Raw genomic sequence first — 57,193 nt, 5'->3', positions numbered from 1 at the left:
GCAGTTTTCCGACATATCCAGTTGCCGAAGATGAAAAGCGTGCTGCTGATCGCGGTAATGCTGCGTTTCATGGACAGCTTCATGATCTATACCGAGCCCTTCGTCCTCACGGGCGGTGGACCGGGTAACGCCACCACCTTCCTGAGTCAGACACTGACCCAGATGGCCGTAGGCCAATTCGACCTGGGCCCCGCGGCGGCATTCTCGCTGGTGTATTTTCTGATCATTCTGTTGGTGTCCTGGCTGTTCTACACCGCCATGACCCACTCCGACGCCAATCGCTGAGGCCGCCAACATGAGCAAGCGCAAGCTTATACCGCTGCTGATCTACATCCTGTTCCTGCTGGTGCCGATCTATTGGCTACTGAACATGTCCTTCAAGAGCAACACCGAAATCCTCGGCGGGCTGACGCTGTTTCCGCAGGATTTCACCCTGGCCAACTACAAGGTGATCTTCACCGATCCAAGCTGGTACACCGGCTACCTCAACTCGCTGTACTACGTGAGCCTGAACACGGTGATCTCCTTGAGCGTGGCGCTGCCGGCGGCCTATGCGTTTTCGCGCTACCGTTTCCTCGGCGACAAGCATCTGTTTTTCTGGCTGCTGACCAACCGTATGGCGCCGCCGGCGGTGTTTTTGCTGCCGTTCTTCCAGCTGTATTCGTCGATCGGTCTGTTTGACACGCACATCGCCGTCGCCCTGGCGCACTGCCTGTTCAACGTGCCGTTGGCGGTGTGGATCCTCGAAGGCTTCATGTCCGGCGTACCTAAGGAAATCGACGAAACCGCCTACATCGATGGCTACTCGTTTCCTAAGTTTTTCGTGAAGATTTTTATCCCGTTGATTGGCTCCGGTATCGGTGTGACCGCGTTTTTCTGCTTCATGTTTTCCTGGGTCGAACTGCTGCTGGCGCGCACCCTGACCTCGGTCAACGCCAAGCCTATTGCGGCGGTGATGACGCGCACGGTCTCGGCGTCGGGTATCGATTGGGGCGTACTGGCGGCGGCGGGGGTGTTGACTATCCTTCCCGGCATGCTGGTGATCTGGTTTGTTCGCAACCACGTGGCCAAGGGCTTTGCCCTGGGCCGGGTCTGAGGAGTCGATGATGGAATGGATGGCCTGGACCACCCCCACGGCGCTGTTCTTTGGCGGCATAGCCCTGATCCTGGCGGGCATGACCACTTGGGAACTGCGCTCGCCGAGTATCCCCCGGCGGGGTTTTCTGCCGATCAGCACCACCCGTGGTGATCGTTTGTTTATCGGTCTTCTCGGTAGCGCTTACCTGCATTTGCTGGTCATCGGCGTTACCGACTGGAGCATCTGGGTGGCGTCCGCGCTCTCCCTGGTATGGCTGTTGAGTGTGATGCGTTGGGGCTGAAGCCCTTGTGAATAAACCACCTGGAGGTCTCTATGTTGAATAAAAACAATAAGCTGCGACATAGCATTTCATTGGCCGCCGTACTGGCCCTCAGCGGTTTGAGCGCCTCGGCCTGGGCCGATGCGTATGAAGATGCCGCAAAAAAATGGATCGGCAGCGAGTTCAAGCCGTCGACGCTCACCGAAGCCCAACAGCTCGAAGAGTTGAAGTGGTTCATCAAAGCCGCCGAACCCTTCCGTGGGATGAAGATCAACGTGGTGTCGGAAACCCTCACCACCCACGAGTACGAGTCCAAGGTGCTGGCCAAGGCCTTCACTGAAATCACCGGGATCAATCTGACCCACGACCTGCTGCAGGAAGGCGACGTGGTGGAGAAGCTGCAAACCCAGATGCAGTCCGACAAGAACATCTATGACGGCTGGGTCAATGACTCGGACCTGATCGGTACGCACTTTCGCTACGGTAAGACCGAATCCATCACCGACCTGATGGCCAATGAAGGCAAGAACTTCACCTCACCGACCCTTGACCTCAAGGACTTCATCGGCATCTCATTCACCACTGCGCCGGACGGCAAGATCTACCAATTGCCCGACCAACAGTTCGCCAACCTCTACTGGTTCCGCGCCGACTGGTTCGAGCGCCCCGAGCTGAAAGCCAAGTTCAAGGAAAAATACGGCTACGACCTCGGTGTGCCGGTGAACTGGTCGGCCTATGAAGACATCGCCAAGTTCTTCAGCGAAGACGTCAAGGAAATCGACGGCAAGCGCATTTATGGGCACATGGACTACGGCAAGAAGGACCCGTCCCTGGGCTGGCGCTTCACCGATGCCTGGTTCTCCATGGCCGGTGGCGGCGACAAGGGTCTGCCCAACGGCTTGCCGGTGGACGAGTGGGGCATTCGCGTGGAGGACTGCCACCCGGTGGGCTCCAGCGTCACCCGTGGCGGCGACACCAACGGCCCGGCCGCGGTATTTGCCACACAGAAATACGTGGACTGGATGAAAGCCTACGCGCCACCGGAAGCGGCGGGCATGACCTTCTCCGAATCCGGCCCGGTGCCGTCCCAAGGCAACATCGCCCAGCAGATCTTTTGGTACACCGCGTTTACCGCCGATATGGTCAAACCGGGCCTGCCGGTGGTGAATGCCGACGGCACGCCGAAATGGCGCATGGCGCCGTCACCTGTCGGACCGTATTGGGAAAAGGGCATGAAGAAGGGCTATCAGGACGTCGGTTCCTGGACCTTCCTCAAGTCGACGCCGGAGAAACAGAAACTCGCGGCCTGGCTTTACGCGCAGTTCGTGACCTCGAAGACCGTGTCACTGAAGAAAACCATCGTTGGCCTGACGCCGATTCGTGAGTCCGACATCAACTCCCAGGCCATGACCGACATGGCGCCGAAACTGGGGGGGTTGGTGGAGTTCTACCGCAGCCCGGCCCGTACCGAATGGTCGCCAACCGGCACCAACGTGCCGGACTACCCACGCCTTGCGCAACTGTGGTGGAGCAACATTGCCGCTGCTGCCAGCGGCGAGAAAACCCCGCAGCAAGCGCTGGACAACCTGGCCAAGGAGCAAGACGCGATCATGGCGCGCCTGGAACGCTCCAAGGTGCAGCCGGTGTGCGGTCCGAAAATGAACCCCGAGCGTGACGCGCAATACTGGTTCGACCAGCCGGGCGCGCCAAAACCGAAACTGGCGAATGAGAAACCCAAAGGCGAGACCGTGAGCTACAGCGACCTGCTCAAGTCGTGGGAGGCGGCGCGTAAGTAAGCGCTTTGAGTGGAGCAAAACGGCACTCAGGTGCCGTTTTGTTTTTCCGACACTCACAGCATGCAAATTTCAGAACGATATAAATCAAAGGTGGGGCTGGCTTGCCAGCTCCCACCTGTTGTCCTGCGGTGACTTGACGATCACGCCGCCTGTGGCTGAACCAGCAACTCCCCCTCGACATCCTTGACCAACTCACTGGCCAAAAACAGCGGTGCCAGGCGTTTATGCAGTTGTGGCTCGACAAACTCCTTCACCGTCTCCAGCGCCAGTACGCCGCTCAACGGCAACTCGGCCTTGGTGTACGACAACCAGGCTTTCTTCAGTGCCTGCAACACATCACTGCCGGCGGTGGTGGCGAAGCGGCGGTGGGTAGGTTTACCGTCAAAAGTGAAGGTGTGCTGGAACGCGTAGCCGGTTTCATCACCCTGGCTGGCGGTGCAGCGGATGCAGGTGCACGGGCCTTCGCCGAAAGCGCTGCGCAGGTAGGCGTTGAAGTCCACCACGGGTTTGAGTGACAGGCGCTTATCCACCTCGAACAGGTCCCCGGTCATTTTTTCGTCAGTGTTCAACGTCCATTTCCTCGCAGATTCGGCGGTTTTTCAAAGCGCGGCACAATAGCAGCCGAGCGCCTGTTTGTGGGTGATTTGCATAACAATAGACCTCGATATGCTTTTCTCGTCTTAAAAATCGTGGCTACCCTCGTTCACCTTCTCAAAAGTGCGGCAGAACCCCATCACCCTCAAGCGCTTCTCTTGGACCCTTCTGGTTGCCTCGCTGGCGTGCTGAAAAACAAGGCCGACAGCTGGAAGGACTACTTCTTTGAAGAAGCCCACAGTGGTAACGGTAGCTGACCCCCCCAAAAGTGAATTTGCAGTGTTTGAGGGGTCAGCGGAAAAACTCTCCGGGCGTCGCATCAAACTGCTGCCTGAACGCATTGATAAACGCCGACGTCGACTCATACCCACACCCCAACGCGACATCTGTTACCCGCTCGCCTTGCTCCAGGGCGGGCAGGGCGGTGAGCAACCGCAAGCGCTGGCGCCATGCGCGAAACGTCAGCCCGGTATCCCTCAAAAACAACCGGCTCAACGTCTTCTCACTCACGTCCAGCTTTTGGCTCCACTGGCCCAACGTTGTCTGCTGCTCCGGGTGCAGGTTTAAACTGCGGTAGATCTGGCGCAAGCGCGGGTCCAGTGGCAGCGGCAGCATCAAATCAACCTGCGGCGCCGCCGCCAGTTGGTCCAGTACCACCTGCGCCAAACGCCCATCCGGCCCATCCTCGGCATATTCCACCGGCAGTTCGCTGAAGCTGCGGATCAACTCGCGCAGCAAACTGCTCACTTCCAACACATGACAGCGCTCAGCCGCCCAGGCCGTGACGCTGCAATCGAGGTACAGGCTGCGCATTTCCGTGTGGGGCGAGCTGAACACGCGGTGTGGCATTCCTGCCGGTATCCACACCGCGCGCTGTGGCGGCGCTACGAAACGGCCGACGCTGGTCTGGATCTCCAGCACCCCGGAAATCGCGTAGGACAATTGCACCCAAGGGTGGCTGTGCCGACGGGTCAGCGCACGGTTGGGCAGCGATTCAGTGCGCCCATACACCGGCCGTGGCAGGCTGGAGAGCCCGGGCACACTGCGGCGGACGGTCTTGTCATGTCCTTTAGGCGGCATTTACTGGCTCATTGGCGTTAGTCGGTAATAAACCGTTACGTTAGAGTCGCGGTGACGCTCTTGGCAACCCCTGGAAGATCCTGCTTATGACCCGCCCGCGTTTCCTGCCCGACAACTTCACCCTGACGCTGATCGCCACGGTGATCCTCGCCTCCCTGTTGCCCGCCAGCGGCCAGACCGCCGTGGCCTTCGGCTGGGTCACCAACCTGGCTATTGCGCTGCTGTTTTTCCTGCACGGCGCCAAGCTGTCGCGCCAGGCCATTGTTGCTGGCGCCGGTCACTGGCGCCTGCACCTGCTGGTGTTCAGCCTGACCTTCGTGCTGTTCCCGCTGTTGGGCCTGGCGCTCAAGCCGCTGCTGTCACCGTTGATCGGCAACGACCTGTACATGGGCATGCTCTACCTCTGCGCTTTACCGGCTACCGTGCAGTCGGCGATTGCCTTCACGTCCCTGGCACGCGGCAATATCCCGGCGGCGATTTGCAGTGCGGCGGCCTCCAGCCTGTTTGGCATCTTCCTCACGCCGCTGTTGGTGACGTTGCTGCTCGACGTGCACGGTGACGGCGGCTCGACCGTCGACGCAATCCTGAAAATCAGCGTGCAATTGCTGCTGCCGTTCATCGCCGGGCAGATCGCGCGTCGCTGGATGGGTGAGTGGGTGGGGCGCAATAAATCCTGGCTGAAATTCGTCGACCAAGGCTCGATCCTGCTGGTGGTGTACGGCGCGTTCAGCGAAGCGGTCAATGAAGGCATCTGGCACCAGATCCCTCTGTGGGAACTGGGCGGCCTGGTGGTGGCCTGCTGCGTGTTGCTGGCCTTGGTGTTGGTGGCGTCGGCGGTGCTGGGCAAGGCCTTCGGCTTTAACCAGGAAGACCGCATCACCATTCTGTTCTGCGGCTCGAAGAAGAGCCTCGCGACCGGCGTGCCGATGGCTCAGGTGCTGTTTGCCGGCGCGACCATGGGCGTACTGATCCTGCCGTTGATGCTGTTTCACCAGATCCAGCTGATGGTGTGCGCGGCACTGGCCCAGCGTTACGCCAATCGGCCAGAATCGATTCAGGCGCTGACGGCGCAAGTCGATCCTTGAGGCGTCGTGTTACTATTTTTCCGCGCTGCTCAAGGGCCGGCACTGGGCCGGCTTGATCAACGCGGAAACTGAGTAGACCGACCCGTCAATGAGCATTTCAGCCGCAACCCCCCAAACCAATTGGCAACCGGTCATCGCCCTCGCGTTGGCCGCCTTTGTGTTCAATACCACCGAATTCGTGCCCGTTGGGCTGCTCAGTGCCATCGGCGCCAGCTTCGACATGCCGGTGTCCAGCGTCGGCCTGATGCTCACGATCTACGCCTGGATCGTGTCCCTGACCTCCCTGCCGGTGATGCTGCTCACCCGCAACATCGAACGGCGCAAGCTGCTGATCGTGCTGTTTTGCATGTTTATCGTCAGCCACATTCTCTCCAGTGTCGCCAACAGTTTCGGCCTTCTGATGCTCAGCCGCATCGGCATTGCCTTGTCCCATGCGCTGTTCTGGTCGATCACCGCGTCGCTGGCGGTACGTCTGGCGCCGGAAGGCAAGCAGGTGCAAGCCCTCGGCCTTCTGGCCACCGGTACTTCCCTGGCGATGGTCCTGGGCATTCCGCTGGGTCGCCTGCTCGGCGAAGCCATGGGCTGGCGCACCACGTTCCTGGTGATCGGCGCCTTCGCTGCCGCGCTGGTGTTCTGGCTGGCGCGCACCTTGCCGCTATTGCCGAGCCAGAACTCCGGCTCCCTGCGCAGCCTGCCGCTGCTGTTCAAGCGCCCGGCGCTGGTAGCGCTTTATGTGCTTACCGCGATGACCGTCACCGCGCAATTCACCGCCTACAGCTACATCGAACCCTTCGTCGAAGGCGTGGCCGGTATGAGCGGCAGCGCGGTGACCCTGATCCTGCTGGTATTCGGCGGCGCGGGCATCATCGGCTCGCTGCTGTTCAGCCTGGTGCACCGCTTCAACCCGCATGTATTCGTCGTCAGCGCGGTATTTATCCTGGCCGCGTGCCTGGCGCTGTTGCTGCCGTTGAGCGGTGCGCAATCCTACCTGGTGGTGCTGAGTATTTTCTGGGGCATGGCGATCATGGGCTTTGGCCTTGCCATGCAGTCCAAAGTGCTGGTGCTGGCACCGGATGCCACCGACGTGGCCATGGCGATGTTCTCCGGCATCTACAACATCGGCATCGGCGGCGGCGCCCTGATGGGCAGCTGGGTCGGCAGCCAGTTCGGCTTCGCCTGGGTCGGCGCGGCGGGCGGGTTGCTGGCGGCGGTGGCGTTGATTGGTTACTGCTTGGCGATCAGGCAGTTTGGGCCGGGTGTGCCCAGGTAGGAGCAAACAAGCTCGCTCCTACGACCAGACAAGTCTTACACAGTATTTGATACCCATTGCTACCGTCGCCCAGGACCGCCCACCGCCTGTGGTGACGGCACTTGAACAGCAATGGAGTTGATTGTGCATAAGCGTTTGACCGCAGAGTTCATGGGTACTTTCTGGCTGACATTCGGCGGCTGTGGCAGCGCCATTCTGGCGGCGGCATTCCCGGACTTGGGCATTGGTTTTGTGGGTGTTTCGCTGGCGTTTGGTCTCACGGTATTGACCATGGCCTACGCGGTAGGGGGAATATCCGGCGGGCATTTCAACCCTGCAGTGACCATTGGCCTATGGGCGGGGCGCCGCATTCCTGCGGGGGATGTGCTGCCGTACATCGCGGCGCAGGTCAGCGCAGCGATTGTCGCTGCTGCGGCGTTGTACCTGATTGCCAGCGGGCAGCCGGATTTCGCTGTGGGTGGTTTTGCCGCCAACGGTTACGGCCCATTGAGCCCAGGCCTCTTCGACATGAAGGCGGCGTTGCTGGCCGAACTGATTGCCACGTTTTTCTTCGTATTCATCATCATGCGCGTGACAGCACCTGGTGCTGTGCCTGGCTTTGCGCCGATTGCCATCGGCCTGGCGCTGACCTTGATTCACTTGGTTCTGATCCCGGTGACCAATACGTCGGTGAACCCCGCCCGCAGCACCGGGCCGGCGTTGTTTGCCGGGGGCGAGTATAGGGCGCAGCTGTGGTTGTTCTGGGTGTCGCCGGTTGTTGGCGGGGTGTTGGGAGCGTTGGCAGCTCGCACTTTGGGCGAGCAAAAGCCGGCTTGAAACCTTATACATTTGAGAAAATCGGTACAGCCTTAACGCTCGACAGTGTTGGCTCCGGCTCTTTTCCAAAGTGCCCCGCGGTAAGGGCGGAAGCCCTATCAGCCGTTACTCAAATAACGGATATGTACCCCACCAAGAATTGCCCCCCACCCAATCCAAAATGAAGCTTTCATGACAAAAGTTCGGTAGCTCCCAGCCCCCCCTGTCTCTCCTATGTAACGCGCTGGAGGCCGCCACAAGCTGCCTCCCCAGCCGTCAGCAAGACGCCAGGAGTGGGGCAAGTGGGAACTATGGAACGTTACTCGAAAGTAGGCATGCAGGAGCTCGACCAGCGCCTGTCGAAGATCGTTGAAGCCGCGCGCAAGAAGCCGGTTTCGGTTTACCGCTACGGTGCGCCGTGGGTGTGGATTGTCTCTCAGGACGACTGGCAGGGCGCGTTGAAGGAAGTGTCCAGCTACATCCCGGCGGGCCATTCCCTGGTGTTGCTGCGCCCGCAGATCGACGAAGTGCTCGACCAGCACCGTGAGTGGCTGGTGGCCGAATCCGCGATGTCGATCGCCCCGCACACCGTGCTGCAAGTCCTCTTGCTGCAACTGCTGTATTCGGTACCCAGCGAGCAGCAACTGCATGAACAGCTGAACTACAACCTGCTGTTTCGCTGGTTCGTCGGCCTGGACCTGAACCAAAAGGTCTGGAGCATTCATGTGCTCACCCGCGACATCGCCACGCTGCTGAATAACCCGCGTGCGGTGCAACTCATCCAGAAAATCATCGGTGACGTGTTTTGTGGCGCCTTGCTGCACATGCCGGAGTTCTCGCTGAACTTCGCGCTGTTGCACACCTGGCTGGCACGCCACGGTAACACCTCGATCACCAGCAATTGAGCAGGCCGCATGCCGGGCAATCGGTGGCGGCGCAAAAAATCATAATGTCAGGGGGCGGTGTGGAACATCTGTTCAAATTAACGCTGGCGCTGTGTTGCGTGACGCTGGGGAGCGTGACGCAAATCGCGTTGGCCGAGGAAGAGCAAGCGGCGCGCAAGGTCGACGTCAACGAGTACTTCGTGCGCGGCAACACGGTGCTCGATGCGGCGACGATCGAGGAGGCGGTGTACCCGTTCCTCGGTCCGCAAAAAACCTTGGGCGATATCGAAGGCGCCCGCGATGCGCTGCAGAAGATCTACCAGTCACGCGGCTATCAGTCGGTGTTTGTCGAGCTGCCGGAGCAGAAGGTCGATGACGGCATCGTTTACCTGCAAGTCAGCGAAACCAAGGTGGGACGCGTGCGTGTGGTCGGCGCCAAGCACTATTCGCCGGTGGAAATCCGCGAGCAGGTGCCAGCGCTGGAAGAGGGCGCGGTGCCAGACTTTGCCACGGTGCAAACCCAGTTGGCCGGCCTCAACCGCAGTGCCGGGCGCCAGGTCACGCCGCTGGTGCGCGAAGGCCAGCGCCCCGGCACCATGGATGTGGATTTACAGGTGGAAGACCAGAACCCTTGGCACGCCAGCATTGGCCTTAACAACGACTACAGCGCCGACACCGAAAAGCTGCGCTCGGTGGCGACCCTCGGCTACGACAATCTGTGGCAACTGGGCCACAGCATCTCGCTGACCTATTTCACCGCGCCCCAGGACAGCGCCAATGCCAAGGTCTGGTCGGGCGCCTACAGCGCGCCGCTGGATGAGCGCTGGACCTTGCAGTTCTCGGGTTACCAGTCAGACAGCAACATCGCCACCCTCGGCGGTAGCAACGTATTGGGCAAGGGCCACTCCTACGGCGTGTCGGCCATTTACAACCTGCCGGCGGCGGGAAACTGGGCCAACTCGTTTTCGTTCGGCGTGGACTTCAAGGACTTCGACGAACAGCTGAAATTCGGCGCCAGCAGCGACCAGGTGCCGCTCAAATACGCACCACTCACCTTTGGCTACAACGGCTTTCGCTACACCGAGCAATCACAGTTGGGCTTGGGCCTGAACCTGGTGGTGGGCACCCGCGCGTTCTTCGGCTACGGCAGCGACGCCGAAGAATTCGAGTACAAGCGCTACAAGGCCAGCGCCAGTTTTGCCGTGCTCAAGGGTGATCTGAATTACACCTACACCTTCGCCAACGATTGGCAGTCAGCTACCAAAAGTGGCTTCCAACTCGCCTCGGGGCCGCTGGTCTCCAACGAGCAGTATTCCGCCGGCGGCGCCACCTCGGTGCGCGGCTACCTGGCGGCCGAACGTACCGGGGACGAGGGTTACTTGCTCTCCCAGGAACTGCGCACGCCGTCCCTGGCCAAGTTTCTCGGCAGTTATGTGCAGGAGTGGCGCTTTTACGCGTTCGCCGAAGGCGCGCGCATGCGCCTGCACGACCCGCTGCCTGAGCAAGAAGACGAATACAGCCTGGCCAGTGTCGGCCTGGGCACCCGCGCCAGTTTGAGCAAATGGTTGTCCGGCAGCCTGGATTGGGGCTACCCGCTGCTCGATGGACCGAACACCCAGAAACAGGACTCGCGACTGCACTTCAGTGTGCAGGCGACTTTCTGACTTTTTCTTCCGGAGATTTCACCCATGCAACGCCTATTCCTGAGCCTGTTGATCTGCCTGGGCTTCGCGCTCCCGGCCACCGCCCATGCCTGGTGGCAGGACGATTGGCACTACCGCAAACAGATCTCGGTAGACACCACCGCCCAAGGCGCCGCGATCAACCAGGCCCTGGGCCGAACCGCGCTGCTGGTGCGCCTGCACACGGGCAATTTCACCTTTGACGGGGTCAAGGAAGACGGTGCGGACCTGCGCTTTGTGAGTGCCGATGACAAGACCGTGTTCAACCACCAGATCGAAAGCTTCGACCCGTTGATGGGCATGGCGCTGATCTGGGTCGATGTGCCCAAGGTCGAAGGCGGCCAGCGCCAGGACCTGTGGATGTACTACGGCAATCAGAAAGCCGCGGCCTCCGCCAACGGCCAACTGACGTTTGACCCGAACTACACTGCGCTCTACCACTTTGATGGGGCCACAGCCACACCGCCCCGGGACACCACGGCCTACGCCAACACCGCACTGAACGCCACGGGCGTGAGCATCGACGGCGTGATCGGCCGCGCCTTACAGTTCGGCGGCCAGCCCTTGATGTTGCCGGCCAGCCCATCCTTGCAACATGCAGCCGGTGGCGCATTCACCTTCAGTGCCTGGCTGCGCCTGGACCAGGCGAGCGGTGAGCAAGTGGTGCTGGCCCGGCGCGACGGCTCCCACAACCTGCTGCTGGGCGTGAATCAAGGCATGCCGTTTGTGGAAATCGACGGCCAGCGCGCCGTGTCGACCCAACCGCTGAACCCTGGCCAATGGCAGCACTTGGCGTTCACCGCCGAAGGTGAAAAGGTCTCGCTGTATGTGAATGGCCGCGAAACCGCGACCCTCGCTGTCGCCTTGCCAGCGTTCAATTCCCAATTGGCCATCGGTGCCGACCTGCCGGAAGCGGGCAGCACGCACCAGCCCTTCGCCGGCGCCATCGATGAGCTGCGCCTGTCCAAAGTGGCGCGCCCGGCCGCGCTGTTGCTGGCCGACGCCAGCGCCCAGGGCGCCGAGTCGAAGCTGGTGGCCTATGGCGTGGATGAAGAACAGTCCGGCTTTGGTTTCGGCAGCCTGGGCTTCCTGCTCAACGCGGTTCCCGTCGACGCCTGGGTAATCATCCTGGTGCTGGTGGGGATGATGTTCCAGTCGTGGGTCATCATGCTGCGCAAGAACCGTCAGGTCAGCCGCCTCAGCAGTGCCAACGAGGTCTTCCGCGAGCATTTCGCGCAGATCGGCACCCGCCTGGAGATGTATGCCGACGACGCGCAATTGGCTGAGCGCCTGACCCATTCTTCGCTGTGGCGTCTGTACCTGGTGGCGGTCAAGGAAATCCGCACCCGCCGCGCCCAGGGTGCTGACACTTCTTCGGTCTCGGCCGCGACTATTGAAGCGATCCGCTGCTCCATGGACGGCGTGCGCACCCGCGAAAACCAGGCCCTCAGTTCCAAGCTCTCGACCCTGTCCAACGCCATCGCCGGCGGCCCGTACATCGGCCTGCTCGGGACGGTGCTGGGGATCATGGTGGTGTTCCTCGGCACCGCCATGGCCGGTGACGTGAACATCAATGCCATCGCGCCGGGTATGGCGGCGGCCTTGCTGGCCACGGCCATGGGCCTGTTTGTCGCGATCCCGGCGCTGTTTGGCTACAACCGCCTGATCACGCGTAACAAGGAAGTGAGTGCGGATATGCGCGTGTTTGTCGACGAGTTCATCACCCGCCTGGCGGAGATGCACGGCGAGAGCCAGCACAGTGAAGCCGCGCACCGCGCACCGCATCACGCACCGGTTCCGGCCTGAGGAGAGTTGCCATGGCTTCTGTAAATGCCTCCCACGACGATGACGATGATGCCGCCGTCGACAGCATCAATATCACGCCCCTGGTGGACGTGCTGATGGTGGTGCTGGTGATGTTTATCCTCACCGCCACCGCCCAGGTCTCGGGTATCCAGATTCACCTGCCCAAGGCCAGCGCCTCGGTGTCGTTGTCGGAGGCCAAGACCAAGGCGATCTCCGTGAACGACGGCGGCCAGGTGTTCCTTGACGCTTACCCGGTAACCCTCGGCGAGCTCGAAGAACGCCTGCGTATCGAGAAAGCGCTGAACCCCGATTTCCCAGTGATCGTGCGCGGCGATGCGATGGTGCAGTACCAGAAGGTGATCGAAGTGCTCGACTTGCTGCGCCGGCTGGAGCTGTCCCAGGTCGGGCTGGTCACCGGCAAACCGAGCCAGGGCTGAGCCATGACCGCACAGATCCCAATCGCGCCACTGCCCGTGAAAAAGAAGCCGCCATTGCACCCATGGAAGTGGGGCGCGGGCCTGTTGCTGGGCGCCGTGGCGGCCTGGTTTTTGTGGCAGTGGGCCAATGACATGAGTGGCGTGCGCCGCGAAGCGCCCAAGGTGCCGACGATTATCCCGTTGCCGCCGCAACCGCCACCGCCTCCAGAGAAACCCAAGGAGCCCGAGCCCCAGGTCGAAGAAAAAGTCCCGGAGCCGGTGCCAAGCCCCGAACCCGAAGACGTCAAGCCGGCAGAGGAAGCGCCGCCTTCGCCCAACGAAGACCTGGCCAACCCGATGCAGATCGATGGCGATGCACAGTCCGGCAATGACGGTTTCAACATTGGCGCCGGCAAAGGCGGCGGCATGGCCGGCAGCGGTGGTGGGTTGGGTACCGGCACGTACAAGCAGTACCTGGCCGGCACCTATCAACGGCTGATGCGCGATGACCCGGAATTACGCAAGAAGGCTTTCTCGATACAGATAGACCTGTGGTTGGGCACCGATGGCCAGGTCACTAAAGCACTGGTGGCCAAGTCCAGCGGGGACGCCGAGACCGATGCCCAGATGCTTGCGCTGATACGTGCACCGCGTGCCACGCAGAAGCCGCCGGCGTCGCTGACGCTGCCCATGCGCCTGTCCCTCAAAGGCCGGCGCCCGGATTAATTGAATGCTTTTTTCAACGGTTTTTTACAGGAGTTGCGTACACATGATTTCCCCCGTGAATCGACTGACCCTGGCGGTCGGCATGGTCATCGCGACCCTGGTCGGCCAGGCGACTGCCGCCCCGGTCGCGCCCTCGGAAAACGTCACGATCAACCTGATCCGCCTGTTGGTGCAGCAAGGCGTGCTCAAGCAGGAAACCGCCAACGGCCTGATCGCCCAGGCGGAAAAAGAAGCCCAGCAGGCACGACAGGCCAATGCCGCGCCGGTGGTTGCCGCAGGCCCGGCCGCAGCGCCCGGCGATGTGCGTGTGCAATATGTGCCGCAGGCGGTCAAGGATCAGATTCGTGACCAGGTCAAGGCCGAGGTCATGGCCACCGCCAAGCAGGAAAACTGGGCCCAGCCCAATACCTTCCCGGACTGGATCTCGCGTATCACCTTTGACGGCGATATCCGCCTGCGGGATGAGTCGCGCTACTTCTCAGGCAACAACAGCAACGAAATCGTCGACTACGCCAAGCTCAATGACAGCGGCCCGTACGACACCAACAAAGACACCAACACCAAGCTGCCACCCCTGCTCAACACCACCAAGGACCGCGAAAACCTTTTCCGCCTGCGCGCGCGCCTGGGCATGAAAGCGGTGCTGTCGCCGGAATGGACCGCCGGCATCCGCATTGGCACCGGCTCCGACAACAACCCGGTGTCCACCACCCAGACCTTGGGCGGCGGCTTTGGCAAGAAGGACATCTGGCTCGACCAGGGCTATCTCAGCTGGAAAGCCACCCAGGACGTGACCCTCACCGCAGGCCGGTTCGCCAACCCGTTCTATTCCACCGACATGATGTATTCGGGTGACCTGAACTTCGACGGTATTGCCGCCAATTTCAACCATGCCCTGAACAACGGGTGGGGCCTGTTCGGCACCCTTGGCGCGTTTCCGGTGGAGTACACCTCCGACTCGGCCAGCAGCAACGGCTTCGACAAAGAAGACAGCGAGACCAAGTGGCTGTTTGGCGGACAGATCGGCGCCAACTGGAAGATCAACCGCGAAAACAGCATCAAAGGCGCGATGGCGTACTACCACTTTGACGATATCGAAGGCCAACGCTCCGGCGCGTGTGAGCCGTGGGCCGGGCAGCCCGCCTGCGACAGCGACGGCTCGCGCCTGGCCTTTATGCAAAAGGGCAACAGCGTGTTCCTGCTGCGTGATATCACCCCGAACCCGGCCACGCCTGGCTTGACCCCGCAACCGCAGTTTGTCGGCCTGGCGTCCAAGTTCGACGTGCTTGACCTGAACCTGGCGTGGGATGCCGAACTGCCGAGCGACTTCAAACTGCGTACCCAGGGCAACTTCATCCACAACCTGGCCTACGACAAGGGCGAGATGCTCAAGCGCAGCGAAGGCGAGATCGTCAACAACATCAACAGCAAGGGCCAGTTCGAGAGTGGCGGCAACGCCTTGATGGTGCAGATGACCCTCGGCAGCGCGCTGGAGATGCGCAAACGCGGCGACTGGAACGTGCTGGCTGGCTACAAATACATCCAGCCCGACGCCTTGCCCGACGGCTTCAACGATTCCTCGTTCCACCTGGGCGGGACCAACGCCAAGGGGTACTTCATCGGCGCCAACTACGGCATCGAAAAGAACCTCTACGCCAGTGCGCGTTGGTTGAGCGCATCAGAAGTGTATGGCGCGCCGTTTGAAGTCGATGTGATGCAACTGGAACTCAACACGCGCTTTTGATGCGCAGGGAGATGCCACATGAACACGCGAATCTGCGGGCTGCTCTTGGTGTTCGTTGCCACGGCGGCCTCGGCTGAAGGCATGGAGGAGCGCTTGCGTACGCAATTGCGCAGCACCACCCAGCAATTGCAGGCGCTGCAAAGCGAACAGGCCCAGGCCAGTGCGGCGCGCATCGCCGCTGAAACCCAGGCCAAGCAGGCCCAGGCGCAAATCAAACAACTGACCGCTGAGCTGGAGAAGACCCGTGGCGTGGCCGAGCAAATGGCCGGCCAGCAACAGAGCCTGCACAGTCAGGCGCAAGCCCAGGTCGCGGCGAGCAATGAGCAGATCGGCAAGTTCAAGAAGGCTTATGACGAACTGCTGGTGCTCGCCAAGGGTAAAGAAGCCGAGCGCGCTCGCTTGCAGGCACAGCTGAGCGAACGTGACACACAAGTGCAGCAATGTTCAGTCAAGAATCAACAGATGTACGGCGTGGCCCAGCAACTGCTCGCGGCCTACGAAAAAATCGACGTGGCCGAGGTGATGAGTATTCGCCAGCCGTTCGCCAGCAGTGCGCGGGTCAAGTTCGAGGAACTGGCCCAGGGCTTTGGCGACGATTTGTACAAGAGCCGTTTCGACGCGCCCCAGGCAACTGCCAATCATTGATAGACAGATCAGAGATCACCATGAGCGAATTGATCACCAGCGTCACCACCCAGAGCCTCACCGAGCTGCTGCAGGAAGCGGGCTACCGGGTCAATCAGACCGAACAGAACGGTATCGTGCAATTGCTCAGCGCCAGCCAGGGCATCGGTTTTGCCGTGCGCTTTGGCAACCCGGCGGCAGAGCAGGGCAACTATGTGGATTTCACCTACAGCTGCGCGCTGCGTATCCAGGGCGAGTTGCCTGAAGGCCTGGCCCAGGTATGGAACGCATCGCGGCGCTTTGCGCGGTTGTCGGTGCAGGGCGAATTCCTGCTGATGGAAATGGACGTGGTGGTGGCCGGCGTGGGCGCCACGCACCTGCGCAGCCAGCTGGAACTGTGGGATCGCCTGTTGCAGGAGTTTATCGTCTACCTGCGTGAATACAGCCAGCAGGCGGCGCAGTTGCAGGCCCAGGCCGACGTCGAGGCGCCCGTATTGTGAAAAAGCCAACCTTGATGGTCGGCGCGGGTGCGCTGGCCTTGCTGGTGGTGGCGGTGGGTTTGAGCGTGCGACCGGGCAGCGACCCGGTGGCGGCTCAGCAACCGGCACCGGTGCTCAACCTTGCGCCGAGTGGGCCAGCGGTGGCACGCCTGGGTAATCAGCAGATCGACCTCACGGAACTGAAAAGCGTGCTTGCCAGCCTGCCGGCCGAGTCACGCGAGCAATTGCGCGGTAACCGAGGTGCATTGGAGACCTGGATCCGTTCACGTCTGGCACAAAAGGCGGTGCTCGAACAGGCCGACGCGCAAGGCTGGCGCCAGCGCCCGGAAGTGGAACAGCAAACGCGAGCCGCCACTGAGCAAATCGTGTTTCGCGACTACATGCTCTCGGTCAGCCAGGTGCCGGCCGACTACCCCAGCGCGGCTGAATTGCAACAGGCCTACGACAGCGGCAAGTCGCAATGGATGTCGCCGCCGTTGTATGGGGTGAGCCAGATTTTCCTCGCGGCGAATGACCCGCAAACCCTCGACACAGTACGCCGCCAGGCCCAGGAACTGAGCCGCCGCGTCCAGGCGTCACCGGGTGATTTTGCCGCCCTGGCCACGCAGTTTTCCCAGGACACCGACTCCGCCACGCGAGGTGGAGACTCGGGGATGCAGCCTTTGCAGCAACTGGTGCCCGAAGTGCGCAGTGCGGTGTCGCGCCTCAAGGTCGGCGCCGTGTCGGATGTGGTGCAGAGTGCGGCAGGGTTTCATGTGCTCAAGCTCACCGGCCAGCAACCGGCGCGCACGGCGACCCTGGACGAACTGCGCGAACGCCTGACCCAGGCCTTGCGCGCCCAGCGTCAGGAGCAGATCGCCAAGGCTTACCTCGAGGGCATGCTCAACACCGCCACCCTGAGTATCGACGGTGCAGAGCTGAACAAGGTGTTGGAGTAACGCGTTTCAACCCGCATTGGATGCACAGACAGACAAGACAGGGAGTCTCCCATGGCATTTCTAGAACCGTCTGGCCTTCAGGGGCCGTCCGCTTATCGCGCACCGGGCGAGGGGCGCAGCACCTGGCTGGCCCTGGCCGGAGAGATTGACCCGGAGGTGGCGCGCTACTTTCTGGTGAGTGCGCGCTGCGGCTGTTTCATGCAGGCGGCGCGCAGTTTGAATATCAAGGCGACGCTGTTGCGCAAGCGCTTGGCGCAGTTGGAAGAACATCTGCGCCATTCGCTGTTCACCTATCAGGGCAATGGCTTGGTACTTAGCCGCGATGGTCAGCAGTTGCAGGCTCAGTTAATCGCCCTGGCCCATGAGCGGCGTCTGCCGGTCACGGAGCAACCGCTGATTCGGCTGGCGGTGGCTGAGCCGATCCTGCACGACATCCTTGGGCGCGACCTGATTGCCTTGCTGCGACGCAATGCCAGCGTGCGCCTGGAGATCATCTCCATCGACAGCCAGTTGTCCCTGCAAGCGGTGGAGGTGGACGTGGTGCTGTGGTTGTCGGACGCCGATGCCCCGGTGCCCGGCCCGAGCTTTGTCACCGAGCCGCCGCGAGCCCTGGCGCGGCTGCAATATTTGCCGCATATCGCCAAGCGTTATTCACGGCTCACGACACGGCCGGACAGCGTGGAAGACCTGGATGACTACATGCTGGTGCAGTGGCAGCCTGATACGCAAGTTGGCGCGTTGCAGCCGTGGAACCGTGTGGTGGAGCAGCGTTTGGCGGCGGTGGTGCAAGTGCATGCTTATTCGCTGATGCTGGAGATGATTCGTTGTGGCGCCTGTATTGGGTTGCTGCCGCACTACATGAGCAGTGTTGACCGTGGGCTTGTGGCGTTGCCGGGCTTGTTGGCCGAGAGCATGCAGCGCCACGTGTGGCTGGCGGTGAATGCGCAGGTGGGGGATGCGCAGGCGGTGCGGATGATTGTGGAGTTGATCGTCAGCACCTTCGAAGGCCGCCGTGAGTGGTTTGATTGACTGCACGTGTTCAATCAGATGCCCTACGCAGATGACTGGCGGCGGCTGGTTTCAACGTTGCAGCACACCTCGAAAGGTCGCGCTCAGGGCGCGCAACGTTTCCCTGGAGCGCGCGTCACTGATCCGGCTATAAAGCACCACTTCACTCACGGGCAACGCCGGCAACCCATATTGCTCGCTCACCTCCACCGCGCCAGCGGGTGCCACGCGGTGGGCGAGGGCGGCTACGCCGAGGCCGGCGCTGACTGCCGCCCCCACGGCCATCACACCGCCGCCGACGAATACTTCGGTCCAGTCGATGCGCGCCGCGTCCAGTGCGCGTGTGGCCAAGTGGCGAACGCCGCAGGGCGCGGCCATGGTCGCCATGCGCAGAGGCTTGCCGGGGCTATGTTGCCAGGTGGGCGCAGCGAACCAGCCAAAGCGTTCCACCACCAACACTTCGCCGTCCTGGCGGTCGCCCTCGTTGCGTACGATCACCGCGTCCAGTTCGTTGCGATCGAAGGCGGCGACCAGGTCGCGGGAGGAGGCGATGCGGACTTCGAGGATCACCAAAGGGTCATAGGCGGCCAGGCGGCTGAGCCAGGTCGGCAAGTCCGGGCCGGCGACGTGGTCGCTGATGCCGATCACCAAGCGACGCGGTGCGTGGGAGCCCATGTCGCCCAGCGCGCGTTCATGGGCATTGAGCAGCGCACGCGCGGCCACGATGAACTGCTCGCCCTGGGGCGACAGCCGCACGTGCCGTGGCGTGCGCTCAAGCAGGCGATAGCCGAGGCGCTCTTCAAGGCGCTTGAGCTTAAGGCTGATCGCGGCCTGGGAGGTGTCGAGGGCCTCGGCGGCACGGGTGAAACTGGCGAAATCCGCCACCAGTACGAAGGCGTGCACAGTGTCGATATCCAGAGGTTTGAGCACGTCAGTCATATCGGATCCTTATTGCACCTATATCGGCTCATATCTTGTTGAAATCATCACGGGTGCGCAAGCTGGAACCTCATCTTGCCAGGGAGCTTTTTTATGTTCGCCAAACAATATTCACACCGCTTGCCCGCCGACTATGACATGAACGTGATTCGCCGACGCGCCGCGCAGTTGGGGCCGTTGTGGGATCACGCTGAAGGGTTGCTGTTCAAGGCGTTTATCGCCCAGGAGACTGGCGGCAATGTGTATTCCTCGGTGTACCTGTGGGCCGACCCGTTGCAGGCCGCTGACTTCTTGCTGGGGGAGCGTTTCCAGAAAGTGCTCGACAGCTTCGGTCGTCCGCATATCGAGAGTTGGCTGCCGCTGGATGTACAACGCGGTCCGGCGCGGAACGCGCTGAGTTTGTATCGGGAGGAATGGCCGCTGGCGCCTGGCGCGGACCGCGCGGGCATATTGGCCGATGAGAAACGACGGAATCAGCAATTGGCTGAGAGCAACGACACGTTCGCGGTGCTCCTCGCGCTGGACGTGCAAGCGTGGCGGTGGGTACGGTTTACGCTGTCGGCCAAGACGCTGGATGCCGAGCATCCAGGCACGGGCTATCAGGTGCTCTATCTGGCACAAGGCGTTGCGCCCTAGCGATAACTGCGCCAGTCTTGGTGGCCTTATCCTTGTCGTTGAAACAATCTGTGATCCAGGCCACCCGTTTGACACTCATCTGCCATGCCGCCACGCCTCTGCAAAAGTGCGGGCGTTTTCCGGACGACGAGGCGGTGGCGATGGATTGGCAGGGGGCGGCACTTTCCCTCGCCGGGCGTTATAAGGAACCCCGGCGTTTGTTGTGCGGGCCGGAAATACGCGCACGGCAGACAGCCGGCTTGTTCGGCGGTGACGCAGGAGTCGAAGACGCCCTGCGTGACGCTGATTTCGGCCAGTGGAAAGGCCAGGCCATCAGCCAACTGAATGGCGATCAGTTAAACACCTGGCTCACTGACAGCGCGTGCGCACCCCATGGCGGCGAGTCAGTGGAGGACGTTTGCACGCGTGTCGCGCAGTGGATGCAGTCTCTTGAAACCCAACCCGGCCATATCGTCGCCATCACCCACCCCTTCGTGATCCGCGCCGCAATGCTGTACGTCATGCAGTTTCGGCTCTCGATGTTCTACCGTATCGACGTCGAGCCGCTGTCCACCACGGAGCTGCGCTTCAATACGGTCTGGCGCCTGCGCCTGGAAACTCACGCCTAGACGCCTGAACATGGCAAAATCCACGCCCCGCACTGAGAGCTACCCATGAAACGCATCCTGATCATCGGCATTGGCGCCGGCAACCCTGACTACATCACGATGCAGGCCGTGAAGGCGCTCAACCGCACCGACGTGTTTTTCCTGATGGACAAGGGCCAGAGCAAAGACAAGTTGATCGACCTGCGTCGCGAGATCTGCGAGACCTACATCACCGAGCCTGGCTACCGCTTCGTCGAGGCCGATTGCCCCGAGCGTGTGCGCGGCGATATCGACTACACCACCGCCGTGCAGGACCTCAACCGCGACAAGCAGCAGACTTTCGAGCGCATGATCAATGAGGAAATGGCCGACGGTGAAGTGGGCGCTTTCCTGGCGTGGGGCGATCCTGCGCTGTACGACAGCACCATCCGCATTCTGCAGGCGATTTTGGCCAGTGGTCGCTGCACCTTCGCGTTCGAAGTCATCCCCGGTATCACCAGCGTGCAGGCCCTGGCCGCCCAGCACAAGGTGCCGTTGAACCGCATCGGCAAGTCCGTTGAGATCACCACCGGGCGCCGTCTGGCGGCGGGGCAGGCGAGTGATGCCGACACCCTGGTGGTCATGCTTGACGCCGAAGATTCCTACCGTAGCGTTGCCGATCAGGATCTGGACATCTATTGGGGCGCCTACCTCGGCACGCCGGACGAGATCCTGATCAGCGGCAAGGTGAGTGAGGTGGCCGAAGAAATCCAACGGGTGCGCAAGGCCGCGCGCCTTGAAAATGGCTGGATCATGGACACTTATTTGCTACGCAAACCCTGAGGTAACGTCCCATGCTTAAACTGTTTGCCCTGGCGCTGACCCTGCTAGCCGGTGCCGCTCATGCCGACGATACGCTGCACACCGACTTGCCGTTGTCGTACCTGGAACAGACCCAGGGTGATGCGCGCAACCAGCCGCTGGTGATTTTCCTGCACGGCTTTGGCAGTAACGAGGAAGACCTGTTTGGCATCAAGGACGCGCTGCCATCCACGTGGACTTACTTGTCGGTTCGGGCGCCCATGCCGGTCGGTCCGAATGGATTCCGCTGGTTTACCAAGACGCCCGGTGACGGCGATTACGATGGTGTAACGGCCGATCTTCAGCGCAGTGCGGGGCTGATCAAGGACTTCGTCGGCAAAGCCACTGCCAAGTACCACACCCAGAGTGATCGCGTGTTCCTGATTGGTTTCAGCCAGGGCGCGATCATGTCGTATGAGGTGGCGTTGCGTGACCCGCAGCTGGTGCGAGGGATTGCGGCGTTGAGTGGCAGTGTGTTGCCGGTGCTCAAAGCTGAGCTGAAACCGGATGAGTCATTGGGCAAGCTGGCGATCTTTATTGGCCACGGCACCTTGGACCAGGCGCTGCCGTATGCCTCGGCGACCCGGGCGAATGAGGTGTTGACGGGGCTCGGGTTGAAGCCGGAGTTTCATGGGTATCCGGGGATGAACCACACTGTCAGTGAGTCGGAAGTGCAGGACTTGAAGGTTTGGCTGGAAAAAAGCCTGAGGTAAACGCGGTTAAAAAATGTGGGAGGCTTGCCTGCTCCCACATTGGTTTTGTGTTGATTGGGCAATCGGGTTACTTACCGCCTGTAATCTGCTTCACCAGCGCCGCATGCCCCTTGGCATCATCCGCCCGCGAAATCGCCTGGATCACCAGCAAATGATTTCCCGAGCCACCGAGGAATGTGGATTGCAGCGTCTTGCCACCACCCTGGGTCGCGGTGCTGTCCACTTGGCGCAGGCCCAGGCCCTTGACGTTCAGCTTCTTCTCGCTCTGCTTCTTGAAGTCAGGCAGTGCTGCGCTCTGGTCCTTGACGAATCCGGCCACGGCGCCATCGAGGAACTGCGCGTCGTTATCCCCAATGGTTACCCCGTCTGCACGCACCGTTTCGGCGACGATCACCACACTTTTCGTGGTCTGGTTGGCGTACATCGTGCCTTGGGTGTCGGCGGTTCCATCATCCGCCTTGCCAGCCGGCAAGGTGTCGGCGGTATAGGCCCTGGGCAGCTTGAAGGTGAACTTCCCGCCCAGTGTGGAGATGGTCTGTGTGGTCGGCTTGGCGGCGGCGAAGACACTGCCTGCAGAAAGCGCGAGGACCAGCAGGGCGACGGTCTTGGTGAAAGTGGCCATGAAGCGCTCCAGGGATGAACGAAATTGCGGCATATTCTGTCAGAATTTTCGCAAGATCGTTCACCGATAGCCTCACGCCTTGTCGGACTCTTCCTCAAGTCGATCCATCTCAAACAGGCGCGCCAATTCCGCCCGCGCTTCCTGGGCCGTTTGCATCACCTTGGCAGCGTCGTCGTACACCGCGTGTTGCGCGGCCAGCACTTGCAGGTCGTGGTTCTTGAAGCGTGTGATGCGCGCATCGGCCTGAGCCTGGCTCAAGCCCAGGCCGACCAGGGTGCGACGGCTCATTTCCAGGCTGGAGTAGAACGTCTCACGAATCGGTGAGGCGTCCAGGTCCACCAGGCGGTGTACGTGCTGGCGGTTACGCGCACGGGCGATGATCTTCATGTGCGGGTAGAGGTTGCGCACCTGTTCGGCAGTCTTGATGTTTATCTCCGGGTCATCCATGGCGATCACAAAGAATTCCGCCTGGTCGACCTTGGCCGCATGCAGGATCTCCGGGCGTTGCGGGTCACCGTAGAACACTGGCATGCCACCGAAGCTGCGGGTCAGTTCGATGGTCTCTACCGAGGTGTCCAGGGCGATAAACGAGATATTCTGCGCGCGCAGGATCCGCGCGACGATCTGGCCCATGCGGCCCATGCCGGCAATGACCACGCGCGGTGCGTCGCTTTCAATGGCGCTGTATTCCTCGGGCACTTCCACCGGCTTGACCTTGGGCTTGAACAGCTTCGGGCACACCAGCAACAGCAGCGGCGTTACGGCCATGGAGAGGGTGATGGTCAGCACCAGCACATCATAGAGATGAGGTTCGAATAGGCCTTGGTCGCGACCGATCTTGAACACGACAAAAGCAAATTCACCCCCGGCCGCCAGCACCACGCCCAGGCGCAGGGCGCTTTCGCGGTTGAGGTCGCCCACCAGCCGGCCGACGGCGTACAGCAGCGGCAGTTTCAAGCCGATCAGCAGCAACGTCAGCCCGATCACCACCCATGGCGAGCTCAGTAGCAGACTGAGGTTTGCGCCCATGCCCACGCTGATGAAGAACAGGCCCAGCAGCAGGCCCTTGAACGGTTCGATCTGGGATTCCAGTTCGTGGCGGTACTCCGAATCCGCCAGCAGCAAACCAGCGAGAAAGGCGCCCAGGGCCATGGACACGCCCACCAGTTCCATCAACCAGGCTGTACCGATCACCACCAGCAACGCCGTCGCGGTGGACACTTCGCGCAGGCCGGTCTTGGCGACGATGCGAAACACTGGCCGCAGCAGGTAGCGACCGCCGATGATTACCACGGCGATGCTGCCGAGGATCTGTAATACATGCTGCAGGCCCTGGGCTTCCGTGGTGGGGTGATCGCTGCCGGCCAACAGCGGCACCATGGCGATCAGCGGGATCGCAGCGATGTCCTGGAACAACAGAATGGCAAACGCCAGGCGACCGTGTGGTTGGTTCAGCTCCTTGCGCTCGGCAAGGCTTTGCAGGCCGAACGCGGTGGACGAGAGCGCCAGGCCCAGGCCGAGCACGATGGCGCTGTTCCACGACTGGCCAAACAGCCACAAGGCCACCACGCCCATCACCAGACCGGTGAACATCACCTGGGCCAGGCCAACGCCAAACACCGCCTTGCGCATCACCCATAAACGCTTGGGTGACAGTTCCAGCCCGATAATGAACAGCAGCAACACCACGCCCAGTTCAGAGAATTGTGCGACGCTTTGCGGGTTGCCGATCAGGCCGAGCACCGACGGGCCAATGATCACGCCGGCAAACAGATAGCCCAGCACCGCGCCCAGTTGCAGGCGTTTGGCCAGGGGCACGGTCAGCACGGCGGCGAGCAGGAACACCACGGCTGCTTGTAACAGGTTGCCTTCATGGGGCATTGCGAACTCCAGGATCTTTAAAGCCAATCAATAGACGGTTATTAGAGCGCTTTTTACATGTCGAAAATTGTGTTTTTGCAGCGCGTGCAACGGCATTGAGCCTCACCCTTTGTTACTATCGCCATCCCTTTTCACTAGGAGTCACCGCCCCATGCAGCACCAGTGGGATGAAATGCACCGCACCCGCAAACCCACGTTCGTACTGTGTGGCGAGCCTCAGGGCGATGTGCTCAATCTCTACGTTCACGGTTATTCGGCGTTCTTCAATCGGCAACAATTGGGCAGCTTCCAGGCGCAGTTGGCGGGTATCGAAGGCTCGACCAACCTGATGCTGTTCTGGCCGGCAGGGCATTTCCTGGAAAACCTGTTTGCTCCCTTCAAGGATGTACTGGGCGCGATGCTCAGTGGCGTCAACCTGGGCGCGGCGACTGTGGGGGTGGGCAAGGCGATTGCTTATTTCCTCGATCACTACAAAAGCGTCGAGGCCCGGGTGGACGAAGTCGCCAGGAGCCTGTTGCCGGAACTCGCCAGCTACTTGCACGGTGAATCCCTTGAAATACGGCGTATAAACCTGATCGGCCATTCCCTGGGCGCGCGCATTCTGGTCAAGAGCCTGTTAGCCAGCCCTGAAACTGCCCGCGAACTGCCATTGGACAACCTGTTGTTGATGGGCGGCGCGATCTGCACATCGAGCCCGTGGGATGAAGTCTCGGCACCCCTCAAGGGGCGCGTAATCAACTGCCACTCCAGCAAAGACTGGGCCCTGGCGATGAAACCGGATACCGAACGTTGCATCGGCCGCCATGCGATCCCGGTGACGCCAGCGCTCAAGGCCAAGGTTACCAATGTGCACCTGGCAACTTTCGACCACGCCGCCTATTGGCCGCAGTTGCGGACGGTAGTGCAGTACACCGACCTGTTGCACGAGCGACGCGGCATGATCCGTTCCGATCAACGCAGCACTGAGGTACGTTTTGCCGAAGAGGACGCAGAACTGTTCCCGGCGTTGGTGCAGGCACGGCCGGAAGAATTGAAGTTCCTTGCTGAATTGATGGCGCAAAAGCGCAGCGCTTCAATCGACGCCACCGTGCGCGAGCCACTCAAATTGGCCATCGAGTTGCAACGCATGGGCGGCGATACCTTTATGAACCTGGCCCGCGGCCATGGCGTGAGTTACCGCCAGGTCGCCGAAGATGTGGTGCAGCGGTTGGGGATCAAGTTTGACGGACCTCTCGATACCGTCGAATTGGCAGACCTGGAAGCCCAGGTTGCGGAAAAACTCATCGAACAATATAAAGACAAACTCAGTAACGCTGACCGGCAGGTGTTCGACGCGGAGCTCAAGGCGGCCGCGCAAAAGGAGCAGGGGCTGTTCAGCCGTTTCGATGTTGGCCGATCAGCCACCACGGCGTTGAGTGGTACGGCGTTGGCCGGGCTGACCGGGTTTATCCTGCGCCGTGGTGCAGCCACGGCGATTCCGGTGGTGGGCCAGGCTGTGGCAGCGGCGATGCTGCTGGTGAGCGGTGTCCGCGCGTTTTCCGGCCCTGCGTATTCGATCACCACCCTGGCGGTGCTGGTGATTGGTTTGATCCGCCAGCGCATGGAGCGTGAAGCAATGAGCCAGGAGATGGACCTGGTGGTGCACGTTGTCGAAGCGTTCGATCTGCCGCGGGAGACGGTGATGCGCACGGTTGCGTCTGACTGATAAGCTGCGCCTATATCGAGTATGTTTGCCTGGGATACCGCGTGAAATTCAGCCTGCCAAAAATCGCTACCGCCCCGTTTTGCCCGCCGGAAGTGGCCGGCTCCGTCGCCGTTGATCCCAAGGCTTCGTTCTTCAAGCGCGTGCTGATGTTCGCCGGCCCAGGCCTGCTGATCTCTATCGGCTACATGGACCCAGGCAACTGGGCCACGGCCATCGAGGCCGGCTCGCGTTACGGTTACAACCTGCTCTTCGTCGTGCTGCTGGCCAGCCTGGCAGGGATGGCGGTGCAATGCCTGTGCTCGCGCTTGGGCATAGCCACCGGCAAGGACCTCGCGCAACTGTGCCGTGAACGCTATAGCAAGCGATCCGCCCGCACCCAGTGGGTGTTGGCAGAAATCTCCATCATCGCCACCGACCTGGCCGAAGTGCTGGGCTGCGCCTTGGCGTTTCACCTGCTGCTTGGCGTGTCGCTGACCACTGGCATTGTGATCACCGCTTTTGACACATTGTTAATCCTGGCCCTGCAAAACCGGGGTTTCCGCCGCTTGGAAGCGATCATGCTGGCGTTGGTGGCGACCATTGGCGTGTGTTTCTTTATTGAACTGGTACTGATCAAGCCCTACTGGCCGGACGTGTTCAGTGGTTTTACGCCTTCACTGTCGGCCATCAGCGATGCCGCGCCGTTGTACCTGGCGATTGGTATTCTCGGTGCCACGGTGATGCCGCATAACCTTTACCTGCATAGCTCGATCGTGCAAACCCGCATGATCGGCAAGGACCTCGCCAGCAAACAGGATGCGGTCAAGCTGGCACGCATCGACACCATCGGTTCGCTGGCCCTGGCCCTGCTGGTCAACGCTGCGATCCTGGTACTCGCCGCTGCCGCCTTCCACAAGACCGGCCACACCGACGTAGTCGAGATCCAGGACGCCTACCACCTGCTTGACCCGCTGGTCGGTGGCGCGTTTGCGAGCATCCTGTTTGGTGTGGCCCTGCTGGCTTCCGGTCAAAGCTCTACGTTTACCGGCACCATTGCCGGGCAGGTGATCATGGAGGGCTACCTCAACCTGCGCATTCCTTGCTGGCAGCGGCGCCTGATCACTCGTGGGCTGGCGCTGATCCCGGCGTTTCTCGGGGTATGGCTGATGGGCGACGATGCCATCGGCAAGCTATTGATCCTCAGCCAAGTGGTACTCAGCCTGCAACTGCCGTTTGCGCTGTATCCGCTGATTCGCATGACCGGCGATAAGCAACTGATGGGGCCGTTCGTGAATCGGCTGCCGACGCGGTTGCTGGCGTGGTTCCTGTTTGCGGTGATCAGTGGGGCGAATGCGTGGTTGATTGCGCAGTGGGTGTTTTGATTGGCGCTGTGCAGCCATTGCGAGTTTCTACACCAGGATCGCCAAGGACGTGTACTGGGCGACCTGCGGGTCGGCCGTCAATAACGTCATCGGTTCGCTCACGGCCGTCGCAACGATGAGCCGATCAAAGGGGTCCTTGTGATCGTGCTCGAGATCCTTCACCGCAATGGCATGTTCTGAAGTGATGGGCAGTTCGACGAACCCGCTTTCCTGGCAGTACCAACGGATTTCCTCCAGATCGACAGTGAGTTTCCCTAACCCGACCTTGACTGCCATCTCCCAGAATGTTGCAGCGCTGATGTAAATATCTGCAGCATCCTCAATCAGCTTTTTGGCTTTGCTCGATAGCTTGGGAGCATCTGTCAGTGTCCAAAGCAGGATATGGGTATCGAGCAGCACTCTCATGCTTGGTTGCCTTCGAAAGCATCCAGTAGATCGTCAGGTAACGGTGCGTCGAAGTCTTTGGGTATGACGAGTTTGCCTTTCATGGCCCCAATTCTCCGGCCTTTGGCGTTGCCCACGGGGACAAGTTGGGCCATCGCACGTCCATGCTTAGCAATCGTGATGACTTTGCCAGCAGCGGCCTGATCAACCAGTTTTGACAGATTATTTTTCGCTTCGCCCAAAGGAACAATAATCATGTGGTTATCCCCATATTTTGGCCAAATATAGCCAACACTAGGTTCGCTATCAAAGACCGCCCTACCATTGGCTGAAGCGACCCGCTCAGAGCGCGATTTTTTGTTGTATATGACGTCCATGGCAGTTCTCCAAAAAGATGTCAGCGAAGTCTGCCGCAGCGCGTCGAGCAGAGAAATGCTGGCCCGAAAAATCAGAACGGACCTACTTTTTCCAGTAAGAAAACTTTCTGCGTAGGTACGCTCCTCACGCGCTGTATCGCTCACCGATCCCAATATGGCACTACCCCAAAACACTCCACGAAGTAATCAATCACTGTGCGCACCTTCAGTGAAATGCGCCGGCTCCCTGGCCATACTGCCGCGATCTGCTGCGGTTCCAAGGTGGTAGCCACTTCGTATTCCGTGAGCACCGTCTGCAAGGTGCCGGCACGCAGGCCTTCGCCGATCAACCAGGAAGGAAACACCACCAGCCCGAGACCTTGTTCGGCAGCGTGGGTCAGGGTATCGGCGTGGTTGCCGGTGATCGGGCCCTTGACGCTATAAGGCGTCCAGTCGCCCTGGCCCCGGCGGAAGAACCAGCGTTGTTGTCCGGTGATGCCTTTGTAGGCCAGGCACTGGTGGTTGATCAGTTCGTCGGGATGTTGGGGCGTTCCGTGCCTGGCCAGGTAGGCCGGGCTTGCGGCGATGCGAAAGCGTTGGGGCGCGAAGATGCGCGCCTGCATGCTGGAGTCGTTGAGCACACCAATGCGGAACAGCAGGTCAGTGCCGTCTTGCAGCGGGTCGACGAACGTATCGGTTTGCTGGATATCCAGTTGCAGTTTCGGATAGCGCCGGCATAACTCGCCCAGCCACGGTGACAGGTGACGCTGGCCGAATACCATGGGCGCATTGATGCGCACCAGGCCGCTGGGTTCGCTTTCCTGCTCTTGCAGGGCTTGGCTTGCAGCTTCCAACTGCTCCAGCACCAGGCGTGCATGCCGTCCGAGCAGTCGTCCGGCTTCGGTAGGGCTGACCGCCCGGGTGTGGCGGTACAGCAACTGCTGCCCCAACGCCTGTTCCATCAGCTGTATTTGCCGGGAAATAGACGAAGGCGCCAGGCCCTCACGCCGCGCCACTTCGGAAAAGCTGCCGAGGTCCAGTACCGCGACGAAGAGGCGCAGCGCCTTGAAACTCAGTTCATTCAAACCGTGCATCCTGCCTCCAGGTTGTGCGTTTTGCGCAAAGGTGTTGTTGGCATGCTCCCATTTATCGCACAGGACGGCCACTGGATAATGCGCGCCATGTTTCCCTTCTGAAGCGCAGGTGATGTATGCAGGCAAGTTCTATCGAGGGTGTGGCGCAGGCCACGCCGAAAAAAAACCTTCTACGGTTGCTGTTGTTGCCCCTGGTGATCCTGGCGGGCATGGGCCTGTCGGTAGAGGCAGGTTTGCTCGGTCCACTGGGTGTGCAGGTGGGCCATTTGTGGGCAACGTTGAGCATCTTTGGTGTGGGTTCGGCGATTCTGTTTTTGCTGCTGCTGTTCAGTGGCCCGCAAAAGGGGCCGGCGCTGACCGACTTGCCACGCTGGCAGTTGATCGGAGGCTTCTTGGGGCCTATGTACGTCGTCGTACTCACCCTGGCTACGCCGCACATTGGTATCGCCATGACCATGATCGCGATTCTGTCCGGGCAAGTGGGCAAGAGTGTGCTAATCGACCATTTCGGCTGGTTCGGCACAGCGCGCAAACGCGTCAATGGCGAGCGCTGGATAGCGCTGGCGTTGATTGTGGCGGCACTTGTTCTGATTGCGCGAGGGTAAGACGATGAACCTGATTTTGTTATTGGTGCTAGTGATTGCCGCTGGAGCGGTGTTGAGTGTGCAGGCTGCCATCAACGGGCGCCTTGGCCAGGCGGTGGGCGTGTTGCGCAGTAGCTTGCTGACCTTTGCAGTGGGGGCCCTGACGACCGCGCTGTTGATTTTCTTCTTCGAACCGGCCCAGGCCTTGAGCTTGCTGGACGTGCCGAAATGGCAATTGACCGGCGCGTTGTTCGGCGTGGTGTACATGATGGTGATGGTCGGCGCAGTGCCCATCGTCGGAACGGCCGTCGCGACGGTGGCGGTGATCCTTGGGCAATTGGGCATGGGTATGCTCATCGATAACTTCGGCTGGCTGGGCAACCCGGCCATCGAGTTATCGGGCAGCCGGATTGTGGCGATGGCCTGCCTGGCGCTGGCCCTGGTGTTCATGTACCGCAGCAATACCCGCACCGACTGATGGTTTGAACCATCGCCGGCGAATGGCAGTCACTGCTTAAGGTGCTGGCAGTCGCCACACCGCGACGACCATGAAAAAGGAGTCTGACCATGCCAGATAAGACCTGTGCCTGCCCGCACTGCAAGTGCGTATTGGGCGTTGACGCGGTAATGAAAGACGGTAAGGGCTATTGCTGCCAGGGATGTGCCGAGCACCATGCGCACGGTGAACCGTGTGCGTCTGCTACGGGCTGTGAGTGCGCCAAATCGACGCATGGCTGAGCACCGTTACACTGTGGGAGCAGGCAAGCCCGCTCCCACAGTGATCTGCTTTGTTGCTGCTAGTGGGTTTCCAGTTCAAGCCTGAGGCTATGGTCGGACAGGCGCTGCCTACCTTTGACCACACCGCTTGTACGTCGCCCCTCCAACGCAAAAACCACCGTCTGCGCGGAGTGCAAGTCAGCCGGCAGCGGCTGGAATACTTTCAGCACCGTCCAGCCGGGCTGCTGCAGGCTCACTTGGCACTCGACATGCTTGGCCATCGGCCCGAATAAGGTGTCCTGGGTGTAGTCAATGCGCGCTTTGCCACGAACCTGTACAGGTAAAACCATGGTTGTCCCTCCCTGATCAAGCCTGGGCGCGCGCGTCCGAGCGCCGCCATTGCACATGAGTGATGCCGTACTTCTCGGCCTGCTCCTGGCTGGTCTTCTTGACGTGCTCGCGCGCGAAACGGCCGATACGGCCGATGCCTGCGTCACAACTTGCCCAGTGCCAGGCCTCCAGGATATCGAGCTTTTCCAGGCGGATGATGAAGGACTTGGGTTCACCGTGCAGGATGTAGTCGATCACAAACAATTTTGCATTATTCATTGGCTTATTAACCCTCCATGTATAACCAAGTGATCTCTGCTGGCCGAAAAAATTCATTCGGATTGTCGAGCGGTGGTCTTTACCATGGTGGCTCACCCTTGATAGATGTGCACCCCCATGGCCCTGGCCGCGCCTCCCGACCTCAGTGATCACGCCGTCCCCGTGCAGCCCCTGGCGCGTACCTATCCGCGTGGGTTGTATGTTGAACCCCATCGCCACGATTGGGGCCAATTGCTCTACGCCATGAGCGGCGTGATGTGGGTCGAGACGCCACGCGAAGCCCTGGTAGTGCCGCCGCAGCGTGCCGTATGGCTGCCACCCGGGGTGGAGCATAGGATTCGTGTGGTCTCGGATTTGCAGATGCGCAATATCTACCTGCGACCGGCGCTAGCAGCCACGCTGGACAGCCAGGTGCAGGTGATCGAAGTCGGTGGGTTGCTGCGTGAGTTGATCGTCACGCTGGTGGAGGAGGGCGATAGCGGCGATGCGGCGTATTACGACGCCGTGGTCAGCCTGGCCTTGCTGGAACTGCAACGGGCGCGATGCTCGCAGATCCGCATCGCCATGCCGGTGGCGGCAGACCGTCGGCTGATCAACGCCTGCCAGGCGGTCATGGCCGCGCCCTCCCTGGAGACTCCTTTCGAGCAGCATGCGCAAACGGCCGGAGCCAGCGTGCGCACCTTGTCACGCCTGTTCCAGAACCACCTGGGCATGGGCTTCGCCGAATGGCGGCGTCAGGTGCAGTTGGCTACGGCGGTGGCGGAGCTGATCCAGGGGCAGCCCGTCAGTGCTATCGCACGCTCCCTTGGCTATTCGCCCAGCAGTTTCAGCGACATGTTCCGTCGCGAACTTGGCGTGGCACCCTCGCAATACGTCGGCTGAAGGTTTGGCCGAAATCCTGAAGCACTTGGCCGATGCTTCAGGAATGTGCTCCCTACACTGAGCGCATCCACCCATAAGGCGCCGTCCCCATGAACTACCTGATTTCCCTCGCCATCGGCCTGTTTGTCGGCATGATCTATGGCGCCCTGGATTTCCGCTCGCCCGCGCCGCCGGCCATTGCCCTGGTGGGCCTGATGGGCATGCTGCTCGGCGAAAAGCTCTGGCCCATGGGCCGGCAGATGATGGGCGCTTGGTTGTCTTGATCTGTTTTTTCACTTCGATGGATATCGGCTATGAAAGCACTGCAATTTTCCGCCACCGGCGACCTCGCCGCCCTCAGCTTTGTCGACGTTGCCACCCCGGTGCCGGCTGCCAGTGAGGTGTTGGTACAGATCAAGGCCGCGGGCCTCAACCCCAGTGACGTCAAAAATGTGCTTGGTCGCTTCCCCTACACCACGCTGCCGCGCATTCCCGGCCGCGACTTCGCCGGTGTTGTGGTGCAAGGCCCGCAGGAACTGCTCGGCCAGGAAGTCTGGGGCACCGGCCGCGACCTCGGTTTTTTTGCTGACGGTTCCCACGCTCAATACCTCACCGTGTCGGCCAAGGGCGTGGCGCAAAAGCCTGGTCATTTGAGCTTCGCCCAGGCTGCCAGTCTTGGCGTGCCGTACACCACCGCCTGGGACGCTCTGGAGCGCAGCGGTGTGACCAAGGGCACGCGCTTGCTGGTCATCGGCGCCAATGGCGCCGTGGGCAGCGCGACCCTGGCCCTGGCGAACGTGCGTGGCGCCCAGGTACTGGCCGCTGTGCGTCGGCCGGAGCAGGCCGACGTGTTGCAGACGCAGGGCTTTGAGGCGATTGCCCTGGGTAAACCGGAGGAATTGGGTGCACAGGTCAATGCGGTGTTCAAGGGTGGCGCCGATGTGATCTTCGACACCACCGGTTTCTGGCTACCGGCAGCCGTGGCAGGCCTGGCGCCGTTCGGTCGCATCGCGATCATCGCGGCACCGGTGGACGGCCATGTACAACTGCCGGCCCTGGCCCTGTACCGCAAGGGCGGCTCGGTGGTGGGGATCAATTCGTTGCTCTACAACTGCGAGCAGTGCGCGGTGATGCTGAGGCAGTTCGGGAGCTTTTTTGATGAAGGCTTGCTGCCACTGCCCACCGGCCTGCGTGAAGTGGCGCTGGCTGATGGGTTGCAGTGCTATGAGCACGTTAACCAAGGCAGTGCGGACAAAATCATCTTCCTGCCCTGACACGGTTTGATCTTCACTAGGCTTCGGGAACACCTTTTTCCCAGGCTGACCAGTTCTTGAGGATCGCCTGTACCAGCGGGTTGCCCGTGCGATACAGGTTCTCCAGCGCTGGCACGAACCCGCCCTGATCCGCGTATTTGAGCAGGTTGTCCACTTCGCTGTAGCCAGGATAGGGGCGGTCGAAGTCCGAACCTGCACGCACAACCGCCAAGCGCTGGATATCCACCAAGCCCTCACGGCTTGCACGTAACAGCGCTTCATAGGTGGAGTTGTCTTCCTGCTGGGTGGTGCAGTACTCGCCTTTGTTGTCCGTCAGCAACTGGGTCCAGACTTCCGCGCGTTCGCTCAGGCGCGTGCCGGAAAACCACGTGTTGCCCGCCAAGGTGTCGCAGCGGGTGACCTGTGGTGGCTGGTTGGCCGGGGCGGCAGGGTAGTGTTTGCGCCAGGCGCTGGACGCCTTGCTTTCGGTCAGTTCAACTTTTTGCGACAAGGCATATGCCTTGGCCTGCAACTTGGGGTTCAGCTCGAACACTTCGGTCTTATAGTCCAGCGGTGGTTTCTCGTTGGGGCCCTTGGTGTTGATGCCAATGTAGCCGGTCGGCCAATCCTTGGGCGCATCCCGCGAATCCAGCTCCCACTGGGTGCCGAACTCCACCAGGTAGTGTGCCCAGGCGGTGGTGCCGATGGTGCCATGTTTGGGGCTGATGCCGGCGATCCCGGCGATCAGGAAGTAGCTCTGGCGCAGGTCGAACTTGGGTGACAAGGCCAGGGCCAGCGTGGACGCGGCGGCATTGGTCTGACCCATGCCGGTGACCAGCAGGCACACGTCCTGGGTGTTGCAGCGGATCACCGGGTATTCGGCGGACAGCCCCGGTACGCGCACTTCCTGCTTGAGTTCCAGGCGATCGATCCAGGTTTGTGCCTCGGGGGCGAACATGGTGATCAGCATCACTTTGGGTTTGATCGGCGTCGGCGTGTCAGCCATTGCCACGTGAGGCAGTACGGCCAGGCCCGCGGCGATTGAAAAGCGAGTCAGCGTATTCATCTAATGCTCCTTTATCAGAATTGGTAGCCGACGCCGGCGTAATAGCCCCAGCCGTCGGAGCGGGCGCGGAAGTTGCCCTCGCCGAAATTCAACTCACTGCCGTCTTCCCAGTTGCCGCCGTTGTGAAAGTAGCGGCCGACCAAGGTGAAACGCAGGTGGGTGAACGAATACAGCAGCACGTTGGTGGCCACCAGGGAATTGGCGGTGCGCGCCGGGTTGTCCTTGTGCAGGTCTGAGCCGAAATCGTAGTTGGTGAAGCCGATATAGGTCAGTGAAGCACCGTTGTCGAACTTGCTGATGGGCACGATGTACTTCATTTGCGCGCGGTAACCGTCCCATGAGTATTCATTGCTGGCACCGTAGTTTTCCCACTGGTAACGCCCGTAGAAGTTAGCCGACAGGTTCACTCGCGAGTGGGTGTCGATGTCAGTGCCCAGGCCGCTGTACAGTGTGTTGGCGCGGTTTTCCTTGCGGCTGCCGTGATCGTAGATCCAGTCAAACGCCACGTACCATTCCTTGAACGGCCCGATGGCCAGGCTGCGGCCTGCCAGGTAGTCGATGGAAATACGCGGCTCGTGCTCCATGAATACCGGCGAGCCGTGGTCCCACACGCCCTTGTCATTGCTGTTACCGATGGTGAGGATCTTCGGCACATCGATGTATCCGTACAGCTCGAATGGCCCTTTGCGGCCGAAATACTCGTATTCCAGGTAGACATCATCCTGTGGCTTGGGGCCGAAGCTGATGTCTTTGCTGCCGATCAATGTCAGGTCCTGGTTGAACCAGTCCGACAGGTACGGGCTATTTTTTGCCGGGCTGGCTTCAGGGATCTTGGTTTTTGGGCTAAGGGTTTCGCCCTGTGCTGAGTCATCCATGGGTTTTTCCTGCGCCAAAATGGGCACGCTGAGTACTCCCGTAACGGCGGCCAGTAGCAAGGAAACACCAAAGGGAGCAGGACGCCTTGAGGTGGGTTGCATTGAAAATCCCTATTCGTACGCGGTTTGAACCCGATTCCTCGGGTGAGGAAGAACTTGGCTGGCAAGTTCGTTCCGCAAACGTTTGCACAGGCTGTACCAACTTTGCTCAATCAATTGATCAGCCTGAAAAAAACCGGGATTAGTCAACCTTTTGGTCAGAATTGACGGGGTGTCATTTTTTCGATTCGGTTAAACAAATGCATCGCGGTTTCCCTTCGATAGTCACTCGGCGTCTGGTCCATCTCGATACGAAAGTGCCGGTTGAAGTTGGACAGGTTGGCGTAGCCCACTTCAAAACAGATGTCCGCCACCGACATATCGCTTTGCAGCAACAAGCGGCAGGCGCGCTGCACGCGAAACTTGCGCATCAAGTCGATAAAACCATGGCCGGTGTTGCGCTTGAAGAAGCGCGAAAAGCCTGGTTCGCTCATTTCCAGTTGCTGCGCGATCACCGAAAGACGCACATCGCCGGTCAGCTCGCGCATCAGATAGTCGAATGCCTTGTTGATGCGTTCGGCGCTGCGGGCGTCCAGGGTAGGCGCGTAGCAGGGGCTGGCCAGCGCCTTGACCTGCGGCGTCGGGGCGTTCTTCAGGCTGTCGAGCAGTTGCAGGAATAGGACCAACCGTTGCAGGCCATGGGCGCGCCCGATGTCTTCCATTAGACGCGCGGCCTGTAGCGCCGTCTCGCCAGTGAATTCGAGGCCGCGTCGGGCGTGCTCGAACAACGGCTGCAAGTCGCCGAGTTCAGGCAGGGTCTTGCGCAGGGCGAGGAGGGCGGCGCCGTCGAATTGCAGCACCACATCGCGGCCGGTCAGGTACTCACCAGGGGCCAGTTCGCCGATCCAGTCGTGGGGCAGGTCGGGGCCGATCAAGGCGACGTGCCCGGCACCGAACGCACCGATGTAGTCGCCGGCGACCAGTTTGCCGCTGCCTTGGCGGATCAGGTGGATTTCAAATTCGGGGTGGTGGTTCCAGCGCGCCAAATCATAGGGGTAGTCGTGTTCGAACCAACGGAAGCAGTGGTTCGGTTCGGGCAGGATCACTTCCAGCTCGGCGGGGCGGTGCTCGAACAGCTTGGCGCGGCTGACAGGCATGGGAGGCTTCTTATGATTCTTGGAATCGATCCAAAATACGCGCCTCGGCCGTGGGAGCGCTACCCCCGGTTTCGCTTGGCACTGATACTTTTTTAACTTCGAGCCAAAGGTTAAAAAAGTACCAGTCGAGCATTCGTCACGCGTTTGTGGAGGGCCTGGAGGAGCTGCTGTAATCGGCCCTCAACAACAAAAACAACAGGTAGAAACCGCTATGTTCAAGCTCCCGCAAGCGTTGTTCCTGCTTTCAGGCCTGGCGCTGGCCATGCCCAGTTATGCCGCCGACACCGTCACCATCGCTACGGTCAACAACAGCGACATGATCCGCATGCAGCGCCTGTCCAAGGTGTTCGAAGCACAGCATCCGGATATCAAGCTCAAGTGGGTAGTGCTGGAGGAAAACGTCCTGCGCCAGCGCCTCACCACCGATATCGCCACCCAGGGTGGGCAGTTCGACGTGCTCACCATCGGCACCTACGAAACTCCATTGTGGGGCGCCAAGCACTGGCTGGAACCGCTGACCCAATTGCCGGCCGATTACGACGCCGATGATATCTTCCCCTCGGTGCGCCAGGGCCTGTCGGTCAACAGCACCCTCTACGCCTTGCCGTTCTACGGCGAAAGCACGGTGACCTACTACCGCACCGATCTGTTCCAGCAAGCCGGCCTGAGTATGCCCACGCACCCGACCTGGAGCCAGCTCGGCGAGTTCGCCGCCAAGCTCACCGCCAAGGACAAAGGCCAATACGGCATGTGCCTGCGTGGCAAGGCCGGCTGGGGCGAGAACATCGCCTTGCTGAGCACCATGGCCAATGCCTTTGGCGCACGCTGGTTCGACGAGCAATGGAAGCCCGAGCTGACCAGCCCCGAGTGGACAGCGGCCGCCAACTTCTACGTCAACACCCTCAAGCAATACGGCCCGCCGGGTGTTTCCAGCAACGGTTTCAACGAGACCCTGGCGCTGTTCAACAGTGGCAAATGTGCGATCTGGGTCGATGCCAGCGTGGCCGGTTCCTTCACCACGGATAACACTCAAAGTAAGGTCGCCGACAGCGTAGGTTTCGCCGTCGCGCCTACCGAAGTCACGGATAAAGGCTCCTCGTGGCTCTACGCCTGGTCCCTGGCCATTCCGGCTACCTCAACGCACAAGGACGCCGCAAAGGCCTTTATCACGTGGGCCACCTCCAAGGACTACATCCAACTCGTTGCTGACAAAGAAGGCATCACCAACGTACCGCCAGGCACCCGCCAGTCCACCTACAGCGAGGCGTATTTGAAAGCCGCACCGTTTGCCCAAGTGACTTTGGAGATGATGAAACACGCTGACCCCGCGCATCCGTCGGCGAAACCGGTGCCCTATGTGGGCATCCAGTACGTGACCATTCCCGAGTTCCAGGCCATCGGCACCTCGGTCGGCAAGTTGTTCTCGGCGGCGCTGACTGGCGGTATGTCGGTTGACCAGGCCTTGCTTCAAGCGCAGTCCACTGCCGAGCGCGAGATGAAACGCGCCGGCTATCCGAAGTAATTTCTACAGGACATTTTCATGAAACGTCTCGAAGGTAAAAGCGCGCTGATCACCGGATCGGCGCGCGGTATTGGCCGCGCGTTTGCCCAGGCCTACATCGCTGAAGGTGCGACGGTCGCCATCGCCGACATCAACCTGCAACAAGCCCAGGTCACGGCCGCCGAGTTGGGCCCACAGGCTTACGCGGTAGAGATGGATGTCACCGACCAAGCCTCCATCGACGATGCAATTGCTGCCGTGGTGGCCGAGGCCGGCAAGCTGGATATTCTGGTCAATAACGCCGCGCTGTTCGATTTGGCGCCCATCGTCGACATCACCCGCGAGAGCTTCGAACGGCTGTTCTCGATCAACGTCGCCGGCACACTCTTCACCCTGCAGGCCGCCGCGCGGCAGATGATCAGCCAGGGCCACGGCGGCAAGATCATCAACATGGCCAGCCAGGCCGGGCGCCGGGGCGAGCCGCTGGTGGCGATCTACTGCGCGACCAAGGCAGCGGTGATCAGCCTGACGCAATCGGCAGGGTTGAACCTGATCAAGCAAGGGATCAACGTCAACGCCATTGCACCGGGTGTGGTGGAGGGTGAGCATTGGGACGGGGTGGATGCGCTCTTCGCCAAGCATGAAGGGCTGGCGCCAGGCGAGAAAAAGAAGCGGGTAGGGGATGAGGTGCCGTTTGGGCGGATGGGCACGCCGGAGGATTTGACGGGAATGGCGGTTTTCCTGGCTTCCAAAGACGCTGACTATGTTGTGGCGCAAACGTACAACGTGGATGGCGGCAACTGGATGAACTAGCGTCATATGCGGAGCATTTGATGTGCTTTATTCTTTAGAGCGAGGCTAGTCGGCAAAGCTGCGATCAAAGAAGTAGATCTCCCCAGGCTTCAAAACCTCCACCGTCGCCTGGGGCCGGCCGCCTTCGCCATTCTTCTTGCGCCCCGTCTCGCGTAAATACCGTGCCTCAGTCAGCTTCAACAAACGCTGGCGAATACTGGTCTTCAACACCGGGCGCGCGAGCACCAGGGAAAAGATCGTGGTCGCTTCGGGCGCGCTGAATTCATCGCCCAGGAACATCAACGGCAAGCTGCTGTACAGCGACTTGGAGAACAAGCGTTCCTGCACGGCGGCCACGATGCTGTTGTGATCGAACGGCAGCTTGATGCTCCCGTCCGCAACCGCCGCCAGCGAAAACCAGCCCTGATGCTCACCCAGCGTCACTTCATCCGTGGCAATCGCCAGGTAGTACGTGGACGACGACCAGCACCGCGGATCACGAAACGCATCCCCCACCGTGCCCACTTGCTCGCTCCAGGCCAGGTCCAGGCCGACCTTGTCGCTTGCACGCAAACGCTCCACCGCATCCTGGAGGCTCAGATCTTGCACGCCGCCATTCACCACTACGCCGGGTAACGCCCAATGCCCAGCGAACGGTTCGGCTTCGCGCTTGTTCAGCAGCAGTTGCAATTGGCTGGAGGTGCGGCAGTAAAACAACACACACAGGTCGACGGTATGGAGGTAGGCGCTAAGTGTCATGTGACGTCCTTCTAAACAGCGGTGGGCACAGTCTAACGAATCGAACAGATATGTCATGTACTGGCTCCAGGATAGATAAATAAATGTTTCTTGCAATGAAAGTACATGACGTGTACTTTTGTTTTCAGGCCACAGGAGAGCTGCCATGACACTCGCGAAAACTGCCATTGCTTCATTCGACGTCGACGCCCAGAAGAGCTTTACGCCGCTGTGCCCCGCTGAGTTACCAGTGGCCGGGGGCGACCAGATCGGTGCCGAGCTGAACTTCATGGCAAGCCTCGCCGGCCACCGTGTCGGCAGCAAGGACGCCCACACCCCGCACGCGCCCTGGGTGGTCACCCAGCACAGCGAGATGCTGCGGCCCACCGGCCTGGCCCATGCCGATGTGACCTGGGTGAGCCACTGCGTACCCGGCACCGAAGGCTTCACCTTGCTCGACGAGCTGCCCACCCCGTATGACTACGATTACTTCATCTGGAAAGGCGTCGAACCCGACCTGCACCCCTACGGCGCGTGTTACCACGACCTGCACGACAAGCTGTCCACCGGCGTGATCGAGTACCTGAACGCCACAGGCGTCAGGCGTGTGATCGTCGGCGGCCTGGCCCTGGACTACTGCGTCAAGACCACCGCGTTGCAACTGCTCAAGGCCGGCCTGGAAGTGGTCCTGCACCTGCCGGCGTGCCGGGGTATTACCGAGGAGGGCGGCGTACAGGCCGTCAGTGAGTTGCTCAAGGCCGGTGCCGTCATCAGCAGCACCCGCGAAGAACTGGCAGCACAGGCCGCGCGTTAAGGAGACACACCATGGAAAGTGCATACGACTACGAATCCCCGGTGATCCAGGGTTTGCTCGACACTGACTACTACACCTTCACGATGATGCAGGCGGTGTTGCACCAGCACCCCAACGTTGATGTGGAATACAACTTCATCGTGCGAGCCAAGGAAAAGCTCGGCCACTTGATCCCGCAACTGCGCGACGAGCTGGAGAAGCTCGCGGGCCTGCACATGCGTGAGGGCGAATTGCGCTTCTTGTTCAACCCGCGTTTTCGTGAGTACCTCACGCCTGATTACGAGCGCTTTCTCGGCCTGTTCCGCTTCAACCTGCGTTATATCCACGTCAGTGAGGTCGACGGCCAACTCAACATCCGCGTGGTCGGCCCGATGCTGCATTGCATCATGTTCGAGCAACCGGTACTGGCGCTGGTCAGCGAGCTGCGCAACCGCGATAAATACCCCGACGTGACCCTGGAAGACATCACCCGCAAGCTCTACCAGAAGTTCGACTGGCTGGAGAAAAACCTCAGCCGCGATGAGCTGGCCGACTTGCGCGTCTCCGATTTTTCCACCCGCCGGCGCCTGTCGTTCAAGGCCCAGCGCGAAGTGGTCGACATCATGCGCCGCGACTTCCCCGGCCAGTTCGTCGGCACCAGCAACGCGCACCTGGCCTACGAATTCGACCTGCCGCTGATCGGCACCATGGCCCACCAGTGGATGATGGTGCACCAACAACTGGGCCGGCTGCGCGAAAGCCAGAACGCCGGCCTGGAAAACTGGGTGCGTGAATACCGCGGCCGCTTGGGTATTGCCTTGACCGACACCATCAGCACCGACTTTTTCCTCAAGGATTTTGACCTGTACTTCGCCAAACTGTATGACGGGCTGCGCCAGGACTCCGGCGACCCCATCGTCTGGGCCGACAAAGTCCTGGCCCGCTACAAGCAACTGGGCATCGACCCGATGACCAAGGACCTGATGTTTTCCGATGGCCTGAACTTCAAAAAATGCCTGCCGATATTGCGCCACGTGCGCGGCAAGGCCAAGTTCGGTTTCGGCATGGGCACCAGCCTGGCCTGCGATGTGGAAGGCGTCGAACCGCTGAGCATCGTGATGAAACTGGTGCGGGTGCACGGTGAACCGGTGGTGAAGTTCTCGGATGACCCGATCAAGAACGTTTGCGAAGACGCCTCGTTTTTGCAGTACGCGGCAAAGGTGTTCAATGTCGGTAGCGTGGAGGTGTGACATGCAAAATCGTATCGCGCAGGAACTGAACATCAATCGGCAACTGGTCAAGGGCGGTGAAACCAAGGAAATTCAACGGCGCATCGGCTTCATCAAGACCACCTTGCGCAGCGCCGGCTGCACGGCCCTGGTGCTGGGCATCAGCGGCGGCGTTGATTCGCTGACGGCTGGCCGTCTGTGCCAATTGGCCGTCGAACAACTGCGCGCCGAGGGTTACGCCGCGCGCTTTATCGCCATGCGCCTGCCCTATAAAACCCAGGCCGATGAAAGCGACGCCAAGGCTTCCCTGGATTTCATCACCCCGGACCATATCGACACGCTGAACATCGCCGCCAGTGTTGACGGCCTGATGGCCAGCCTGACCGCTACCGACGCCAGCGCCAGCCATGTTGACTTCATCAAGGGCAACGTCAAGGCGCGCACGCGGATGATCGCGCAATACGCCGTGGCCAATTTGCACAATGGGCTGGTGGTCGGTACGGACCATGGCGCGGAAGCACTGATGGGTTTTTTCACCAAATTCGGCGACGGCGCCTGCGACCTGGCACCGCTGTCGGGCCTGACCAAAACCCAGGTGCGCCTACTGGCCAGCGCACTGGGCGCGCCTGATAACCTGGTGCACAAGCATCCCACGGCCGACCTGGAGGAACTGGCGCCGGGTAAGCCGGATGAGCACGCGTACGGTTGCTCTTACGCAGAGATCGATGCGTACCTCATGGGCGAACCCGTGAGTGAGCGGGTGAGGGCAATCGTAGAGGGGGCGTACAGCAAGACAGCGCACAAACGCTCGCTGCCTATCACTCCTGCGTGATCCTTCCCCAGCCGTCCACGGGAACCGTTTTCGCGCTCATGGCCACAGATGGAATGTTGATCCAGCGCGCAGTCGATTTGGGTTGGCTGTTATCGATTCCAGTATCTGAGGTCTTGCTATGTCCTATGTAAATCTTCGTCAGGAAACCCCTTATTGCGGTGATTTCAGCGCTCGTTGCGAGCAACCCAAGGCACCTTCTGATAAGGCTGGTTGGCGTGTACCCAACTCAGTGGTTGCTCGGGATTTCGCTGATAACTTTGAATACTTCCAGAGTTCTGACAGCGGGTTTGTGACACAGCAATCCCTTCTGCACGCGGCTAACCGCCCACTGAACGGAGATCCGTTTCATGATCGGATGACGTTTTTGGCAAGGGAGATTCTCCAGCGGCCTGAATTGAACGGCATGCTTGACGGGATCAACCACGGCGGTTCATCAGATGGGTTGATCAGCCCGAGCGACGCGGACCAGACCGTTGCTTACGTCGAGCAGCAGGAAGCACCTCCGGTGCGGGAATTCCCAGGGCGCTACAGCGGCGTCATGCAGCGCCAGCGTTTGGAAAACCAATATGCACCTCAGGCCGATTGGCAACAGCCCTCCATGTCTGCGCCGCACTACGCTCATAAAAACCAATGGGACGGCTCGATGTCACTGTCGGGGCAGCGTCCTTATGCGAACGACAGCAAGCAAGAGCTTCTCAACAAGATACTGGCTCGTTTCAGTTCATTTGAAGATCCAAACTCCCCCGGTTTGATCACCGACAAATCACTCAATGCGGTTGCCAGCGGTTATCACTTGGATGGTCGGCCCGCCACGGGAGCCGAGATGGCGCTGGCCAATGAGCTGCTTGAGCGTGGAGAAGTGTTCAAGGAGCTTGATCAAAGCGGCATGGGCGTGCTCGATGGGGCGTTCTCCAGGGATAACCTGGCTTACTCGTCGGACAAGTACCGGAACATGGATAACCACGACCTGATTCAGGGCATAAAGGATAACTTCAGGCAGTTTACTGCCGGCGCAGACGATCAATATGTCAACGTCAATGAACTGAAGGAGGCGGCCGGTCTAACGCCATCGAATCGTACGTTCAGCCCCGAAGCACGGCAACTTGCAACTGAGCTGCTCAACCGTCCCGGGCTTTTGCGCGAGCTGGATATTGGCGTTAACAGCCAGGGAGGGGCGGGCTACGAGGACAAACGTTTCGATATGGCTAACATCGACGAGATACTCAAAAACGGGCACGCGCCAGTTGGATGAGGGTTTCAACGCGCCTGCAAGAACAATTGTGGCCGGCCCGCAACGTGATACCTGCGTTCAGGCCGTGGCTGTTTCATGCCTGACCCTGCAGATGAAACGCCAGTAGCACTGCCTGCCAGGTGGTTGAGCCCGAAAGCACAGGAAGATGGGATCCACTTGCGGTATAACCTTCGCACGCTTTAGTGATCCGAGGCCCCGTTTTTCATGCAAAGCCCTTTGCAACGTCCGCTCTGGCAGATCTACCTGATCTTTCTGGCACCGATGGTGCTGTCCAACTTCCTGCAAAGCTTTTCCGGCACCCTCAATGGCATCTACGTCGGTCAAATGCTCGGCACCCAGGCGCTGGCAGCGGTGTCGGGGATGTTTCCCATCGTGTTCTTCTTTATCGCCCTGGTGATTGGCCTGGGGGCGGGTGCCTCGGTGTTGATCGGCCAGGCCTGGGGCGCCCAGGAAACAGGGATGGTCAAGGCGATTACCGGCGCCACCCTGACCCTGGGGGCGCTGGTGGGTATGATCGCCGCGGTGCTGGGCAGCCTGTTTGCGCGCCCGGCCTTGCAGGCGTTGGGCACGCCGATTGATGTGCTCGACGATGCGGTCGGTTATGCCCAGAAAATGATGCTGATCATGCCGTTGCTGCTGGTGTTCATTCTCTACACCCAATTGCTGCGTGGCGTCAGCGATACGATCTCGCCGCTGCTGGCACTGATGGTCTCGACCTTGGTCGGCCTGCTGCTGACCCCGGCGCTGATTCGCGGCTGGATTGGCTTGCCGCCGATGGGTATCCAGAGCGCGGTGTATGCCGGACTGGTAGGCAACGCCCTGGCAATGCTGTTTTTGATCTTGCGCCTGCGCCATAAAAACCATGTGATGGCGCCGGATCGCGAACTGCTCGCGGCCTTACGCCTGGACCGCGTGATTTTAGGAAAGGTCTTGCGCATAGGCCTGCCTACCGGCTTACAGATGGTGGTGCTGTCGCTGTCAGAATTGGTCATTCTCGCCCTGGTTAACGGCCATGGCTCCCAGGCCACGGCGGCGTATGGCGCGGTGACACAAATCGTCAACTATGTGCAGTTTCCGGCACTGTCGATTGCCATCACCGCGTCGATCCTCGGTGCGCAGGCCATTGGCGCCGGGCGCCTGGAACGCATCGGGCCGATCCTGCGCACGGGCTTGTTGATCAACACCTGCCTCACTGGCGGCCTGATTGTGCTGGGTTATGTGCTGTCCCACTGGTTACTCGGCCTGTTCATCACCGACGACGCGGCACGGATCAACGCCGAACACCTGCTGCACATCATGTTGTGGAGCATCCTGGTGTTCGGCTTTCAGGCTGTGATCGGCGGGATCATGCGCGCCAGTGGCGTGGTGCTGATGCCGGTCACGATCTCGATTTTCTGCGTGCTCTGCGTCGAGTTGCCGATCGCTTACCTGTTCAATGCCCATTTCGGCCTGGAAGGGGTGTGGATGGCGTTTCCGGTGACTTACCTGGCAATGCTGGCATTGCAGACCGCGTATTACCGGTTGGTCTGGCGGCATAAGCAGATCAAGCGGCTGGTGTGAGGTACAGGCCGCGCAGCAATAGCTCCAGGCCCTGCAAGCCTTGCTCAAGTCGCTCGCCGGGGTGTTCTTCGCCCCGACCCTGATCGTGGCCATGGCCCTGGTGGAGCAGATCGTGCCCGCCAGTCGCCTGACCGAAGGCATGACCTGGCTGATCACCGGCCTCAGCATCGGCGTGGCCATAGGCGCCGCCAGTTCCGGTTGGATGATCGACCACTTTGGCGCCACCAGCGGGTTCTGGATCGCATGGGTGGCGGGAGCTGTGGTGCTGGGCTCGGCGGTGTTGGGGTATCGGCGCCTGGGGTGATCAGCCGACCGCTGGGCTAGCGTCTGCACTGTGATGCTGCAGAAACTCGTGCAACGCCTGACGGGTCAGGTCATTGAGCGTCACCTTTTTACGGGTCGCCGCCAGCGCCGCCGCCAGATGCAGGTCATGGCCGACCCGGACATTGAAGGAACCTTTGCAAGGTTTCTCTGGTGCCTGCCCCAGGGTCTGGCAGGTGGCGAGGTAATCATCCACCGCCTCACGAAAGGCCGTGTCCAGCTCGGCGACGGTTTTCCCTTCGTAGCTCACCAGCGCCTTGATGAACAAAACCTTGCCGAACAGGCAGTTGTCTTCGAGGCTGGCTTCGATGGAGCCGATGTAGCCGTTGTGTTTCAGTTGGTTGTTCACTGAATCAGCTCTCCTGATCTCAATTGTTAGATGATCTGGCGTCGAATGTAGTGTTTCAGTTCGTTGCCAGGGTGAGGCTTGTGCAAGGTGATCATTGCACTGGGGTCGCCGATGTCGAACTTGACGCGGCTTCCGGCCCCTTCAATCTGTGTGTAGCCCAGCCGACGCAACAGCGTGACGAGTTCGGGCCAAGTAAATGTCATTTGCTCGTTGAGCAATTTGGTGAGCAGCTTTTCATTTTTGGACACGGCGCTCCCTGCGTGTAACTAAATGTAGTTGCAAAAAGTGGTGTTCGTCAATGCTAGCTTGTGTTCGGGCGGTCTTCCCGAGATTGATGTAACCCTTGATGACACCGTGCTCCGCGTCTGCCACCGCCCGCTAATTTTTCCCTGTCCGGTTCGTTTTATAGGGACGACGTGCCTTTGTGCTTCCTGCCTATTGCTCCGGACTCCAAGAAATGAATGCTGAAGACTCCTTGAAACTTGCTCGCCGGTTTATCGGGTTGCCCCTGGAAAAGCGCCGATTGTTCCTGCAGGCCTTGCAGAAAGAAGGCGTGGATTTTTCCCGGTTTCCGATTCCAGCAGGGGTGGAGGCGCAGGATCGCCAGGCGTTGTCCTATGCGCAGCAGCGCATGTGGTTTCTTTGGCAATTGGACCCGGCCAGTGGCGCCTACAACCTGCCGGGTGCGGTGCGACTCAAGGGCGCGTTGAGCCTTGGCGCGCTAGAGCAGGCGTTTGCCAGCCTGGTCGCGCGCCACGAAACCCTGCGTACGGTGTTCCAGCGTCAGGCAGACGAGCGCCTGGTGCAGGTGCCGGCTGATACGGTGCTGACCGTCGAGCAACGGGACCTGAGCCACCTCGCTGCCGCCGAGCGCGAACAGGCCGTCAACGAAGCGGCGACCCGTCAATCGCTGCTGCCGTTCGACCTGGAAAACGGTCCGCTGCTGCGCGTGCAATTGCTCAAGCTCGGCGCACAGGAGCATGTGCTGCTGTTGACTCTGCACCATATCGTCTCCGACGGCTGGTCGATGAACGTGCTGATCGACGAGTTCATCCGCTGCTACGACGCCCACGAGCGCAACGAAACCCCGCAACTGCCGGCCTTGCCGATCCAGTACAGCGACTACGCCCTGTGGCAGCGCCGCTGGCTGGAAGCGGGTGAGCAGACGCGCCAACTGGATTACTGGCAAGCGCGCCTGGGCGATGAGCATCCCGTGCTGGAGCTGCCCACCGACCGCCCGCGCCCGGCGATGCCGAGCTACCAGGGCACGCGCCACAATTTCGCGATTGAACCCGAACTGGCCGCACAACTGCGCACTTGCGCGCAAAAACACAATGTCACCCTGTTCATGCTGTTGCTCGGCGCTTTTAACGTACTGCTGCATCGCTACACCGGGCAGGGCGATATCCGCGTTGGCGTGCCCATTGCCAACCGCAACCGGACTGAAGTCGAAGGGTTGATCGGCTTTTTCGTCAACACCCAAGTCTTGCGCACCGAGTTGACCGGGCAAACTCGTATCAATGAGCTGCTGCAAGGCATCAAAGAGCATGCCTTGGGTGCGCAGACCCATCAGGATCTGCCGTTCGAGCGTCTGGTAGAAGCGCTCAAGGTCGAGCGCAGCCTGAGCCATACGCCGCTGTTCCAAGTGATGTACAACCACCAGCCGGTGGTCGCTGACATCGCAAGCGTCAGCACTGCCTCCGGCCTGAAGCTGGCGTTGGTGGAATGGCAAGGCCGCACCACCCAGTTCGACCTGACACTCGATACCTATGAAAAGTCCGGCACGCTGCAGGCCGCGCTGACCTACGCCAATGACCTGTTCGACGCGTCGTCTATCCAGCGCATGGCCGCGCACTGGATCAGCCTGTTGCAGTCCATGGTGGGCGACGGTGAGCAGCGAATCGGTGAATTGCCGATGCTGGCCGCGCATGAACAACAGGTGTTGATCCAAACCTGGAACCAGACCGCCGAGGTATATCCGACTGATCGCGGCATTCATCACCTGATCGAAGACCAGGTACGGGCTACGCCCGATGCGCCGGCGCTGCTGTTTGGCGCTGCCACGCTGACTTACGCTCAACTGGATGCGCGTGCAAACCAACTGGCGCATGCCCTGCGCGCGAAGGGCGTTGGCCCCGACGCTCTGGTGGGGATTTGCATCGAGCGTTCCATCGAAATGGTGGTCGGCCTGCTGGCGATTCTCAAGACGGGTGGCGCCTACGTCCCGCTGGACCCTGAATACCCCCGGGAGCGCCTGGCCTACATGGTCGAGGACAGCGGCATCCAGTTGTTGCTCAGCCAGCGTAGCCTGTTGCCGTTGCTGCCTGCCGATGGCATTCAGGTGATTGCCCTGGACCAGCCCGCCGGCTGGCTCGATGGCTACCGCACTGAAGCGCCAAACGTCAGCCTGCACGCGTTGAACTTGGCCTACGTGATCTACACCTCCGGCTCCACCGGCAAGCCCAAGGGCGCCGGCAACAGCCACCGTGCGCTGGTCAACCGGCTGTGCTGGATGCAACAGGCCTATGGCCTGGACGCCAGCGATGCGGTGCTGCAGAAAACCCCGTTCAGTTTCGACGTGTCGGTGTGGGAGTTCTTCTGGCCGTTGATGACCGGCGCGCGCCTGGTCGTCGCCGCGCCCGGTGAACACCGTGAGCCAGCGCGCCTGATCGAGACCATCGCGCAGCACCGCATCACCACCTTGCACTTCGTGCCATCGATGCTCCAGGCGTTTATCCATGAGCCGGGGGTGCAAGCCTGCAACAGCCTGCGACGCATAGTGTGCAGCGGTGAAGCCTTGCCGCTGGATGCGCAGTTGCAAGTGTTCGCCAAGTTGCCACAGGCCGGTCTGTTCAACCTCTATGGTCCGACCGAAGCGGCCATCGACGTTACCCACTGGACCTGCATCGACGAAGGCGCCGACAGCGTGCCTATCGGCCGGCCCATCGCCAACCTCGGCACCTATGTGCTCGACGCCCAGCTCAACCCTGTTCCCACTGGCGTCAGCGGCGAGCTGTACTTGGGCGGCACTGGCCTGGCGCGCAGTTATCATCGACGACCGGCGCTCACCGCCGAGCGTTTTGTGCCGAGCCCCTTCGGTGAAGGCGCACGCCTTTACCGCACCGGCGACCGCGTGCGCCAGCGGGCCGACGGGGTAATCGAATACCTTGGCCGCCTCGATCACCAGGTCAAGTTGCGCGGCCTGCGGATCGAGCTGGGTGAAATCGAGGCGCGCCTTATGCAGCACCCATCGGTGCGTGAAGCCGTGGTGCTGGTGCAGGGCGCCAAGCAGTTGGTGGCCTATCTGGTGTTGGAAGGCGCCGCGCCGCGCGACCTCAAGGCCTGGTTGCTCAGCAGCCTGCCGGAATACATGGTGCCCACCCACATGGTGCCCCTGGACAAGTTGCCGGTGACTGCCAACGGCAAGCTTGACCGCAAAGCTTTGCCATTGCCGGACGCCACCCCACAGCAGGCCTATGTCGCGCCGGAAAATGACCTGCAAAAAGCCTTGGCGGCGATCTGGAGTGATGTGCTCGGCACGCCGCAGATCGGCCTGGAAGACAACTTCTTCGAACTGGGCGGCGACTCGATCATCTCCATCCAGGTGGTCAGCCGTGCGCGCCAGGCGGGTATTCGCCTCAGCCCGCGAGACCTGTTCCAGTACCAGAGCGTGCGCAGCCTGGCGCGGGTGGCTGCCTTTGAGCAGGCAACCGTTATTGAACAAGGGCCAGTCACCGGCGAGGTGATCCTCACCCCCGTGCAGCACTGCTTCTTCGAGCAGGCGATCCCGGCGCGTGAGCATTGGAACCAGTCGTTGCTGCTGACCCCACGCGAAATCCTTGAGCCTGCGCGCCTTGCAGCGGCCTTGACCCAGTTGATCAACCACCACGACGCCCTGCGCCTGCGCTTTGTGCAACACGCAGAAGGCTGGCAGCAAACCCATGCCGAGCCGGTGACAACCGCCGAGTTGTGGCAAATCCAGGCCGCCGACGACACCGAGTTGGCCGCACTCTGCGATAGCGCCCAGCGCAGCCTCAACCTTGAACACGGACCCATGGTGCGCGCGGTGCTGGTCGCGATGGCCGAGGGTACCCAGCGCCTGCTGCTGGTGATCCATCACTTGGTGGTGGACGGCGTGTCGTGGCGCATCCTGCTTGACGATTTGCAACAGGCTTACCGCAACGCCGCACTGCCGGCCAAGACCAGCGCCTACCAGCTGTGGGCGCAGCAATTGCGGGCCCATGCGCAGACGCTGGACGATCAACTGCCGTACTGGCAGGCACAAACTGCGAGCGCCGATCTGCTCTGCGACAACCCTCAGGGCGGCCTGCAAAACCGCCTGGGCACCACACTCGAAATCCGCCTCAGCGCCGAACACACCCGCCAACTGCTGCAAGACGCCCCGGCGGCCTATCGCACCCAGGTCAACGACCTGCTGCTGACCGCCCTGGCGCGGGTCATCAGCCGCTGGAGCGAGCAGCCTGCCGCGCTGATCCAGTTGGAAGGCCATGGTCGTGAAGACCTGTTCGACACGCTCGACCTGAGCCGCACCGTGGGTTGGTTCACCAGCCTGTTCCCGGTGCGCCTGCAGGCCGAGGGTGAGTTGTCGGCGGCGATCAAGTCGGTGAAGGAGCAACTGCGGGCCGTGCCGCACAAAGGTATCGGCTATGGCCTGCTGCGCTACCTCGGCGCACCCGCGGCGCGTGACGCCTTGTCGAATCAGGCGGCGCCGCGCATCACCTTCAACTATCTGGGTCAGTTCGACCGCCAGTTCAACGAGGCGGCGCTGTTCGTTCCGGCTGACCAGGGCAGCGGTCAGGCCCAGGACCCTGAGGCACCGCTGGCCAACTGGTTGACGGTGGAAGGGCAGGTGTACGGCGGTGAATTGGCCCTGCGGTGGGGGTTTAGTCGTGAGATGTTCGAGGTGGCGACTGTTCAGCGCCTGGCGGATGATTACGCGGCTGAACTCCAGGCCCTGATCGAACACTGCTGCACCACGCCCACGGGGCAGGTCACACCCTCGGACTTCCCGCTGGCGCGCCTGACCCAATTGCAACTCGACGGCTTGCCTATCGCGGGGCCAGCCATTGCCGATGTCTACCCGTTGTCGCCCATGCAGCAGGGCATGTTGTTCCACACCTTGTACGAGCCCGAGGCAGAGGCTTATATCAACCAGTTGCGCCTGGATATCGAAGGCCTCGACCTGTTGGCGTTCGGCCGTGCCTGGCAAGCCGCGCTGGACCGTCATGACATCCTGCGCAGCAGCTTCCACTGGCTTGGCCTGGACAGTGCCCATCAAGTGATCCAGCGCCAGGTGGATGTGCAGTTGCACGTGATCGAAGACGTCGCCGCCGACGTTGACGCGCTTGCTGTCGCAGAGCGCGAGAAGGGTTTTGCGCTGAATGCGGCGCCGTTGTTTCGCTTGATGCTGGTGCGCGGTGCCGGCCGTGCCTGGCACCTGATCTTCACCAGCCACCACATCCTCATGGACGGTTGGAGTAACGCCCAGTTGCTCGGCGAAGTGATCGCCCATTACGCCGGGCATAACGTGCCGGCACCGCAAGGGCAGTTCCGCGATTACCTGGGCTGGTTGCAACAGCAAGCGTCGGGCGAGGTATTCTGGAAAGCCAGTCTGGCGCCGTTGCAGGCACCGACTTTGCTGGCGCAAGCCCTGCGTGTGACGGCCGACGGCAAGGGCATGTCAGACCATCATGTGGTGCTGGACAGCGACTTCACCCGCGCCCTCGGCGAGTTTGCCCGCCATCAGAAAGTCACCCTCAACACGCTGCTGCAAGGGGCCTGGAGCCTGTTGCTGCAACGCTACACCGGCCAGGCGTGCGTGGCGTTCGGTGCTACCGTCGCCGGCCGCTCGGCGCCGTTGCCGGGGATCGAACAGCAACTGGGCCTGTTCATCAATACGCTGCCCATTGTCAGCGCCGCCGCGCCGACCCAGGCGGTGGCCGACTGGCTGAGCGAGCTGCAAGCCCTCAACCTGAGCCTGCGCGACCACGAACATGTGCCGCTCTATGACATCCAGGGTTGGGCGGGCCAGCAAGGGGCGGCGCTGTTCGACAGCTTGTTGGTGTTCGAGAACTTCCCGGTGGCGGACGTCTTGAAGCAGGGCGCGCCTGCCGGTCTGACGTTCGGTCGTCTGCATAACCATGAGCAGACCCATTATCCGCTGACTTTGGGCATTGAGCTGGGCAGTTGCCTACGCCTGGAGTTCGGCTATGACCAGGCGCGCTTCAGCGCTCGGCAGGTCGCTCAATTAAGCCGCAACCTACGTCACCTGCTGGTGCAGATGCTGGCTGATGCTCAGGCGCCCGTCGGCAGCCTGCGTCTACTCGACCCAGCTGCACGGCGCGACATCCTTGCCCTGAGCCAGTCGCCTAGCGCGGCCCAGCGTCATCTGCGCGTGCACGAACGCATTGCTGCCCAGGCCGACGTCACACCCGACGCGCTGGCAGTGCAGGCGAGCGATACACGCCTGAGCTACGCCCAACTCAATGATCGCGCCAACCGTCTTGCCCATCGCCTGCTGGAACTGGGCGTTGGCCCAGGCCGGCGCGTCGGCCTGGCCGCACGACGTGGTCCACAGTTGATCGTCAGCCTGCTGGCGGTGCTCAAGAGCGGCGCCGCCTACGTGCCGCTGGACCCGAACTATCCTGGCGAACGCCTTGCCTACATGCTGACTGACAGCCGGCTCGACCTGCTGCTCAGCGAGACCGGGCTGCTGGCCGACCTACCGTTGCCCCAAGGGCTGGTGCGCGAGGAGTTCACCGCGTCCGGCGAAGAACTGGCACGCTACCCGTCCACCAATCCCGCCAACCACGCCGCAGCCGCCGACCTGGCGTATGTGATCTACACCTCGGGCTCCACCGGGCTGCCCAAGGGCGTGGCCATCGACCATGCCGCCCTTGGCCAGTTCTGCGACAGCGCCGAGGTCTACAGCAGCTTGAGCGCGGCAGACCGCGTGCTGCAATTCGCCACGTTCAGCTTCGACGGCTTTGTCGAGCAATGTTACCCGCCGCTGTGCGTGGGCGCGGCGTTGATCATGCGTGGTGATGAGCTGTGGGACGCTGGGCAGTTGGCTCGAGAGATCGTGCAGCAGGGCGTAACCCTCGCGGACCTGCCGGCCGCCTACTGGTATTTGCTCGCCAAGGAGTGCTCCCTCGACCCGCGCCCCCTGGGCAACCTGCGCCAAGTGCACGTGGGCGGCGAGGCGATGTCAGTGGAAGGGCTGCGCGCCTGGTACGCGGCCGGTCTGGGCGACGTGCGCCTGGTCAACACCTACGGGCCCACCGAAGCGACCGTGGTGTCCAGTGTGCATGACTGCCAGTTGGCGGACGCCAGCGATGCGTTTGGTGTGCCGATTGGCCGGGCCATCGAAGGTCGCTCCTTGTATGTGCTGGACAGTGGTTTTGAATTGCTGGCCACCGAGGGTGTGGGCGAGTTGTGCATCGGCGCCCAATACGGTTTGGCCCAATGCTACTTCGACCGCCCGGCGCTGACTGCCGAGCGCTTCCTGCCGGACCCGTTCTCCGCCGTGCCTGGTGCGCGTCTCTACCGCAGCGGCGACCTGGCCCGTTACACCGAGGCGGGTGCGCTTGAGTACGTCGGACGCATCGATCATCAAGTGAAGGTCCGCGGTTTCCGGGTTGAAATGGGCGAGATCGAAGCCAGCCTGCAAGCCTTGCCGCAGTTGCGTGAAGCCGCCGTCATCGCGCAGTCGAGCGCGACAGGCACGCAATTGGTGGCCTACGTGGTACCCGTTAAAGGGCAAGCGTTGGAAGCGTCCGCATTGGCGAACAATTTGCGCCAGTCGTTGCCGGACTACATGGTGCCGGGGCATTGGGTCATCCTCGATGCGTTGCCGTTGAACAGCAACGGTAAGCTGGACCGTCGTGCGCTGCCGACACCGGACTTGAATCAGGCACGCCAGGCCTACGTGGTGCCGCAAAATCCCCTGCAAATCCAATTGGCCGCCATCTGGCAGGCCGTGTTGCAGGTGGAGCAGGTAGGGCTCAACGACCACTTCTTCGAGCGTGGCGGCCACTCGTTGCTGGCGACCCAGGTCATTTCCCGGGTGCGCCATGACCTGCAACTGGAAGTACCGCTGCGAGCCTTGTTCGAACAACCGACATTGGAGGCCTTCGCAGGCGTTTGCGCAGAGTTGCAGGCGACAACTGCGCTGCCGCTGGTGGCGGTGACGCGTGATCAGCCGCTGGCACTGTCGTTCGCACAGGAACGTCAATGGTTCCTTTGGCAACTGGACCCGACCAGCGCCGCCTACCACGTGCCGAGCGCGCTGCACCTGCGTGGGCGCTTGGACGTCGCGGCACTGGAGCAGGCGCTCCAGGCCCTGGTGCAGCGCCACGAACCGTTGCGCACTACCTTTGAGGAGGACGGTGAGCACACCTGGCAGGTGATTCACCCAAGCCTGCCGATGCCGATCGAACAACAGCGGGTCGCCGCTTCGGCCATCGAGCACGCGGTGGCGCAGGAAATCCAGCGTCCCTTTGACCTGGTCGCTGGCCCGCTGATGCGCGTCAAATTGCTCCGAGTTGAGCCGGAGCACCATGTGCTGGTGATTACCCAGCACCACATCATTTCCGATGGTTGGTCGATGCAAGTAATGGTCGACGAGTTGGTGGCGCTCTATGCGGGGCAACCCCGGTTGCCTGGGTTGCCGATCCAGTATGCCGACTACGCGCAGTGGCAACGCGACTGGATGGCCGCCGGTGAAAAACAGCGTCAACTCGATTACTGGCGCATGCGCCTGGGGATGGAGCATCCGGTGCTTGAACTGCCGCTGGATCACCCGCGGCCGGCGGTGCAAAGCCACCGTGGCGCACGCAGGCAAGTGCATTTGGACAATGCGCTGGTGGCCGACCTCAAGGCCTTGGCCCTGCGCCAGGGTGTGACGTTGTTCGTGCTGCTGCTGGCGTCTTTCCAAGTGTTGCTGCATCGCTACAGCGGCCAGTCGCAGATCCGCGTGGGCGTACCGATCGCCAACCGCAATCGCTTGGAAACCGAGCGTCTGCTCGGCTTCTTCGTTAACACCCAGGTGTTGCAGGCTGACATGCACGGGCAGATGGCGTTTGATCAATTACTCGTCCAGGCCAGGCAGCGTGCCCTGGAGGCTCATGCCCATCAGGAACTGCCGTTCGAACAGTTGGTGGAAGCCCTGCAACCGCAGCGCAGCCTCAGTCACAATCCGTTGTTTCAGGTGATGTTCAACCATCAGGACAGCTTGCGGGCAGCCCCGGTGCAATTGCCTGGCCTGGCGTTGCAACCGGTGGATTGGTCGGGGCACAGCACCCAGTTCGACCTGAGCCTGGAGACCGAAGAATCCGCCGAAGGCTTGTGGGCATCTCTGACCTACGCCACCGACCTGTTTGACGCAGCAACTGTCGAGCGCCTGGCCGAACATTGGCAAAACCTATTGTGCGCCGTGGTGCGCGATGCGTCCCAGGCCGTTGATGAGCTGATGATGCTCAGTGCGCCGCAGTGGCAGCAGATGCTCGAAACCTGGAACGACACCGCCGTCGACTACCCCCGCGAGCGTTGTGTGCATCAGTTGTTCGAAGCCCGGGCCCTGGCACAACCACACGCCCTGGCGCTGCAATTCAATGGTCAAGCCCTGAGCTACGATGAACTCAACCGTCGCGCCAACCGCCTGGCCCATCGCTTGATCGCGGCGGGTGTGGGTCCGGACGTATTGGTGGCGGTGCATGTCGAGCGCTCTCTGGACATGGTGGTCGGCCTGCTGGCGACGCTCAAGGCAGGTGGCGCCTATGTGCCGCTTGATCCGCAATTCCCGGCGGATCGCCTGGCTTTCATGCTCGAAGACAGCCGCGCACAGGTCCTGCTGACCCAGCCACACTTGATCGGTCACCTGGCGCACCGGCACTGTGTGCAGGTATTGATGGTCGACGCCGCCGACGCTGCCGAGCACAACCCGCAGGTCGAGGTCACGCCGGAACACCTGGCCTATGTGATCTACACCTCCGGTTCCACCGGCAAGCCCAAGGGTGTGATGGTACGCCACCGGGCGCTGTGCAGCTTTACCTGCGGCATGGCCGATACTCTGGACTTCGGCATTGACGCACGGATGTTGTCACTGACCACCTTCTCGTTCGATATCTTCGCCTTGGAACTGTACGTGCCCCTGACGGTGGGTGCCACGGTACTGCTGAGCGGCCAGGAACTGGCCCTCGACCCGGAAGCAATCATCGACCTGGTGCACAGCCAGTCCGCCAACGTGCTGCAAGCGACGCCTTCGACCTGGCGCATGCTGATGGAAAGCCCACGTGCCCGGTTGCTGCACGGTATCAAGAGCCTGTGCGGCGGTGAAGCGCTGCCGGCGAACCTGGCTCAGCGCATGCTCGACCTGCAAGGTCCGCTGTGGAACCTTTATGGTCCCACCGAGACCACCATCTGGTCGGCGGCCCATCGTCTGCACGACGCACAGCCTTTTGTCGGGCGACCTATCGCCAACACCACGTTCTTTATCCTCACTGCCGGGTTGACACCAAGCCCGGTGGGCGCTGCTGGTGAACTGCTGATCGGCGGTGTCGGCCTGGCCCGTGGTTACCACGAGCGCCCCGCGCTGACGGCCGAGCGCTTTGTGCCCAACCCGTATGGTGCGCCAGGGGAGCGCCTCTACCGTACTGGCGACCTGGCCCGCTACCGTGCAGATGGCGCGGTGGAATACATTGGCCGCGTCGACCATCAGGTCAAGGTGCGCGGGTTCCGCATTGAACTCGGCGAAATCGAAGCCTGTTTGCGCGAGCATGCCGGCGTGCGCGAAGCCGTGGTTCTGGCCGATAACGACCGCTTGATCGCTTACCTGGTCAGCTCGGTACCCGACACGGTAGAGGCCTACAAGGCGGCCCTGCGCGAGCGCCTGCCGGACTACATGCTGCCGGCGCACCTGGTGTTCCTCGACAGCCTGCCCCTGACCCCCAACGGCAAGCTCGACCGTAAGGCTTTGCCGGCAGTGGACGCTGCGCGTTTGAGCAAAGGCAATGTGGCGCCAGTCACACTGCGTGAACAGCAGGTCGCGGCGATCTGGGCCGAGGTGCTGGAGCTGCCGCAGGTCGGCCTTGACGATCACTTCTTCGAGCTCGGCGGGCATTCGCTGCTGGCCACCCGTGTTGTCTCGCGGGTTCGCCAGGTGCTGGCGCTGGAAGTGGCGCTCAAGACCCTGTTCGAACATCCGCGGTTGGAGGACTTCGT

53 protein-coding genes and 1 pseudogene (2 of these 54 only partly in view) are annotated in these 57,193 nt (G+C 61.1%); 38 read left to right on the top strand and 16 right to left on the bottom strand.

Features of this window, described 5'->3' with window-relative positions; genetic code table 11:
• The 4 genes in view from AACY08_RS00745 to AACY08_RS00730 are tightly spaced (at most 32 nt apart) and all read left to right on the top strand, a layout consistent with a single transcriptional unit that may run on beyond the window.
• Positions 1–285, top strand: partial view of a carbohydrate ABC transporter permease gene (locus AACY08_RS00745; protein ID WP_339420831.1) — the end only. The gene continues 582 nt to the left of window position 1, outside the view; only the last 285 of its 867 coding nucleotides appear in the window; the start codon falls outside the window, past its left edge; it ends in the stop codon at positions 283–285.
• 10 nt (positions 286–295) lie between these two features.
• Complete coding sequence (locus AACY08_RS00740; protein ID WP_003232361.1) at positions 296–1,096, top strand: carbohydrate ABC transporter permease; 801 nt, start codon at positions 296–298, stop codon at positions 1,094–1,096.
• A 10-nt stretch (positions 1,097–1,106) separates the two neighbouring features.
• Positions 1,107–1,379 carry a DUF2160 domain-containing protein gene (locus AACY08_RS00735; RefSeq protein WP_003232363.1) on the top strand — a complete coding sequence of 91 codons (273 nt, stop codon included), beginning with the start codon at positions 1,107–1,109 and terminating at the stop codon, positions 1,377–1,379.
• A 32-nt stretch (positions 1,380–1,411) separates the two neighbouring features.
• Positions 1,412–3,154: an ABC transporter substrate-binding protein gene (locus AACY08_RS00730; RefSeq protein ID WP_339467355.1), complete on the top strand. Its 1,743-nt coding sequence runs from the start codon at positions 1,412–1,414 to the stop codon at positions 3,152–3,154.
• Positions 3,155–3,294: 140 nt separating this feature from the next.
• Here AACY08_RS00730 and AACY08_RS00725 read toward each other — a convergent pair whose 3' ends face one another.
• Together AACY08_RS00725 and AACY08_RS00720 are read right to left on the bottom strand one after the other, a co-directional pair.
• Positions 3,295–3,723 (bottom strand): hypothetical protein, encoded by a 429-nt coding sequence (locus AACY08_RS00725; RefSeq protein WP_339467353.1) that lies wholly within the window; start codon positions 3,721–3,723, stop codon positions 3,295–3,297.
• Between the two features lie 316 nt (positions 3,724–4,039).
• Positions 4,040–4,828: an AraC family transcriptional regulator gene (locus AACY08_RS00720; protein WP_339436941.1), complete on the bottom strand. Its 789-nt coding sequence runs from the start codon at positions 4,826–4,828 to the stop codon at positions 4,040–4,042.
• An 86-nt stretch (positions 4,829–4,914) separates the two neighbouring features.
• Here AACY08_RS00720 and AACY08_RS00715 point away from each other — a divergent pair, with 86 nt between their 5' ends.
• From AACY08_RS00715 to AACY08_RS00655, 13 genes are all read left to right on the top strand, one after another.
• A complete protein-coding gene (locus AACY08_RS00715; RefSeq protein WP_339467351.1) occupies positions 4,915–5,913 on the top strand; it encodes a bile acid:sodium symporter family protein in 999 nt (332 codons plus the stop codon).
• Between the two features lie 88 nt (positions 5,914–6,001).
• Entirely contained in the window at positions 6,002–7,183 is a 1,182-nt protein-coding gene (locus AACY08_RS00710; RefSeq protein ID WP_339467349.1) for a sugar transporter, read from the top strand.
• Positions 7,184–7,294: 111 nt separating this feature from the next.
• Positions 7,295–7,999, top strand: coding sequence for an aquaporin Z (aqpZ, locus tag AACY08_RS00705; RefSeq protein WP_339467348.1), 705 nt, complete (start codon positions 7,295–7,297; stop codon positions 7,997–7,999).
• Between the two features lie 290 nt (positions 8,000–8,289).
• Entirely contained in the window at positions 8,290–8,883 is a 594-nt protein-coding gene (locus AACY08_RS00700; protein WP_339419777.1) for a transposase, read from the top strand.
• Positions 8,884–8,942: 59 nt separating this feature from the next.
• Positions 8,943–10,526: a ShlB/FhaC/HecB family hemolysin secretion/activation protein gene (locus AACY08_RS00695; protein WP_339467347.1), complete on the top strand. Its 1,584-nt coding sequence runs from the start codon at positions 8,943–8,945 to the stop codon at positions 10,524–10,526.
• 24 nt (positions 10,527–10,550) lie between these two features.
• Entirely contained in the window at positions 10,551–12,350 is a 1,800-nt protein-coding gene (locus tag AACY08_RS00690) for a DUF2341 domain-containing protein (RefSeq protein WP_339467346.1), read from the top strand.
• Between the two features lie 11 nt (positions 12,351–12,361).
• Entirely contained in the window at positions 12,362–12,787 is a 426-nt protein-coding gene (locus AACY08_RS00685; protein ID WP_010211136.1) for an ExbD/TolR family protein, read from the top strand.
• A gap of 3 nt (positions 12,788–12,790) precedes the next feature.
• The gene (locus tag AACY08_RS00680) at positions 12,791–13,492 is read left to right on the top strand and encodes an energy transducer TonB family protein (protein ID WP_339467344.1); all 702 of its coding nucleotides are present in this window, start codon (positions 12,791–12,793) and stop codon (positions 13,490–13,492) included.
• A 43-nt stretch (positions 13,493–13,535) separates the two neighbouring features.
• The gene (locus AACY08_RS00675) at positions 13,536–15,236 is read left to right on the top strand and encodes a putative porin (RefSeq protein WP_339467343.1); all 1,701 of its coding nucleotides are present in this window, start codon (positions 13,536–13,538) and stop codon (positions 15,234–15,236) included.
• An 18-nt stretch (positions 15,237–15,254) separates the two neighbouring features.
• Positions 15,255–15,881 carry a DNA repair protein gene (locus AACY08_RS00670; RefSeq protein WP_065910646.1) on the top strand — a complete coding sequence of 209 codons (627 nt, stop codon included), beginning with the start codon at positions 15,255–15,257 and terminating at the stop codon, positions 15,879–15,881.
• 20 nt (positions 15,882–15,901) lie between these two features.
• Positions 15,902–16,360, top strand: a complete 459-nt coding sequence (locus AACY08_RS00665; RefSeq protein WP_049708791.1) for a YbjN domain-containing protein — start codon at positions 15,902–15,904, stop codon at positions 16,358–16,360.
• Positions 16,357–17,298, top strand: coding sequence for a peptidylprolyl isomerase (locus AACY08_RS00660; RefSeq protein WP_339467340.1), 942 nt, complete (start codon positions 16,357–16,359; stop codon positions 17,296–17,298). Before AACY08_RS00665 ends, AACY08_RS00660 begins: the two co-directional genes overlap by 4 nt.
• A gap of 51 nt (positions 17,299–17,349) precedes the next feature.
• Positions 17,350–18,327 (top strand): LysR family transcriptional regulator, encoded by a 978-nt coding sequence (locus AACY08_RS00655; RefSeq protein ID WP_339467338.1) that lies wholly within the window; start codon positions 17,350–17,352, stop codon positions 18,325–18,327.
• A gap of 51 nt (positions 18,328–18,378) precedes the next feature.
• Here the strand turns inward: AACY08_RS00655 and AACY08_RS00650 are convergent, their stop codons facing one another.
• Complete coding sequence (locus AACY08_RS00650; protein WP_339467336.1) at positions 18,379–19,245, bottom strand: LysR family transcriptional regulator; 867 nt, start codon at positions 19,243–19,245, stop codon at positions 18,379–18,381.
• A gap of 93 nt (positions 19,246–19,338) precedes the next feature.
• On the opposite strand from AACY08_RS00650, the gene AACY08_RS00645 reads away from it, so the two are divergent.
• The 4 genes from AACY08_RS00645 to AACY08_RS00630 are packed head-to-tail and all read left to right on the top strand — an operon-like array spanning position 19,339 to position 22,021.
• Complete coding sequence (locus AACY08_RS00645) at positions 19,339–19,881, top strand: DUF4865 family protein (protein ID WP_339467334.1); 543 nt, start codon at positions 19,339–19,341, stop codon at positions 19,879–19,881.
• Between the two features lie 53 nt (positions 19,882–19,934).
• Complete coding sequence (locus tag AACY08_RS00640; RefSeq protein WP_339467733.1) at positions 19,935–20,489, top strand: histidine phosphatase family protein; 555 nt, start codon at positions 19,935–19,937, stop codon at positions 20,487–20,489.
• A 45-nt stretch (positions 20,490–20,534) separates the two neighbouring features.
• Positions 20,535–21,290, top strand: a complete 756-nt coding sequence (gene cobF, locus AACY08_RS00635) for a precorrin-6A synthase (deacetylating) (protein WP_339428104.1) — start codon at positions 20,535–20,537, stop codon at positions 21,288–21,290.
• A gap of 11 nt (positions 21,291–21,301) precedes the next feature.
• Entirely contained in the window at positions 21,302–22,021 is a 720-nt protein-coding gene (locus AACY08_RS00630) for an alpha/beta hydrolase (protein ID WP_339419797.1), read from the top strand.
• A gap of 67 nt (positions 22,022–22,088) precedes the next feature.
• Here AACY08_RS00630 and AACY08_RS00625 read toward each other — a convergent pair whose 3' ends face one another.
• Both AACY08_RS00625 and AACY08_RS00620 read right to left on the bottom strand, forming a co-directional pair.
• Positions 22,089–22,643, bottom strand: coding sequence for a hypothetical protein (locus tag AACY08_RS00625; protein WP_339436524.1), 555 nt, complete (start codon positions 22,641–22,643; stop codon positions 22,089–22,091).
• A gap of 72 nt (positions 22,644–22,715) precedes the next feature.
• Positions 22,716–24,524, bottom strand: coding sequence for a monovalent cation:proton antiporter-2 (CPA2) family protein (locus AACY08_RS00620; protein ID WP_339467333.1), 1,809 nt, complete (start codon positions 24,522–24,524; stop codon positions 22,716–22,718).
• 151 nt (positions 24,525–24,675) lie between these two features.
• Between AACY08_RS00620 and AACY08_RS00615 the strand changes: the two genes are divergently transcribed.
• Positions 24,676–26,229, top strand: a complete 1,554-nt coding sequence (locus AACY08_RS00615) for a DUF726 domain-containing protein (protein ID WP_339467332.1) — start codon at positions 24,676–24,678, stop codon at positions 26,227–26,229.
• Positions 26,230–26,270: 41 nt separating this feature from the next.
• A complete protein-coding gene (locus tag AACY08_RS00610) occupies positions 26,271–27,590 on the top strand; it encodes an Nramp family divalent metal transporter (protein WP_339467330.1) in 1,320 nt (439 codons plus the stop codon).
• Between the two features lie 27 nt (positions 27,591–27,617).
• Here the strand turns inward: AACY08_RS00610 and AACY08_RS00605 are convergent, their stop codons facing one another.
• From AACY08_RS00605 to AACY08_RS00595, 3 genes are all read right to left on the bottom strand, one after another.
• Positions 27,618–27,995, bottom strand: coding sequence for a type II toxin-antitoxin system VapC family toxin (locus tag AACY08_RS00605; protein WP_339467328.1), 378 nt, complete (start codon positions 27,993–27,995; stop codon positions 27,618–27,620).
• Complete coding sequence (locus tag AACY08_RS00600) at positions 27,992–28,351, bottom strand: type II toxin-antitoxin system Phd/YefM family antitoxin (RefSeq protein WP_339467327.1); 360 nt, start codon at positions 28,349–28,351, stop codon at positions 27,992–27,994. Before AACY08_RS00600 ends, AACY08_RS00605 begins: the two co-directional genes overlap by 4 nt.
• Before the next feature lie 140 nt (positions 28,352–28,491).
• Entirely contained in the window at positions 28,492–29,424 is a 933-nt protein-coding gene (locus tag AACY08_RS00595) for a LysR family transcriptional regulator (RefSeq protein WP_339467325.1), read from the bottom strand.
• Positions 29,425–29,540: 116 nt separating this feature from the next.
• Here AACY08_RS00595 and AACY08_RS00590 point away from each other — a divergent pair, with 116 nt between their 5' ends.
• The 3 genes from AACY08_RS00590 to AACY08_RS00580 all read left to right on the top strand — a co-directional run bounded on the left by AACY08_RS00590 (position 29,541) and on the right by AACY08_RS00580 (position 30,746).
• Positions 29,541–30,029, top strand: coding sequence for a DMT family transporter (locus AACY08_RS00590; protein WP_314567221.1), 489 nt, complete (start codon positions 29,541–29,543; stop codon positions 30,027–30,029).
• Between the two features lie 4 nt (positions 30,030–30,033).
• A complete protein-coding gene (locus tag AACY08_RS00585) occupies positions 30,034–30,486 on the top strand; it encodes a DMT family transporter (RefSeq protein WP_339436529.1) in 453 nt (150 codons plus the stop codon).
• Positions 30,487–30,575: 89 nt separating this feature from the next.
• Positions 30,576–30,746 (top strand): metallothionein, encoded by a 171-nt coding sequence (locus tag AACY08_RS00580; RefSeq protein WP_339419807.1) that lies wholly within the window; start codon positions 30,576–30,578, stop codon positions 30,744–30,746.
• Positions 30,747–30,805: 59 nt separating this feature from the next.
• Here AACY08_RS00580 and AACY08_RS00575 read toward each other — a convergent pair whose 3' ends face one another.
• Positions 30,806–31,075 carry a hypothetical protein gene (locus AACY08_RS00575; protein WP_339467318.1) on the bottom strand — a complete coding sequence of 90 codons (270 nt, stop codon included), beginning with the start codon at positions 31,073–31,075 and terminating at the stop codon, positions 30,806–30,808.
• A gap of 16 nt (positions 31,076–31,091) precedes the next feature.
• Positions 31,092–31,334 carry a DUF6555 family protein gene (locus AACY08_RS00570; RefSeq protein ID WP_339419809.1) on the bottom strand — a complete coding sequence of 81 codons (243 nt, stop codon included), beginning with the start codon at positions 31,332–31,334 and terminating at the stop codon, positions 31,092–31,094.
• A gap of 117 nt (positions 31,335–31,451) precedes the next feature.
• On the opposite strand from AACY08_RS00570, the gene AACY08_RS00565 reads away from it, so the two are divergent.
• The 3 genes from AACY08_RS00565 to AACY08_RS00555 all read left to right on the top strand — a co-directional run bounded on the left by AACY08_RS00565 (position 31,452) and on the right by AACY08_RS00555 (position 33,469).
• Positions 31,452–32,216, top strand: a complete 765-nt coding sequence (locus tag AACY08_RS00565; RefSeq protein WP_339467317.1) for an AraC family transcriptional regulator — start codon at positions 31,452–31,454, stop codon at positions 32,214–32,216.
• Positions 32,217–32,305: 89 nt separating this feature from the next.
• Positions 32,306–32,479, top strand: a complete 174-nt coding sequence (locus AACY08_RS00560; RefSeq protein ID WP_339467315.1) for a DUF1427 family protein — start codon at positions 32,306–32,308, stop codon at positions 32,477–32,479.
• A 30-nt stretch (positions 32,480–32,509) separates the two neighbouring features.
• Positions 32,510–33,469: a quinone oxidoreductase family protein gene (locus AACY08_RS00555; protein WP_339467314.1), complete on the top strand. Its 960-nt coding sequence runs from the start codon at positions 32,510–32,512 to the stop codon at positions 33,467–33,469.
• 16 nt (positions 33,470–33,485) lie between these two features.
• Here the strand turns inward: AACY08_RS00555 and AACY08_RS00550 are convergent, their stop codons facing one another.
• The 3 genes from AACY08_RS00550 to AACY08_RS00540 all read right to left on the bottom strand — a co-directional run bounded on the left by AACY08_RS00550 (position 33,486) and on the right by AACY08_RS00540 (position 36,585).
• On the bottom strand, positions 33,486–34,514 hold the full coding sequence (locus tag AACY08_RS00550; RefSeq protein ID WP_339467313.1) for a purine-nucleoside phosphorylase: 1,029 nt from the start codon (positions 34,512–34,514) through the stop codon (positions 33,486–33,488).
• Positions 34,515–34,528: 14 nt separating this feature from the next.
• Positions 34,529–35,491 (bottom strand): nucleoside-specific channel-forming protein Tsx, encoded by a 963-nt coding sequence (locus AACY08_RS00545; RefSeq protein WP_339419812.1) that lies wholly within the window; start codon positions 35,489–35,491, stop codon positions 34,529–34,531.
• Positions 35,492–35,646: 155 nt separating this feature from the next.
• Positions 35,647–36,585, bottom strand: coding sequence for an AraC family transcriptional regulator (locus tag AACY08_RS00540; RefSeq protein WP_339467312.1), 939 nt, complete (start codon positions 36,583–36,585; stop codon positions 35,647–35,649).
• 262 nt (positions 36,586–36,847) lie between these two features.
• Between AACY08_RS00540 and AACY08_RS00535 the strand changes: the two genes are divergently transcribed.
• Together AACY08_RS00535 and AACY08_RS00530 are read left to right on the top strand one after the other, a co-directional pair.
• Positions 36,848–38,107 carry an ABC transporter substrate-binding protein gene (locus AACY08_RS00535; RefSeq protein ID WP_445262015.1) on the top strand — a complete coding sequence of 420 codons (1,260 nt, stop codon included), beginning with the start codon at positions 36,848–36,850 and terminating at the stop codon, positions 38,105–38,107.
• Positions 38,108–38,125: 18 nt separating this feature from the next.
• Positions 38,126–38,899, top strand: coding sequence for an L-iditol 2-dehydrogenase (locus AACY08_RS00530; RefSeq protein ID WP_339467310.1), 774 nt, complete (start codon positions 38,126–38,128; stop codon positions 38,897–38,899).
• A 45-nt stretch (positions 38,900–38,944) separates the two neighbouring features.
• On the opposite strand, the gene AACY08_RS00525 is transcribed toward AACY08_RS00530, so the two are convergent.
• On the bottom strand, positions 38,945–39,637 hold the full coding sequence (locus AACY08_RS00525; RefSeq protein WP_339467309.1) for an NUDIX hydrolase: 693 nt from the start codon (positions 39,635–39,637) through the stop codon (positions 38,945–38,947).
• A 145-nt stretch (positions 39,638–39,782) separates the two neighbouring features.
• On the opposite strand from AACY08_RS00525, the gene AACY08_RS00520 reads away from it, so the two are divergent.
• The 6 genes and pseudogenes from AACY08_RS00520 to AACY08_RS00495 all read left to right on the top strand — a co-directional run.
• Entirely contained in the window at positions 39,783–40,430 is a 648-nt protein-coding gene (locus AACY08_RS00520) for a nicotinamidase (protein ID WP_339467308.1), read from the top strand.
• Between the two features lie 11 nt (positions 40,431–40,441).
• Entirely contained in the window at positions 40,442–41,659 is a 1,218-nt protein-coding gene (pncB, locus tag AACY08_RS00515) for a nicotinate phosphoribosyltransferase (RefSeq protein WP_339467307.1), read from the top strand.
• 1 nt (position 41,660) lies between these two features.
• Positions 41,661–42,470, top strand: a complete 810-nt coding sequence (nadE, locus tag AACY08_RS00510; RefSeq protein ID WP_339419820.1) for an ammonia-dependent NAD(+) synthetase — start codon at positions 41,661–41,663, stop codon at positions 42,468–42,470.
• A 118-nt stretch (positions 42,471–42,588) separates the two neighbouring features.
• Positions 42,589–43,722: a hypothetical protein gene (locus AACY08_RS00505; RefSeq protein WP_339467305.1), complete on the top strand. Its 1,134-nt coding sequence runs from the start codon at positions 42,589–42,591 to the stop codon at positions 43,720–43,722.
• A gap of 204 nt (positions 43,723–43,926) precedes the next feature.
• On the top strand, positions 43,927–45,282 hold the full coding sequence (locus tag AACY08_RS00500) for an MATE family efflux transporter (RefSeq protein WP_339467303.1): 1,356 nt from the start codon (positions 43,927–43,929) through the stop codon (positions 45,280–45,282).
• Between the two features lie 52 nt (positions 45,283–45,334).
• A pseudogene (locus AACY08_RS00495) lies at positions 45,335–45,586 on the top strand (MFS transporter); the annotation flags it as partial.
• Here AACY08_RS00495 and AACY08_RS00490 read toward each other — a convergent pair.
• The gene (locus tag AACY08_RS00490; RefSeq protein ID WP_339467301.1) at positions 45,587–45,952 is read right to left on the bottom strand and encodes a type II toxin-antitoxin system HicB family antitoxin; all 366 of its coding nucleotides are present in this window, start codon (positions 45,950–45,952) and stop codon (positions 45,587–45,589) included. It lies immediately after the preceding pseudogene.
• A gap of 26 nt (positions 45,953–45,978) precedes the next feature.
• Positions 45,979–46,200 (bottom strand): type II toxin-antitoxin system HicA family toxin, encoded by a 222-nt coding sequence (locus AACY08_RS00485; RefSeq protein WP_339467300.1) that lies wholly within the window; start codon positions 46,198–46,200, stop codon positions 45,979–45,981.
• 209 nt (positions 46,201–46,409) lie between these two features.
• On the opposite strand from AACY08_RS00485, the gene AACY08_RS00480 reads away from it, so the two are divergent.
• Positions 46,410–57,193, top strand: the 5' portion of a protein-coding gene (locus AACY08_RS00480) for a non-ribosomal peptide synthase/polyketide synthase (RefSeq protein WP_339467299.1). It continues 3,253 nt past the right edge of the window; only the first 10,784 of its 14,037 coding nucleotides appear in the window; its start codon is at positions 46,410–46,412; its stop codon lies beyond the right edge, outside the window.

This window comes from Pseudomonas sp. EL_65y_Pfl1_R83, from assembly GCF_963970695.1.
Classification (GTDB): domain Bacteria; phylum Pseudomonadota; class Gammaproteobacteria; order Pseudomonadales; family Pseudomonadaceae; genus Aquipseudomonas; species Aquipseudomonas tritici.
This window is presented reverse-complemented; position numbering and strand designations above follow the sequence as displayed.

Coding starts and splice junctions, on each gene's coding strand:
- AACY08_RS00740 (WP_003232361.1), top strand. CDS start 296: ATGAGCAAGCGCAAGCTTATACCGCTGCTGATCTACATCCTGTTCCTG.
- AACY08_RS00735 (WP_003232363.1), top strand. CDS start 1,107: ATGGAATGGATGGCCTGGACCACCCCCACGGCGCTGTTCTTTGGCGGC.
- AACY08_RS00730 (WP_339467355.1), top strand. CDS start 1,412: ATGTTGAATAAAAACAATAAGCTGCGACATAGCATTTCATTGGCCGCC.
- AACY08_RS00720 (WP_339436941.1), bottom strand. CDS start 4,828: ATGCCGCCTAAAGGACATGACAAGACCGTCCGCCGCAGTGTGCCCGGG.
- AACY08_RS00715 (WP_339467351.1), top strand. CDS start 4,915: ATGACCCGCCCGCGTTTCCTGCCCGACAACTTCACCCTGACGCTGATC.
- AACY08_RS00710 (WP_339467349.1), top strand. CDS start 6,002: ATGAGCATTTCAGCCGCAACCCCCCAAACCAATTGGCAACCGGTCATC.
- aqpZ (WP_339467348.1), top strand. CDS start 7,295: ATGGAGTTGATTGTGCATAAGCGTTTGACCGCAGAGTTCATGGGTACT.
- AACY08_RS00700 (WP_339419777.1), top strand. CDS start 8,290: ATGGAACGTTACTCGAAAGTAGGCATGCAGGAGCTCGACCAGCGCCTG.
- AACY08_RS00690 (WP_339467346.1), top strand. CDS start 10,551: ATGCAACGCCTATTCCTGAGCCTGTTGATCTGCCTGGGCTTCGCGCTC.
- AACY08_RS00685 (WP_010211136.1), top strand. CDS start 12,362: ATGGCTTCTGTAAATGCCTCCCACGACGATGACGATGATGCCGCCGTC.
- AACY08_RS00680 (WP_339467344.1), top strand. CDS start 12,791: ATGACCGCACAGATCCCAATCGCGCCACTGCCCGTGAAAAAGAAGCCG.
- AACY08_RS00675 (WP_339467343.1), top strand. CDS start 13,536: ATGATTTCCCCCGTGAATCGACTGACCCTGGCGGTCGGCATGGTCATC.
- AACY08_RS00670 (WP_065910646.1), top strand. CDS start 15,255: ATGAACACGCGAATCTGCGGGCTGCTCTTGGTGTTCGTTGCCACGGCG.
- AACY08_RS00665 (WP_049708791.1), top strand. CDS start 15,902: ATGAGCGAATTGATCACCAGCGTCACCACCCAGAGCCTCACCGAGCTG.
- AACY08_RS00655 (WP_339467338.1), top strand. CDS start 17,350: ATGGCATTTCTAGAACCGTCTGGCCTTCAGGGGCCGTCCGCTTATCGC.
- AACY08_RS00650 (WP_339467336.1), bottom strand. CDS start 19,245: ATGACTGACGTGCTCAAACCTCTGGATATCGACACTGTGCACGCCTTC.
- AACY08_RS00645 (WP_339467334.1), top strand. CDS start 19,339: ATGTTCGCCAAACAATATTCACACCGCTTGCCCGCCGACTATGACATG.
- cobF (WP_339428104.1), top strand. CDS start 20,535: ATGAAACGCATCCTGATCATCGGCATTGGCGCCGGCAACCCTGACTAC.
- AACY08_RS00630 (WP_339419797.1), top strand. CDS start 21,302: ATGCTTAAACTGTTTGCCCTGGCGCTGACCCTGCTAGCCGGTGCCGCT.
- AACY08_RS00625 (WP_339436524.1), bottom strand. CDS start 22,643: ATGGCCACTTTCACCAAGACCGTCGCCCTGCTGGTCCTCGCGCTTTCT.
- AACY08_RS00620 (WP_339467333.1), bottom strand. CDS start 24,524: ATGCCCCATGAAGGCAACCTGTTACAAGCAGCCGTGGTGTTCCTGCTC.
- AACY08_RS00615 (WP_339467332.1), top strand. CDS start 24,676: ATGCAGCACCAGTGGGATGAAATGCACCGCACCCGCAAACCCACGTTC.
- AACY08_RS00605 (WP_339467328.1), bottom strand. CDS start 27,995: ATGAGAGTGCTGCTCGATACCCATATCCTGCTTTGGACACTGACAGAT.
- AACY08_RS00600 (WP_339467327.1), bottom strand. CDS start 28,351: ATGGACGTCATATACAACAAAAAATCGCGCTCTGAGCGGGTCGCTTCA.
- AACY08_RS00595 (WP_339467325.1), bottom strand. CDS start 29,424: ATGCACGGTTTGAATGAACTGAGTTTCAAGGCGCTGCGCCTCTTCGTC.
- AACY08_RS00590 (WP_314567221.1), top strand. CDS start 29,541: ATGCAGGCAAGTTCTATCGAGGGTGTGGCGCAGGCCACGCCGAAAAAA.
- AACY08_RS00585 (WP_339436529.1), top strand. CDS start 30,034: ATGAACCTGATTTTGTTATTGGTGCTAGTGATTGCCGCTGGAGCGGTG.
- AACY08_RS00580 (WP_339419807.1), top strand. CDS start 30,576: ATGCCAGATAAGACCTGTGCCTGCCCGCACTGCAAGTGCGTATTGGGC.
- AACY08_RS00575 (WP_339467318.1), bottom strand. CDS start 31,075: ATGGTTTTACCTGTACAGGTTCGTGGCAAAGCGCGCATTGACTACACC.
- AACY08_RS00570 (WP_339419809.1), bottom strand. CDS start 31,334: ATGAATAATGCAAAATTGTTTGTGATCGACTACATCCTGCACGGTGAA.
- AACY08_RS00565 (WP_339467317.1), top strand. CDS start 31,452: ATGGCCCTGGCCGCGCCTCCCGACCTCAGTGATCACGCCGTCCCCGTG.
- AACY08_RS00560 (WP_339467315.1), top strand. CDS start 32,306: ATGAACTACCTGATTTCCCTCGCCATCGGCCTGTTTGTCGGCATGATC.
- AACY08_RS00555 (WP_339467314.1), top strand. CDS start 32,510: ATGAAAGCACTGCAATTTTCCGCCACCGGCGACCTCGCCGCCCTCAGC.
- AACY08_RS00550 (WP_339467313.1), bottom strand. CDS start 34,514: ATGAATACGCTGACTCGCTTTTCAATCGCCGCGGGCCTGGCCGTACTG.
- AACY08_RS00545 (WP_339419812.1), bottom strand. CDS start 35,491: ATGCAACCCACCTCAAGGCGTCCTGCTCCCTTTGGTGTTTCCTTGCTA.
- AACY08_RS00540 (WP_339467312.1), bottom strand. CDS start 36,585: ATGCCTGTCAGCCGCGCCAAGCTGTTCGAGCACCGCCCCGCCGAGCTG.
- AACY08_RS00535 (WP_445262015.1), top strand. CDS start 36,848: ATGCCCAGTTATGCCGCCGACACCGTCACCATCGCTACGGTCAACAAC.
- AACY08_RS00530 (WP_339467310.1), top strand. CDS start 38,126: ATGAAACGTCTCGAAGGTAAAAGCGCGCTGATCACCGGATCGGCGCGC.
- AACY08_RS00525 (WP_339467309.1), bottom strand. CDS start 39,637: ATGACACTTAGCGCCTACCTCCATACCGTCGACCTGTGTGTGTTGTTT.
- AACY08_RS00520 (WP_339467308.1), top strand. CDS start 39,783: ATGACACTCGCGAAAACTGCCATTGCTTCATTCGACGTCGACGCCCAG.
- pncB (WP_339467307.1), top strand. CDS start 40,442: ATGGAAAGTGCATACGACTACGAATCCCCGGTGATCCAGGGTTTGCTC.
- nadE (WP_339419820.1), top strand. CDS start 41,661: ATGCAAAATCGTATCGCGCAGGAACTGAACATCAATCGGCAACTGGTC.
- AACY08_RS00505 (WP_339467305.1), top strand. CDS start 42,589: ATGTCCTATGTAAATCTTCGTCAGGAAACCCCTTATTGCGGTGATTTC.
- AACY08_RS00500 (WP_339467303.1), top strand. CDS start 43,927: ATGCAAAGCCCTTTGCAACGTCCGCTCTGGCAGATCTACCTGATCTTT.